55 protein-coding genes and 3 pseudogenes (2 of these 58 running past the window's edge) are annotated in these 55,807 nt (G+C 65.1%); 35 read left to right on the top strand and 23 right to left on the bottom strand.

Annotated elements, in window-relative coordinates; genetic code table 11:
• Window positions 1–55 carry the start of an aspartate kinase gene (locus ACSBOX_RS09080; RefSeq protein ID WP_442545701.1) on the bottom strand. It extends 1,274 nt beyond the left edge of the window, so 55 of the gene's 1,329 nt are visible here — the first part of the coding sequence; the start codon lies at window positions 53–55; the stop codon falls past the left edge of the window.
• 298 nt (window positions 56–353) lie between these two features.
• Between ACSBOX_RS09080 and kynA the strand changes: the two genes are divergently transcribed.
• The 8 genes from kynA (at window position 354) to ACSBOX_RS09040 (ending at window position 7,695) form a co-directional block, all read left to right on the top strand.
• Complete coding sequence (gene kynA / locus ACSBOX_RS09075; protein WP_442545700.1) at window positions 354–1,238, top strand: tryptophan 2,3-dioxygenase; 885 nt, start codon at window positions 354–356, stop codon at window positions 1,236–1,238.
• Window positions 1,239–1,286: 48 nt separating this feature from the next.
• On the top strand, window positions 1,287–2,525 hold the full coding sequence (locus tag ACSBOX_RS09070) for a kynureninase (protein ID WP_442545699.1): 1,239 nt from the start codon (window positions 1,287–1,289) through the stop codon (window positions 2,523–2,525).
• Window positions 2,522–3,376 carry a PaaX family transcriptional regulator gene (locus ACSBOX_RS09065; protein ID WP_442545698.1) on the top strand — a complete coding sequence of 285 codons (855 nt, stop codon included), beginning with the start codon at window positions 2,522–2,524 and terminating at the stop codon, window positions 3,374–3,376. The genes ACSBOX_RS09070 and ACSBOX_RS09065 overlap by 4 nt, the downstream gene beginning before the upstream one ends.
• A gap of 84 nt (window positions 3,377–3,460) precedes the next feature.
• A complete protein-coding gene (locus ACSBOX_RS09060; RefSeq protein ID WP_442545697.1) occupies window positions 3,461–4,537 on the top strand; it encodes a LolA family protein in 1,077 nt (358 codons plus the stop codon).
• On the top strand, window positions 4,534–5,520 hold the full coding sequence (locus ACSBOX_RS09055; protein WP_442545696.1) for an ABC transporter ATP-binding protein: 987 nt from the start codon (window positions 4,534–4,536) through the stop codon (window positions 5,518–5,520). The genes ACSBOX_RS09060 and ACSBOX_RS09055 overlap by 4 nt, the downstream gene beginning before the upstream one ends.
• Before the next feature lie 58 nt (window positions 5,521–5,578).
• Entirely contained in the window at window positions 5,579–6,379 is an 801-nt protein-coding gene (locus ACSBOX_RS09050; protein WP_442546001.1) for an ABC transporter permease, read from the top strand.
• A 27-nt stretch (window positions 6,380–6,406) separates the two neighbouring features.
• Complete coding sequence (locus ACSBOX_RS09045) at window positions 6,407–7,027, top strand: L-threonylcarbamoyladenylate synthase (RefSeq protein ID WP_442545695.1); 621 nt, start codon at window positions 6,407–6,409, stop codon at window positions 7,025–7,027.
• Window positions 7,028–7,086: 59 nt separating this feature from the next.
• Window positions 7,087–7,695, top strand: coding sequence for an alpha/beta hydrolase family protein (locus ACSBOX_RS09040; RefSeq protein WP_442546000.1), 609 nt, complete (start codon window positions 7,087–7,089; stop codon window positions 7,693–7,695).
• Window positions 7,696–7,716: 21 nt separating this feature from the next.
• Here ACSBOX_RS09040 and ACSBOX_RS09035 read toward each other — a convergent pair whose 3' ends face one another.
• From ACSBOX_RS09035 to hrpB, 3 genes are all read right to left on the bottom strand, one after another.
• A complete protein-coding gene (locus ACSBOX_RS09035; RefSeq protein WP_442545694.1) occupies window positions 7,717–9,894 on the bottom strand; it encodes an elongation factor G-like protein EF-G2 in 2,178 nt (725 codons plus the stop codon).
• Between the two features lie 113 nt (window positions 9,895–10,007).
• On the bottom strand, window positions 10,008–10,760 hold the full coding sequence (locus tag ACSBOX_RS09030; protein WP_442545693.1) for a M50 family metallopeptidase: 753 nt from the start codon (window positions 10,758–10,760) through the stop codon (window positions 10,008–10,010).
• A gap of 68 nt (window positions 10,761–10,828) precedes the next feature.
• Entirely contained in the window at window positions 10,829–13,546 is a 2,718-nt protein-coding gene (hrpB, locus tag ACSBOX_RS09025; protein ID WP_442545692.1) for an ATP-dependent helicase HrpB, read from the bottom strand.
• 83 nt (window positions 13,547–13,629) lie between these two features.
• On the opposite strand from hrpB, the gene ACSBOX_RS09020 reads away from it, so the two are divergent.
• The 4 genes from ACSBOX_RS09020 (at window position 13,630) to ACSBOX_RS09005 (ending at window position 16,134) form a co-directional block, all read left to right on the top strand.
• A complete protein-coding gene (locus tag ACSBOX_RS09020) occupies window positions 13,630–13,815 on the top strand; it encodes a hypothetical protein (protein ID WP_442545691.1) in 186 nt (61 codons plus the stop codon).
• A gap of 208 nt (window positions 13,816–14,023) precedes the next feature.
• Window positions 14,024–14,851 carry a slipin family protein gene (locus tag ACSBOX_RS09015; RefSeq protein WP_241707801.1) on the top strand — a complete coding sequence of 276 codons (828 nt, stop codon included), beginning with the start codon at window positions 14,024–14,026 and terminating at the stop codon, window positions 14,849–14,851.
• Between the two features lie 96 nt (window positions 14,852–14,947).
• Window positions 14,948–15,379, top strand: coding sequence for a hypothetical protein (locus ACSBOX_RS09010; RefSeq protein WP_442545690.1), 432 nt, complete (start codon window positions 14,948–14,950; stop codon window positions 15,377–15,379).
• Window positions 15,380–15,531: 152 nt separating this feature from the next.
• Window positions 15,532–16,134, top strand: a complete 603-nt coding sequence (locus ACSBOX_RS09005; RefSeq protein WP_442545689.1) for a DUF305 domain-containing protein — start codon at window positions 15,532–15,534, stop codon at window positions 16,132–16,134.
• A gap of 115 nt (window positions 16,135–16,249) precedes the next feature.
• On the opposite strand, the gene ACSBOX_RS09000 is transcribed toward ACSBOX_RS09005, so the two are convergent.
• On the bottom strand, window positions 16,250–16,492 hold the full coding sequence (locus tag ACSBOX_RS09000) for a hypothetical protein (RefSeq protein WP_442545688.1): 243 nt from the start codon (window positions 16,490–16,492) through the stop codon (window positions 16,250–16,252).
• 234 nt (window positions 16,493–16,726) lie between these two features.
• Here ACSBOX_RS09000 and ACSBOX_RS08995 point away from each other — a divergent pair, with 234 nt between their 5' ends.
• From ACSBOX_RS08995 to ACSBOX_RS08985, 3 genes are all read left to right on the top strand, one after another.
• Window positions 16,727–18,289, top strand: a complete 1,563-nt coding sequence (locus ACSBOX_RS08995) for a CehA/McbA family metallohydrolase (protein WP_442545687.1) — start codon at window positions 16,727–16,729, stop codon at window positions 18,287–18,289.
• A gap of 125 nt (window positions 18,290–18,414) precedes the next feature.
• Window positions 18,415–19,458, top strand: a complete 1,044-nt coding sequence (locus tag ACSBOX_RS08990) for an NAD(P)-dependent alcohol dehydrogenase (protein ID WP_442545686.1) — start codon at window positions 18,415–18,417, stop codon at window positions 19,456–19,458.
• Window positions 19,459–19,658: 200 nt separating this feature from the next.
• A complete protein-coding gene (locus tag ACSBOX_RS08985; protein WP_442545685.1) occupies window positions 19,659–20,255 on the top strand; it encodes a TMEM175 family protein in 597 nt (198 codons plus the stop codon).
• A 7-nt stretch (window positions 20,256–20,262) separates the two neighbouring features.
• On the opposite strand, the gene ACSBOX_RS08980 is transcribed toward ACSBOX_RS08985, so the two are convergent.
• Window positions 20,263–21,021: a DeoR/GlpR family DNA-binding transcription regulator gene (locus ACSBOX_RS08980; protein WP_442545684.1), complete on the bottom strand. Its 759-nt coding sequence runs from the start codon at window positions 21,019–21,021 to the stop codon at window positions 20,263–20,265.
• Between the two features lie 46 nt (window positions 21,022–21,067).
• Between ACSBOX_RS08980 and ACSBOX_RS08975 the strand changes: the two genes are divergently transcribed.
• Entirely contained in the window at window positions 21,068–21,760 is a 693-nt protein-coding gene (locus ACSBOX_RS08975; protein ID WP_442545683.1) for an NUDIX domain-containing protein, read from the top strand.
• Window positions 21,761–21,791: 31 nt separating this feature from the next.
• On the opposite strand, the gene ACSBOX_RS08970 is transcribed toward ACSBOX_RS08975, so the two are convergent.
• The gene (locus tag ACSBOX_RS08970; protein ID WP_442545682.1) at window positions 21,792–22,310 is read right to left on the bottom strand and encodes a GNAT family N-acetyltransferase; all 519 of its coding nucleotides are present in this window, start codon (window positions 22,308–22,310) and stop codon (window positions 21,792–21,794) included.
• A 66-nt stretch (window positions 22,311–22,376) separates the two neighbouring features.
• On the opposite strand from ACSBOX_RS08970, the gene trxB reads away from it, so the two are divergent.
• The 3 genes from trxB (at window position 22,377) to ACSBOX_RS08955 (ending at window position 26,041) form a co-directional block, all read left to right on the top strand.
• On the top strand, window positions 22,377–23,354 hold the full coding sequence (gene trxB, locus ACSBOX_RS08965; RefSeq protein ID WP_442545681.1) for a thioredoxin-disulfide reductase: 978 nt from the start codon (window positions 22,377–22,379) through the stop codon (window positions 23,352–23,354).
• Window positions 23,355–23,538: 184 nt separating this feature from the next.
• The gene (locus tag ACSBOX_RS08960) at window positions 23,539–24,789 is read left to right on the top strand and encodes an Nramp family divalent metal transporter (RefSeq protein ID WP_442545680.1); all 1,251 of its coding nucleotides are present in this window, start codon (window positions 23,539–23,541) and stop codon (window positions 24,787–24,789) included.
• A gap of 4 nt (window positions 24,790–24,793) precedes the next feature.
• Window positions 24,794–26,041 (top strand): APC family permease, encoded by a 1,248-nt coding sequence (locus ACSBOX_RS08955; RefSeq protein ID WP_442545679.1) that lies wholly within the window; start codon window positions 24,794–24,796, stop codon window positions 26,039–26,041.
• On the opposite strand, the gene ACSBOX_RS08950 is transcribed toward ACSBOX_RS08955, so the two are convergent.
• The gene (locus ACSBOX_RS08950) at window positions 26,031–27,248 is read right to left on the bottom strand and encodes an MFS transporter (protein ID WP_442545678.1); all 1,218 of its coding nucleotides are present in this window, start codon (window positions 27,246–27,248) and stop codon (window positions 26,031–26,033) included. The genes ACSBOX_RS08955 and ACSBOX_RS08950 overlap by 11 nt on opposite strands.
• A 184-nt stretch (window positions 27,249–27,432) precedes the next feature.
• Here ACSBOX_RS08950 and ACSBOX_RS08945 point away from each other — a divergent pair, with 184 nt between their 5' ends.
• The 4 genes from ACSBOX_RS08945 to ACSBOX_RS08930 all read left to right on the top strand — a co-directional run bounded on the left by ACSBOX_RS08945 (window position 27,433) and on the right by ACSBOX_RS08930 (window position 29,982).
• A complete protein-coding gene (locus ACSBOX_RS08945) occupies window positions 27,433–27,822 on the top strand; it encodes a hypothetical protein (protein ID WP_415987394.1) in 390 nt (129 codons plus the stop codon).
• Window positions 27,823–27,947: 125 nt separating this feature from the next.
• Window positions 27,948–28,205 carry a mycoredoxin gene (locus ACSBOX_RS08940; protein WP_059389319.1) on the top strand — a complete coding sequence of 86 codons (258 nt, stop codon included), beginning with the start codon at window positions 27,948–27,950 and terminating at the stop codon, window positions 28,203–28,205.
• Window positions 28,206–28,240: 35 nt separating this feature from the next.
• Window positions 28,241–29,326 carry an S-(hydroxymethyl)mycothiol dehydrogenase gene (locus tag ACSBOX_RS08935; protein ID WP_442545677.1) on the top strand — a complete coding sequence of 362 codons (1,086 nt, stop codon included), beginning with the start codon at window positions 28,241–28,243 and terminating at the stop codon, window positions 29,324–29,326.
• Window positions 29,323–29,982, top strand: coding sequence for an MBL fold metallo-hydrolase (locus ACSBOX_RS08930; RefSeq protein WP_442545676.1), 660 nt, complete (start codon window positions 29,323–29,325; stop codon window positions 29,980–29,982). The genes ACSBOX_RS08935 and ACSBOX_RS08930 overlap by 4 nt, the downstream gene beginning before the upstream one ends.
• On the opposite strand, the gene ACSBOX_RS08925 is transcribed toward ACSBOX_RS08930, so the two are convergent.
• From ACSBOX_RS08925 to ACSBOX_RS08905, 5 genes are all read right to left on the bottom strand, one after another.
• Window positions 29,979–32,282: an FdhF/YdeP family oxidoreductase gene (locus tag ACSBOX_RS08925; protein WP_442545675.1), complete on the bottom strand. Its 2,304-nt coding sequence runs from the start codon at window positions 32,280–32,282 to the stop codon at window positions 29,979–29,981. The genes ACSBOX_RS08930 and ACSBOX_RS08925 overlap by 4 nt on opposite strands.
• Window positions 32,283–32,311: 29 nt before the next feature.
• Window positions 32,312–33,088 carry a lipoate--protein ligase family protein gene (locus tag ACSBOX_RS08920; RefSeq protein WP_442545674.1) on the bottom strand — a complete coding sequence of 259 codons (777 nt, stop codon included), beginning with the start codon at window positions 33,086–33,088 and terminating at the stop codon, window positions 32,312–32,314.
• A complete protein-coding gene (locus ACSBOX_RS08915; RefSeq protein WP_442545673.1) occupies window positions 33,088–33,891 on the bottom strand; it encodes a thioesterase family protein in 804 nt (267 codons plus the stop codon). Before ACSBOX_RS08915 ends, ACSBOX_RS08920 begins: the two co-directional genes overlap by 1 nt.
• A 32-nt stretch (window positions 33,892–33,923) precedes the next feature.
• A complete protein-coding gene (locus ACSBOX_RS08910) occupies window positions 33,924–34,412 on the bottom strand; it encodes a DedA family protein (protein WP_442545672.1) in 489 nt (162 codons plus the stop codon).
• Window positions 34,413–34,479: 67 nt separating this feature from the next.
• Window positions 34,480–34,674 carry a DUF1918 domain-containing protein gene (locus tag ACSBOX_RS08905; RefSeq protein ID WP_059389323.1) on the bottom strand — a complete coding sequence of 65 codons (195 nt, stop codon included), beginning with the start codon at window positions 34,672–34,674 and terminating at the stop codon, window positions 34,480–34,482.
• 220 nt (window positions 34,675–34,894) lie between these two features.
• Between ACSBOX_RS08905 and ACSBOX_RS08900 the strand changes: the two are divergent.
• A pseudogene (locus ACSBOX_RS08900) lies at window positions 34,895–35,356 on the top strand (polysaccharide deacetylase family protein); the annotation flags it as partial.
• 414 nt (window positions 35,357–35,770) lie between these two features.
• Window positions 35,771–36,367: pseudogene (locus ACSBOX_RS08895) on the top strand (S-layer homology domain-containing protein); the annotation flags it as partial.
• On the opposite strand, the gene ACSBOX_RS08890 reads toward ACSBOX_RS08895, so the two are convergent.
• Both ACSBOX_RS08890 and ACSBOX_RS08885 read right to left on the bottom strand, forming a co-directional pair.
• A complete protein-coding gene (locus ACSBOX_RS08890) occupies window positions 36,364–37,035 on the bottom strand; it encodes a DNA alkylation repair protein (RefSeq protein ID WP_442545671.1) in 672 nt (223 codons plus the stop codon). The pseudogene ACSBOX_RS08895 and the gene ACSBOX_RS08890 overlap by 4 nt on opposite strands.
• Window positions 37,036–37,066: 31 nt before the next feature.
• Entirely contained in the window at window positions 37,067–38,041 is a 975-nt protein-coding gene (locus ACSBOX_RS08885) for a dienelactone hydrolase family protein (protein ID WP_442545670.1), read from the bottom strand.
• 103 nt (window positions 38,042–38,144) lie between these two features.
• On the opposite strand from ACSBOX_RS08885, the gene ACSBOX_RS08880 reads away from it, so the two are divergent.
• From ACSBOX_RS08880 to ACSBOX_RS08855, 6 genes and pseudogenes are all read left to right on the top strand, one after another.
• The gene (locus ACSBOX_RS08880; RefSeq protein WP_442545669.1) at window positions 38,145–39,035 is read left to right on the top strand and encodes a ribonuclease Z; all 891 of its coding nucleotides are present in this window, start codon (window positions 38,145–38,147) and stop codon (window positions 39,033–39,035) included.
• 354 nt (window positions 39,036–39,389) lie between these two features.
• Complete coding sequence (locus ACSBOX_RS08875) at window positions 39,390–39,734, top strand: hypothetical protein (RefSeq protein ID WP_442545668.1); 345 nt, start codon at window positions 39,390–39,392, stop codon at window positions 39,732–39,734.
• 136 nt (window positions 39,735–39,870) lie between these two features.
• Window positions 39,871–40,209, top strand: a pseudogene (locus ACSBOX_RS08870) (DUF1016 N-terminal domain-containing protein); the annotation flags it as partial.
• Window positions 40,210–40,292: 83 nt separating this feature from the next.
• Complete coding sequence (locus ACSBOX_RS08865; RefSeq protein WP_442545667.1) at window positions 40,293–40,955, top strand: PDDEXK nuclease domain-containing protein; 663 nt, start codon at window positions 40,293–40,295, stop codon at window positions 40,953–40,955.
• Between the two features lie 29 nt (window positions 40,956–40,984).
• Window positions 40,985–42,664: a DUF222 domain-containing protein gene (locus ACSBOX_RS08860; protein WP_442545666.1), complete on the top strand. Its 1,680-nt coding sequence runs from the start codon at window positions 40,985–40,987 to the stop codon at window positions 42,662–42,664.
• A 120-nt stretch (window positions 42,665–42,784) separates the two neighbouring features.
• Window positions 42,785–43,456 carry a DNA alkylation repair protein gene (locus ACSBOX_RS08855; protein ID WP_442545665.1) on the top strand — a complete coding sequence of 224 codons (672 nt, stop codon included), beginning with the start codon at window positions 42,785–42,787 and terminating at the stop codon, window positions 43,454–43,456.
• A gap of 31 nt (window positions 43,457–43,487) precedes the next feature.
• On the opposite strand, the gene ACSBOX_RS08850 is transcribed toward ACSBOX_RS08855, so the two are convergent.
• The gene (locus ACSBOX_RS08850; protein WP_442545664.1) at window positions 43,488–44,555 is read right to left on the bottom strand and encodes a hypothetical protein; all 1,068 of its coding nucleotides are present in this window, start codon (window positions 44,553–44,555) and stop codon (window positions 43,488–43,490) included.
• Window positions 44,556–44,850: 295 nt separating this feature from the next.
• Between ACSBOX_RS08850 and ACSBOX_RS08845 the strand changes: the two genes are divergently transcribed.
• A complete protein-coding gene (locus ACSBOX_RS08845; protein ID WP_442545663.1) occupies window positions 44,851–45,339 on the top strand; it encodes a hypothetical protein in 489 nt (162 codons plus the stop codon).
• A gap of 157 nt (window positions 45,340–45,496) precedes the next feature.
• On the opposite strand, the gene ACSBOX_RS08840 is transcribed toward ACSBOX_RS08845, so the two are convergent.
• A complete protein-coding gene (locus tag ACSBOX_RS08840; RefSeq protein WP_442545662.1) occupies window positions 45,497–46,051 on the bottom strand; it encodes a hypothetical protein in 555 nt (184 codons plus the stop codon).
• 34 nt (window positions 46,052–46,085) lie between these two features.
• Window positions 46,086–46,856, bottom strand: a complete 771-nt coding sequence (locus ACSBOX_RS08835) for a hypothetical protein (RefSeq protein ID WP_442545661.1) — start codon at window positions 46,854–46,856, stop codon at window positions 46,086–46,088.
• Between the two features lie 67 nt (window positions 46,857–46,923).
• Here ACSBOX_RS08835 and ACSBOX_RS08830 point away from each other — a divergent pair, with 67 nt between their 5' ends.
• Window positions 46,924–47,733 (top strand): nuclease-related domain-containing protein, encoded by an 810-nt coding sequence (locus ACSBOX_RS08830; RefSeq protein WP_442545660.1) that lies wholly within the window; start codon window positions 46,924–46,926, stop codon window positions 47,731–47,733.
• Between the two features lie 112 nt (window positions 47,734–47,845).
• On the opposite strand, the gene nrdF is transcribed toward ACSBOX_RS08830, so the two are convergent.
• The 4 genes from nrdF to nrdH all read right to left on the bottom strand — a co-directional run bounded on the left by nrdF (window position 47,846) and on the right by nrdH (window position 51,867).
• Complete coding sequence (gene nrdF, locus ACSBOX_RS08825; protein WP_059389329.1) at window positions 47,846–48,820, bottom strand: class 1b ribonucleoside-diphosphate reductase subunit beta; 975 nt, start codon at window positions 48,818–48,820, stop codon at window positions 47,846–47,848.
• A 118-nt stretch (window positions 48,821–48,938) separates the two neighbouring features.
• A complete protein-coding gene (gene nrdE / locus ACSBOX_RS08820) occupies window positions 48,939–51,086 on the bottom strand; it encodes a class 1b ribonucleoside-diphosphate reductase subunit alpha (RefSeq protein WP_442545999.1) in 2,148 nt (715 codons plus the stop codon).
• A gap of 11 nt (window positions 51,087–51,097) precedes the next feature.
• Window positions 51,098–51,568: a class Ib ribonucleoside-diphosphate reductase assembly flavoprotein NrdI gene (gene nrdI / locus ACSBOX_RS08815; RefSeq protein ID WP_364534102.1), complete on the bottom strand. Its 471-nt coding sequence runs from the start codon at window positions 51,566–51,568 to the stop codon at window positions 51,098–51,100.
• 56 nt (window positions 51,569–51,624) lie between these two features.
• Window positions 51,625–51,867: a glutaredoxin-like protein NrdH gene (gene nrdH / locus ACSBOX_RS08810; RefSeq protein ID WP_028267421.1), complete on the bottom strand. Its 243-nt coding sequence runs from the start codon at window positions 51,865–51,867 to the stop codon at window positions 51,625–51,627.
• Window positions 51,868–52,375: 508 nt separating this feature from the next.
• On the opposite strand from nrdH, the gene ACSBOX_RS08805 reads away from it, so the two are divergent.
• The gene (locus ACSBOX_RS08805) at window positions 52,376–53,353 is read left to right on the top strand and encodes a LysR family transcriptional regulator (protein WP_442545659.1); all 978 of its coding nucleotides are present in this window, start codon (window positions 52,376–52,378) and stop codon (window positions 53,351–53,353) included.
• Between the two features lie 51 nt (window positions 53,354–53,404).
• Entirely contained in the window at window positions 53,405–53,911 is a 507-nt protein-coding gene (locus ACSBOX_RS08800; protein ID WP_441429444.1) for a DUF2004 domain-containing protein, read from the top strand.
• Window positions 53,912–53,985: 74 nt separating this feature from the next.
• Here the strand turns inward: ACSBOX_RS08800 and metE are convergent, their stop codons facing one another.
• Window positions 53,986–55,807 carry the 3' portion of a 5-methyltetrahydropteroyltriglutamate--homocysteine S-methyltransferase gene (gene metE, locus ACSBOX_RS08795; protein ID WP_442545658.1) on the bottom strand. It continues 527 nt past the right edge of the window, so only the last 1,822 of its 2,349 coding nucleotides appear in the window; its start codon lies beyond the right edge, outside the window — the gene reads right to left on this strand; the stop codon is at window positions 53,986–53,988.

The following is a 55,807-nucleotide window of genomic DNA, read 5'->3' as shown; positions in this document are numbered from 1 at the left end:
CCACCCGTTTGATGGCTGCCGCGTCGGCTACCGAGGAGCCACCGTATTTTTGCACTATCAGGTCCCGGGCCCGAAGTTTTGTACGCGTACGAAGCGCCATCTGTTCGAGACCGGGGAACTGTTCTGGTCCGTCTACCTCCGGATGCCGACGGTCTGCTGGTAAATCCCGAATGCTGACTGTCTGCTGGTACATGGAGCCTCCTGGAGCCCGCATACCCCCTTGCCGATCTTACAACGTATGGACCGTGCGAGCGGTTCACATAGGCAACAAAAAGCAGCCTTTGGAAGTCCGCCCACGACGAAGTGAAAATTCATTATCTTGACGTTCGTCACGATAGTGATACTCTCAATGCATGGAAAACCGCACCGGCCACTCCGAAGAGACCATCAGGGCCCGAAACATCCGGCCCATCGAGGATTCGGTCCGCACCGACTTCAGCCAGGCCATGTCCTACGGCGGGTATCTGGACCTTGACCGCCTCCTCACTGCCCAGCACCCGTTGAGCACCCCGGAACACCATGACGAATTGCTGTTCATCATCCAGCACCAGACCAGCGAACTGTGGCTCAAGCTGATCCTGCATGAGCTTCTTGAGGCCCGACGGCTCCTCGATGTGGACAACCTTGCCAAGGCCCTCAAATGCATCGCCCGCGTCAAGGCGATCCAGCGGACCATGACCGAGCAGTGGTCTGTCCTGGGCACGCTCACTCCGCGCGAGTACTCCGAATTCCGGCGCTTCCTGGGCAGCTCCTCAGGGTTTCAGTCCCACCAGTACCGCGGCGTAGAGTTCCTTCTGGGCAACAAGAACCGCGCCATGCTGCGGGTCTTCGAGAGCGATCCTGCGGCGCACAGCCAGCTCACCGCGCTGCTGGAGGAGCCGACCCTCTACGACGCCTTCCTCGCGGTGCTGGCGCGGGCCGGTTATGCCGTCCCGGCCGACATCCTTGAACGCGACACCAGCGAACCGTGGACGTTCCGGAAGGACCTGGTCCCGGTCTTCCAGGAGATTTACGAATCGGAAGCCACGCCATGGGGATTCTACGAAGCGTGCGAAGACCTCGTGGACATCGAGGACAACTTCCACGCCTGGCGCTTCCGGCACTTGCGGACCGTGCAGCGGACCATCGGATTCAAGGTGGGCACGGGCGGCTCCTCCGGCGTCGACTTCCTCAAACGGGCCCTTGACTTGACCTTCTTCCCAGAGCTCTACGCCGTCCGCACCGAGATCGGCAACTGAGCGGCAATTCCAGCCCCGGAAAACCCCAAAGCTTCCTTTAGGAGAGACATGAACAGCGCACAGCAAACGCAACGGCCGACGTCGGCAGAACTCGACGCCGCCGATCCCCTCGCCGGGCAGCGTGAGGCCTTTTACTCCCCGGCGGAAGGCCAGCTCACCGCCTACCTCGACGGGAACTCCCTCGGCCGGCCGCTCAAGGCGACGTCGGCGAAGCTCGCGTCCTTCGTGGAGGACGCCTGGGGCAGCCGCCTCATCCGAGGCTGGGACGAACAGTGGATGGACGAGCCCACCACGGTCGGCGACCGGATCGGCGCCGTCACCTTGGGCGCGGCCGCGGGCCAAGTCACCGTGGGCGATTCCACGTCCGTGATGCTCTACAAACTCATCCGGGCAGCGGTCGACGCCCAGCCCGGCCGCGTTGAGATCGTGGTGGACCGGGACAACTTCCCCACGGACCGTTTCATCATCGAAGGGATCGCCGCGGAGAAGGGCGCCACCATCAAGTGGGTCGCCTCCAACCCGGCCAGCGGCGTCCGGAACACTGACCTGGAGGGACTGCTCAGCGAGCGGACCGCCGTCGTCGTGCTCAGCCACGTGGCTTACCGCTCCGGCTACCTGGCGGATGCCGCCGCGATCACCGCGAGGGTCAAGGAGTCCGGAGCGCTCATGCTCTGGGACCTCTGCCACTCGGTAGGCTCGGTGCCGCTCGAACTGGACGCCTGGGGCGTGGACCTCGCAGTGGGTTGCACGTACAAGTATCTCAATGGCGGCCCGGGCTCCCCCGCGTTCGCATACGTCAACGCTTCGCAGCAGGACCGCCTGCAACAGCCGATCTGGGGCTGGATGGGCGCCGACAACCCCTTCGGCATGACGGAAAGCTACAAGCCGGCAACGGGGATCCGAAGCTTCATCACCGGCACTCCCCCGGTCCTGGCCATGCAGCCGCTCAAGGACATGGTCGAGCTGATCGCATCCGTGGGCATGGACGCCGTGCGGGAGAAGTCCATCAAACTGACCGAGTACGCCGTTGCCTTGGCTGAGGACATGCTGGTCCCCCTCGGTGCCGAGATTGTCAGCCCGCGCAACACCGCCGAGCGCGGCTCGCACATCACGGTAGACCATCCCCTGTTCGGTGACGTGACCCGGACGCTGTGGGAACGGGGCGTCATTCCGGACTTCCGTCCGCCGCACGGACTGCGGATCGGCCTGTCGCCGCTCAGCACGAGCTACGCGGAGGTTGAGCTGGGAGTGACCGCCATCCGGGACGCCCTCGCCGAACTCCTGTGAGCGCTGTCCTTGACGACATGGACTCCCGGCCCGGGAGCACCACGTCGCTGCTGCGCACGGTCATCGGCTTGTACCTCCGCGATGCCGGCGGATGGATGTCCACGAGGCACATCATCGCCCTCATGGAGGCACTCGGGCTGAGCGTTGCAGTGTCCCGGACGGCACTGTCACGGTTGAAGAAGAAGGAAATCGTCCTGCCGCAATTGCGTCACGGCGTTCCCGGCTTCGCCGTCACCGAGGGCGCCGCAGCGATGCTCGCCCGCGGCGACCGGCGGATCTTCAACCCACGCCTGATGTCGCCAGCCGGCCGCTGGTGCCTCGTGTCCTTCTCCATTCCGGAAACCGAGCGGGAAAAGCGGCACCAGTTGCGGCGGCGGCTGCACTGGATCGGCTGCGGCACCGTGGCAGCAGGGCTGTGGATCTGCCCCGACTCGCTACGGGAGGAAGTGGAGGAGATCCTGGAGGACCTGGAGCTGCGCGGCATGGCCACGGTGTTCGTCACGGACACTCCCCTGGTCGGAGGCAGCCTCCGCGAGGCCGCCTCGGCGTGGTGGGACCTGGACACGGTGGCGGAACTGCATCGCGACTTCATCCTGCATCATGGTTCCGCGGCCGACGCCGGCGGCCCGGACAACGGTCCCGACGGCGGCCCGGCCACCGCCACGACCTTCGCCCGCTATGTCCGAAGCATCGACCGCTGGCGGATCATTCCGTATCTGGATCCGGGGCTGCCCGCCGAATTCCTCCCCGAGGATTGGCCGGGCATGGCGGGGATCGCCCTGTTCGAGCGCCTCGGCTCTGCCTACGCAAAGCCCAGCGCTGAATTCGTGCGGAGGACGTTGGAAGGATAGCCCGTGAACACGTGATCAGTCCGGGCACCAGGAGTAGTCTGGAACCATGAACTTCCCCGATGGTGGATGGTTCGCGAGGTCGACATGACCCGCGTCTGGTTGCGTTGGCTGCCGGCCGTGCTGGCTCCGGTGGCCCTTGCTGCGGCAGCCTTGGCTGGTTCCTACCAAGCCGGAGCTGCGACGAGCCTGCCGCACAAAACGGCCTCGGAAGTCATCGCCATGATCGGCCGCGCCGACGTCCATGCACTGTCCGGAACCCTTCAACAAAGTTCCGATCTGGGGCTGCCCCAGCTCCCCTCCATCGGGCCAACGGCAAGCCAAGGGCCCGCTTCGGTGATGGAGCTTTTGAGCGGTTCACACACCGCCCGGGTCTACATGGACGGTCCCGCCAAAGCGAGGTTCCAGGTGATGGACATGCTCGCCGAGCGCGACGTCGTCCGCAATGGCAACGATCTCTGGCTCTACAACTCGGCAGACAACAGTGCGGCGCATTTGACGATGCCCGCCGAACCAGCGCGTTCAGCGGCCCCGCACGCGACGCCGGCTCCCGGAGTCACCACGCCTGACGTCGTCGCGCAGCACTTCCTCGCCGCCGTCGGGCCCACCACGGACGTGACCGTGGGCGACGGAACCACAGTGGCCGGCCGCCCGGCCTACCAACTGGTGATCAAGCCGCGCAGTACCGGCACACTCGTCGATTCCGTGACCATCGCCGTCGACTCCGCTTCGGGCCTCCCGCTCGGCGTCGATGTCCGGGCACGGGGCCAGGCGGCAGCGGCCTTCTCGCTCGCATTCACTGACTTGAGCCTGTCGGCGCCCGACGCCGCCCTGTTCAGTTTCACTCCGCCCCGCGGTGCCGCGGTGGAACAGATGGCAGCCCCGCAGTTGCGTTCCCTCCCCGGCAAGACCGGGCAGCCAAAGGCAACAAGTGTCCGGCCAACGATCACGGGAACCGGCTGGGACGCGGTCATAGGCCTGCCAGCCGGCACTGTGCCGAACGATGTCCGCTCGGCACCGATGTTGGCCCAGCTCACCCAGCCTGTCGCGGGCGGCCGCGCGCTGACCACCAGCCTGGTTACTGTCTTGATGCTCGACGACGGCCGCGTCTTCGCGGGAATGGTGCCACTTGAGCGGTTGCAGGCCGCAGCCGCCGCAAAATGACGGAGGCATCCCCGCCGGCTGAACTGGCGATAGAGACGCAAGCCCTCAGCAAGCGCTTCGGCCACCGGGCCGCCGTCGACGGCGTCGACCTGGCGGTTCCCCGCGGTTCGGTCTTTGGTTTCCTCGGCCCAAACGGCTCCGGCAAGACCACCACCATCCGGCTGCTTCTTGGCCTGGCGTCCGCCACGAACGGCCGCATCCGGGTCCTTGGCGGCGAGATGCCGCGCCAACTGGCAACTGTCCTGCCGAACGTGGGCTCGCTCGTCGAAGGGCCGGCCTTCTACCCTTTCCTGTCCGGGGCAGCGAACCTGCGGCGCTTGGACAGCGCCGATCTTCACGCCGCCCCACGGACCCGCGCCGCACGGGTGGATGAAGCGCTTGAGCGGGTGGGCTTGTCCCACGCGGCGGGCAAAAAGGTGCGCGCCTATTCCCTCGGGATGAAGCAGCGGCTGGGGATTGCGCATGCCTTGCTGCGCCCGCGGGAACTGCTGGTCCTGGACGAACCCACCAACGGCCTGGATCCGCAAGGGACCCGGGAGGTCCGCAGTCTGGTCCGCTCTCTGGCGGCCGGGGGCACCACCGTGTTCGTTTCCAGCCATCTCCTCGCCGAGGTGGAGCAGATGTGCACGCATGTGGGCGTCATGAGCGTCGGCAAGCTCGTGGCGCAAGGAACCCTGCACGAACTGCGCGCGGCGGGCAAGGCCATCATCCGGCTCCACACGCCCGATATCGAGGCCGCTGTCCGTGTCCTCTCGAGGCTCGGCCTGGAGTCGGAACTGGTTGCTCCACCGCCCGGCTCGTACGGTCCCGATGGCCGGAGCCTCCTCAGCACCGGTCCGGCGGGGCTCGACGTGGCTCCCGAGGCGATCGTGGCTGCCTTGGTGGCCGACGGCGTCCGGGTCCGGGGCTTCGGCGTGGAGAACGCGAGCCTCGAGGAGCGCTTCGTCTCCCTCACCGGAGAGGGCTTCGACATTGCCGGCTGAACGCGGAATCGAAGCGACGATTGCCGTGCCGGAGGGCACGCAAAGCTCGTGGTCGCTCATGGCCTCCGAGCTCTCGGTGCTGTTCAGGCGGCTGCGGACATGGGCCATGCTTCTGGCGCTCGCGGCGATCCCCATCCTCATCGCCGCCGCGGTCAAGTTGAGCTCGCATCCCGTGGCCCCGGGGCGCGGGCCGCCTTTCCTTGACCGCATCACCCAGAACGGGCTTTTCGTCGGCGTCACGGCAATGATCGTCTCCGTCCCGTTGTTCCTCCCCCTCACGATCGGAGTGGTGGCAGGCGACACGATTGCGGGCGAAGCAAACCTTGGCACCCTCAGGTACTTGCTCGTCGCCCCGGCGGGACGTGTCCGCCTCCTGTTGATCAAATACGCGTCCGCCTCAGTGTTCTGCCTGGCGGCGACCCTGACGGTTGCCGCCGCCGGCGCGCTGGCCGGCGTCGCGCTCTTCCCGGTGGGCCCTGTCACCCTGCTGTCGGGCGACACGATCGGCGTCGGCGAATCCGTGGTGCGTTCCCTGCTGATTGCCGCGTACATCGCGGTGTCATTGTTGGGGCTGTCCGCTATCGGACTCGCGATTTCCACCTTCACGGACGTGCCGGTCGGAGCCATGGCTGCAACCATCGTGCTGTCCGTGGTGTCGCAGGTGGCTGACAACCTGCCGCAATTGGAGTGGCTGCACCCCTGGCTGTTCAGCCACTACTGGCTGGGTTTCGCCGATCTCCTGCGGCAACCGATCTCGTGGGCCAGCTTCGGCGACAACGCCCTGCTGCAGGCGGGCTACATCCTGGTGGCCGGCGCGTTGGCTTACGGCAAGTTCACCAGCAAGGATGTCCTGTCCTGAAGTTCGGCCTGCCCGTAAGCTCATGGCATGGCAAGATTCTTCGACGTCCACCCTCAGGACCCCCAACCACGCGCAATTTCCCAGGTGGTGAATATCCTCCAGTCCGGCGGCCTCATCGCCTACCCCACCGATTCCTGCTACGCGCTCGGCGCGCAAATCGGCAACAGGGAAGCCCTCGACCGGATCCGCTCGATCCGCCAGCTCGACGGCAAACACCATTTCACTTTGGTCTGCAAGGACTTCGCGCAGCTCGGGCAGTTCGTCATGATCGACAACGATGTGTTCCGAAGCATCAAGGCCGTCACGCCGGGAAGCTACACCTTCATCTTGCCTGCCACCAAGGAAGTGCCGCGGCGTCTCCTCCACCCCAAGAAAAAGACAGTCGGCGTGCGGATTCCGGACCATAACTTTGTCCACGCCCTGCTGGCCGAACTGGGCGAACCGCTCCTTTCCAGCACCTTGTTGCTCCCGGACGAGGAGGAGCCGTTGACCCAAGGCTGGGAGATCAAGGAACGCCTGGACAATCTGGTGGAAGCCGTCATCGATTCCGGGGACACCGGTGCAGAGCCGACAACCGTGGTGGACTTCTCGAGCGGCACCGCGGAAGTGGTCAGGCGCGGCACCGGCGATCCCTCCCGGTTCGAGTGAGCGTGGGCACCGCCGAATCGCGCGTCACGATCGACGTCGACGGCACCCCGATTTCCGGTATGTACGCCCGGCCGGACAATGCCGCGGCGACGCTTGTCCTCGCCCACGGAGCCGGAGCCGGCATGGAACATCCCTTCCTGGCCGGCCTCGCCCATGCGTTGAACGACGACGGCGTGGCGACCTTGCGCTTCAACTTCCCCTACCGGGAAGCCGGCAGGAAGTTCCCCGACCGGCCACCCGCCGCGATCGCGGCGTGGCGGGCCGTCATGGCGGAAGCGGCGTCCCGTTCAGGGGGCGAACCGCTGTGGGCAGCCGGCAAGTCGTTCGGCGGCCGCATGGCGTCGATGGCGGTAGCCGAAGGAATGTCCGCGGCCGGACTCGTCTATCTCGGCTACCCGCTGCACCCGCCGGGAAAACCGGAGAAGCTCCGCGACGAGCACCTCTACGGGCTCACCCTGCCGATGCTCTTCCTGCAGGGCACCAGGGACACCTTCGCCACGCCCGAGCTGCTCGAAGACGTCGTGGCCCGGATCGGACCCGCCGCCACCATCGAGTGGTGGGACGGCGGCGACCATTCCTTCGCACGCGCGGGAGTCAAGAAGAGTGCCGAAGACATCGGGGCATCATTGGCGGCTCCCGTGTCGGCGTTCCTCCGCAAGAACAGCTGATCTGGAAGGAGACTCTGAGCCTCAGGCTTTCGCCGCGGCAACGGCTATGCCCGGCGGCAGCGGCTCGTGCCGCAAGTACTCCCTGCGGAAGCGGCCGCTGCCCGCCGTCAGCCCCCGCAGCACGATCGCGTACCGCAGCAACTCCTGTTCCGGAACTTCGGCGCTGATCTCGGTGCTTTCCCCGCCGACGGAGGTTGTCCCGGTGACGCGCCCGCGGCGGGAGGACAAATCGCTCATGACCGCACCTACGTGATCGTCGGCCACAAGGACCGTCACGGCCGAAATCGGTTCAAGGAGTTGAATGCTGCCCGCCGCGGCGGCCTCCCGCAAGGCCAACGCACCGGCCGCCTGGAACGCCGCGTCCGACGAATCGACGCTGTGGGTCTTGCCGCCTACCAGGATCACCCTGATATCGACCACCGGGAAACCGGCCCGCACTCCCTTGTTCATCTGCGCCCGGACGCCTTTCTCGACCGAGACGACATACGTGCCGGGGATGACCCCACCGACAATCCTGTCGACGAATTCAAAACCCGCCCCGCGTTCAAGCGGCTCCACTTCGATATCGCAAATCGCGTACTGCCCGTGGCCGCCGGATTGCTTGACATAGCGCCCATGGCCGGCGGCCTGGGCTGCGAAGGTTTCCCGGAGGGGCGTGATGACGTCCACGGTCTGCAGCTTCACCCCTTGCTCCCGCAAGCGGTCGAGGACTGCCTCCGAGTGCGCCTCACCCATGCACCACAAGACCAACTGATGCGTCTCGGAGTTGCGCTCCACCCTCAGGGTCGGATCTCCCGCGGCTACCTTGGCCAGGCTCTTGGACAGCGCGTCCTCGTCGCCGTGCGACGCCGCTTCGATTGCCACAGGCATCAGCGGCTCGGGCATGTCCCACGTTTCCACGAGCAAGGGAGCCTCGCGGGCGGACACCGTATCTCCCGTCTCGGCGCTCGCCACCTTCGCCAGCGCGCAGATGTCCCCGGCCACGGCGAACTGTACCGGACGAAGGCTGGACCCCAACGGAGAGTAAAGGTGGGTGATCCGCTCGTCGCTGTCGTGGTCGGGGTGGCCGCGCTCGGCCAGCCCGTGCCCGCCGACGTGCACGGCGGAGTCCTCGCGAAGCGTCCCCGAGAAGAGCCGGACAAGGCATACCCTCCCCAGGAACGGGTCAACGGTAGTCCGCACCACTTCGCCAAGGAGCGGACCATCCGGATCGCACGTCAGGGGTGCGACCGGCGTCCCGCCCAAGTCGGTGACCGTCGGGAGGTTTCGCTCCGTCGGTGACGGGAACGCCCGGGTCAGCACTTCCAGCAGTTCGGCCGTGCCGACTCCGGTCACCGAAGAGCTTGCCAGCACCGGAAAGAACGTGCCCCGGACGATCGCGGTCTCCAAATCGTCCACGAGGGTATCGATGGGGACCTCCTCGCCTCCGAGGTACCGGTCCATCAAGCTCTCGTCCTCGCTCTCGGAAATGATGCCCTCGATGAGTTCCCCGCGGACACCCTCCGCGCCGGCCAGTTCTTCCGCCGTCGCGGGACGTACCGCGGGCCGCGGCTCCCCAGGGGTGTACTCCGACACCGTGCCCGAAAGCAGCCCGAGCACTCCCGAAACAGCATCGGCGTCGCGGACGGGCACATAGAGGGGAAGCACGGAATCGCCGAAGGCAGCCCGGCATTCGGCCAGGACAGCATCGTAGTTCGCCCGTGGATGGTCAAGCCGGCTGATCACGACCGCCCGGGGCATGCCGACGCGCTCGCATTCTCCCCAGAGAGTGGTGGTTCCGACGTCGACGCCGTCCACGGCCGACACCACGAACAACGCCGCGTCTGCGGCGCGCAGCCCCGCGCGCAACTCTCCCATGAAATCCGCGTAGCCAGGGGTGTCGAGAAGGTTCACTTTGACGTCGTCGAAGACGAGGGGCGCTGCGGAGAGCCCGATGGACCGTTGTTGATGGATGGCCGTCGCTTCCGAATCGCTCACCGTGGTGCCGTCGACGATCGAACCCATGCGGGTTACGACGCCGGCAGCGTAGAGAAGTGACTCGAGCAGCATCGTCTTTCCCGCGCCTGAGCGGCCAATCAGCACGACGTTGCGGATATTCTCCGGCCGGTCGGCCGGCGCCGAGGAAGGGTCCGCGCGTCGAAGATCGGGGTTGGTCCGGTTCGACCCCTTCGTCGCACTGCCTGGGCCTTTCACCGACATGAGCACCTCCTGGAGTAGAAGCCGGATCCCCCGCGTCCTTTGCTAACCGATTCCACACCCTGGACCGGCGCACGGCAAGAGCAATCGACCCAGTCCGTGCCGAAACCGCAGGCTTAGGAGAGCATGCCCCACACCACGCGAACGGAAATGGCCGCGCTCGCCGCAATGACAACGGCGAAACCACCCAGCCACAACAAGGACGGCACCCCCGTGGAACGGGCCAGGATGTAGGCATCGGAGGACGCGAGCCGATCCCGGCGGCGGGTATGTACGGCAGCCACCTTGAACCAGTCCCGCACGGCCCCCACCTCGAGCGCTATGCCGAGGCCCAGCACCACATGGCTGACCGTCGAGGCAGTAGCGAACATGACAAGCAGCTGGGCAATCGCGGCACTGAGGAGCGCGACGAAGATTCCGGTGAAGTTCCGCAGAAAGATCAGCGCGAGCAGGAGCACAAGGGCTCCGATGGACATGGCAGCCCCCGATCGTCCTGCCGACACAGACCAGATGAGGGCCACGCCCACCACCGCGGGACTCGGATATCCCCAGAAACCGGACCAGGCCGCGCCGAACTTGCCGCGCCCGCTGCTCAGGAGCTGGCCCGAGTGGTCCAGCCCGATCCGAAGCCCGTGGACAACCCGCCCCGTCATGAGGGCGGCGAACGCGTGGCCCAGTTCATGCACGAAGGTCACGTAGAGGCCGAACCACCGCCATGTGGCGCGCGGGATACTCAGTACAACGGCCGCAGTTAGGATACCCAGGACAACCGGGGCTGCCAGGTTCGGGACCTCTAGGGTGGTGAATCCCCGCAGGACGGCCTGCCACCAGTCGTTGGCCAGGTCAGCGGGTCGCAATTCCATGTTCATCACCGTGGCATCCTAAAGAAAAAGCCTGTGAGTGCCTCCCAGAGGGCTGGAACCGTCGCCAACCGGGGTCACATCTTCCGCTTGGTCCTGGCCGTGGCTGGCGCGGTCCATGGGTCTTCGGGCCAAGGATGCTTCGGATAGCGGCCGCGCATTTCCGCACGGACCTGGGCATACGGGCCGGACCAAAAGGAAGCCAGGTCATCTGTCACGGCGAGCGGTCGCCTCGCCGGGGAAAGCAGATGGAACAGCACCGGCACGCGTCCGCCTGCCAAACGCGGAGTCTCTGCCCAACCGAAGCACTCCTGCAGCTTCACCGCCACCACCGGCCGGCCGCCGTCGTCGGCCGCGTCCGGATAGTCGATCCGCACCCGCGAACCGCTTGGCACCTCAAGCCATTCCGGTGCCAGCTCGCCGAGCCGGGCCGCCTCAGGCCACGGCACAAGCCGCCGCAACGGCTCGCCCAGGTCAATCCCCCTCGTGGCAGCGCCTCCTGCGAGCGCTTCGAGTTCAGGCGCGAGCCACTCCTCCAGCCGGGCAAGCAACGCCGGCTCGGAGACGTCCGGCCAAGGATCACCCAGTTCCCTGTGCAGAAAAGCCAATCGCCGGCGCAAGGCATCGGCGGCCGGCGACCATCCAATGGTCCCCAGACCCTCTTTCGCCAGGGCGCGGGCGACGGCAACGCGCCCGTCGTCGATCGTCGGGCGCACCGGCGTGGACGAAAGCAGGATCGCTCCCAGCCGCCGTTCCCGCTTGGCGGTGACACGGCCCTGTGTGAAATCGGCTTCCACCGTGTCGCTCTTCAGGTGGCTGGCGGCAGCTTCGGCCGCATCCGCGGCCAAGGGGGCTGCGGATCGGATGACGGCGCCGGTGCCGGCCGCATCCCGTCCCTCCGCACGGGACACTTCGGCCACGGCGAGCCAATCGTGGCCGGCGAGCGGACTGCCTGCCGGAAGCCCGGCACGTGTCCCGGACGTCAGCAAGTAGCGTTCGGGGCCGGTGCCTGGAACGCGGCGCGCCACGCGATCCGGGAACGCGAGCGCGACGACGAAGCCGAGTGCTTCCCCAGGGCTCGCCGGTACTGTCCGGGAAGGCCCGACGCCGGACCATTCCTGGCGTGCGATCGCCTCCATGCGGCGGACGTCCTCCGCCCAACGCCTGGCGGCCGGGTCCTTGCCCGTCCGGAGCGTGGCAAGGAGGCGCGTCAGGTCAGCCCAGGGAGCCCGCTGATCCCCCGCCACGAGGGCGACGGCCTGGGCAGCCGCCCGGTGCCCGACCGCGGCGGCACCATCCAGCAGCGCGCGGGCCAGCCGTGGATCGGCGGGGATCCTGGCCAAGGTCTTTCCCACGTCCGTCGCCAGTCCGTCAGGGTCAATCGCACCGAGCTCCCGCAGTACCTCGATGGCATCATCCATGGCACCTTGGGGCGGCGCGTCTGGAAGTGCCAGCCCCCGGCCGCCCGGCGATCCCCAACAGGCCAGGACGAGAGCGGCGCCCGTCAGGTCGGCTGCCGCGATTTCCGGGGTCGGGTGGGCCGGGGCGGCACCGTACGCCTTTTGCTCGTAACAGCGGACCACCCGTCCGGGCCCTTGGCGTGCCGCGCGTCCGGCGCGCTGCTCGGCGGAGGCCCGGGAGGAGGAGACAGTGACGAGGCCCGACATCCCGCGGTTGGCGTCGCGCCGCAGCTCGCGGGACAGTCCAGAATCGATGACCAGCCGGACCCCCGGAACCGTCAGCGAGGACTCGGCCAGGGCAGTCGAGACGACGATCCGGGGAGGTCCGCCGGGCTCCCGGCCGGAAACCGCCCGGTCTTGTTCCGCCGGGCTCGCCTGTCCGTTCAGCTCCAAAACCTCCACTCCTGGCACATTCGAAGGCATGCGGGCGCGCAATCGGGAAGCGACGTACGAGACCTCCCACGCCCCCGGGACGAACACGAGTGCGTCGATATCCGGATCACCCGCGAACGCGTCCGCGTGCGACGCCGCGGCTGTGTCCGCCACATGGTCAAGGAAGGCGCGGGCCACGCCGCGCCCGTCCAGCCGCGGCACCGCCGCCGGCGCCCAGTCCACCGTCAAGGGATGCAGCGCGGAGGGACAGTCGACGACGGGTACCGGCTGGCCGCCGTCGGGCCTTCCGTTCGAGCCCCCTCCGGCGCCGACGCCACCGATCAGCGCGGCGAACCGTGGTGCGTCCAAGGTCGCGGACATCGCGACGAGGCTGAGGTCGTCCCGCAGCTCACGGACCTCGATGAGCATTCCGAGCAAAAGGTCCGTCTCCAGGCCGCGTTCGTGGACTTCGTCCAGGATCACGGCCCCGGCCGTCTCAAGGCCGGGATCGGCGAGCAGGCGGCGCAGGAGGATTCCGGGTGTGACGAACTCGATGATGGTCCCGGGGCCCGCCTGGCTTTCTCCACGCACTGTGTATCCGACGCGATCGCCGAGCCCGCTGCCGTCGAGGGCGGCGAGTCGCCGCGCCGCTGAACGCGCTGCCACCCGTCGCGGTTGGGTCACCACCACCCGGGGGCGTTCTCTCCCCGTGACGGCGCCGCCCGCGATGTCCGCAAGCAGGATATTGGCAAGCAAGGGCGGTACGAGGGTCGTCTTGCCGGTCCCCGGGGGCGCTTGCACGACGGCGGCTCCCGCCGTTCCTCCCGCACCGAGGGCTTCTGCGAGGTCCCCCAGCGATTCTCCGAACACCAGTCCCGCACCGATCCTGTCGAGGTCGAAAGGGCGGTAGGCGAGCGCGGCGTTCCGGGGAACGAGTGGGGATTTCACCCCTCCATTGTGCATAGATGCGGATCGGACCCTAAAAGGTGGACTCCTTGCCGAATCGGGAGGACGATTAAAAGGCAGTTGCTAGAAGGAGGTCTGTGATGTGCTACGGCTACAACAAGGATTTCCGGCGGGACACCAGGAAAGATGCCTCAAAGGAACCCGAGGAACGCCCTGAGCCCAAGGTGGACGCGAAGGACTTCATGTTCTGGGCCTTCCCACGCCGCCACCGTGAGTTCACGAACGATCCGGAGCCGGTTATCGACCGGACCCGCGAAAGGGTCTGAACCACCGCATTGAAAGGAATGTCCCGTGCGGGGCATTCCTTTCGTGTGTGGCCCTACAACTCCGCGAATCCAAGGTATTTACTGGAGATACAACGTGAGCGGTTCGCCCGCCCCGCTGCGGAAAGTGGGCTCCCTTTTCCCTCCACTGCCACCGAAGGATCTCCGCCATGAACGCATCAGCACTAAGCGACGAAGCCGGTGTGCGGCCATGACAGCGGACGCCATCACCTGGCTGATTGTCTTGATTGTCCTGCTGGTCATCTGGTTCGCGATGGCCGTCCACATTGTCACGCAGTATGAGCGTGGCGTCCTGTTGAGGCTGGGGAGGGTCCAGGGACTTCGGACCCCCGGGCTGGTGGTCATCATCCCGTTCGTGGACCGGCTGAGGAAAGTTTCCCTGCGGATCGTCACCATGCCTATCCAGTCCCAGGGCATCATCACGCGGGACAACGTCAGCCTGGATATTTCCGCCGTCGCCTATTTCCGGGTGGTGGACGCCATCAAGTCCGTCCTGGCGATCGAAAACGTCTACGCCGCCATCGACCAGATCGCACAAACCACGCTGCGCAAAGTAGTCGGCCAGCACACGCTCGACGAAACGCTCGCGGAAACAGACGTCATCAACGCCAACATCCGCCAGATCCTGGATGGACTGACCTTGGAATGGGGCGTCGAAGTGACGCTCGTGGAACTCAAGGACATCCAGCTGCCGGAGAGCATGAAGCGCGCCATGGCCCGCCAGGCCGAGGCCGAGCGTGAGAAGCGTGCCAAGATCATCGCCGCCGAAGGCGAGTCCCTGGCCGCAGCTGCACTGGGCATGGCCTCTGACACCATGATGGCCCACCCTTTGGCCTTGCAGTTGCGCAACCTGCAATCCATGGTGGAGATCGGCGTTGACAAGAACACCACCGTCGTTTTCCCCGCGCCTTTGATGAGCACCATCGGCGAGCTCGGAGCATTCCTCGCCCGCGAAGCCGCCGCTGCGAAAGCCGCTCAGCCCCCGAGGACCATGACGGGACGGACCATGGCCGGGTGAGGCTGGCAGCAGGATGAAACTGAACGCGGCCTCTACTCGTTTAACCCGACGTAAAGCCCGAAAACAGAGCGCGCAAGCTGCGGAAGGAGGAAGACCATGACCGACCCCCTACGGGGCCGCGCCACCGCCTTCCTCCGACGTATCGGCCTGTTGGCAGGACTGTTTGCAATCATCGCTGGAATTGTCGGGATGCATGTCATGGCGGGTGGCCACAGCATGCACGCCACCCCCGCCATGGGCCATTCCCCCGTCGCGAGCGCGGCCGCCGTCGTGGGCCAACCGCATGCAGATCAGCACGAGGCTTCCTCTCAGGCGCCGTCGTGCACATGCCCGGGCAGCTGCACCGGGTTGTCGGCCCTCCACGCCGTCTGCGTCCCTGCGCCGGGCCATAACCCCCTGACGGCACCCTTGCCGGGTGTCCCGCCCTATGCCAGTGCGGGCACGTCCACGGCCGGTGCCCTGGTCTCCGGCTATTCGCATCGCCCGGGTAGTCCTTCCCCGGGCGATCTCTGCATCAGCCGCACGTAGAATCCACACCCGCACCGGGCGTCCCGGTCCGCTGCACAAGATTCCTCCCTGACGCGCCGCCCACACGGTGGGTTTGCCGTGCGCGTCCCACGCAGCCGCACCTCCGCAGGCTGATGATTGAAGGACCCCAAAACATGAGAAAAAACCTTGCCATGACCACCTTTACCGTTGCCACGGCAATCGCGCTTGCCGGCTGCTCGGCTGGAACCAGCGGCAGCAGCATGCCGGGAATGAACCACGGAAGCACCTCCGCATCCCCTGCCGGTTCAGCTGCGTCTGGTTCGACCACTGCCGCGGCAACAGGCCACAACGCGGCGGACGCGGAGTTTGCCCGGATGATGATCCCCCATCATGCCCAGGCCGTCCAGATGAGCGACGTTGTGCTCGCCAAGAACGGCATCCCTACCCAAGTGACTGCGCTCGCCGGCAGGATCAAGGCAGCCCAGGGACCGGAGATCGAGAAGATGACGGGCTGGCTCAAGGACTGGAACGAGCCAGCGGAGATGTCGGGCGGCCACACCATGGACGGAATGGTGGACACCGAGGACATGACGAAACTCGAGGCGGCCCAGGGCAGGGAAGCAGCCAGGCTGTTCCTGACCCACATGATCGCCCACCACCAAGGGGCCGTGGCCATGGCGCAGAAGGAAGGCGCTGACGGCAAGAACGCGGATGCCCTCAAACTCGGCAAGGACATCGTGACGGCCCAGGAGGCCGAGATCAAGGAAATGCAGGGACTGCTGGGCACGCTGTAGATGCGCACCTAGCGAAAGGCACACCTAGCGAAAGGCGCATCCAGCCCAAAGCGCTGGCCCACCCGGTTTTCAGGGCGGGCCGGCGTCGGCGCCCCGGGTTATGGCTGACCCGTCCTTAGGCCAGCACGTCTACGGAGGTTCCTTCCGCGGCGAGCACGGCCTCCGCTACATCTTCCCTGAGGTGGTAGTCCCGGGCGTCCACCGGATACAACGAACCACTGACCACGTAGTAGCCGCGGCCTTCGCCCGGTCCGCCGGCCGCGGCATCGATCGCGGCGACCATCCCCGGTTCCAAGGGCTTTTCTTTGCCTGCATCGCGCAATCGCGCAAGGTCTTCGGCTTGAAGGCGACTGATCAAACCCGGAATATCGCACATCTGAAAACACCGTCCTGTTCGGTCCATGGGAAAGGTTTGCGCCGTCGCCCCAGCCCTTGGTGCATGCCAAGAACAGTAAGCCCGGGCATTGCTCGTGGCAAGGGTCCGATGAGGACGTGTCCACTGTATGGACTCGGTTTGCTGGCGATTCCGGTTTCATGCTGCGTTCTTGGTTCCGTTGCCTACTGTTCAGTAACGCTCGGCAACATCGAGGGAGTGACTTCACCATGCAAAGCCCATTCGGGCGACAATGTCTCCTTTTCCGCTACCCGCCGCGGCTTCCTCGCCGCCGCATTGACCGGCGCGGCGTTGACCCTGGCCCCGGTTTCGTTCGCGGCAGCCGCCACCGGCACCAGCAAGAGCAAGACGATCACCGGGCATCTGGAACCCGGCGCCGCAGATTTCGTCTATTTGCCGATCGAGGTCCCCGCCGGCGTCAACAAGATCAGCGTTTCATACACCTACAGCAAGCCCCAGGTGGCCTCCGGACTCCTCGGGAACGCCTGCGACATCGGAATCTTCGATGAGAAGGGCACCGATCTCGCCGGGAAGGGTTTCCGCGGCTGGTCCGGCGGTTTCCGCACCGAATTCAGCATCAGCGCCGGCGACACGACGCCGGGCTACCTGCCCGGACCGATCGGAAAGGGCACGTGGAACGTCGTCCTCGGCCCGTACCAGGTAGCCGAGCAAGGCCTCGACTACACCGTCAATATCACCCTTGACTATGGACCCGACGTCGCTCCGTTCAAGCCCCAGTACCCGCCGCAGCAGATTGCCGGCCGTGGTGCGGCCTGGTACCGCGGCGATGCACACCTGCACACTGTCTACTCCGACGGAAAGCGCACCCCCGAGGAGGTCGCGGCCGGCGCCCGCGCCGCGCGCCTCGACTTCATGATCTCCACGGACCACAACACCCCGGCATCGCACGGTGTCTGGGGGCCGCTCGCCGGCAACGATCTGCTCATCCTCACGGGCGAGGAAGTCACCACACGGAACGGCCACTACCTCGCGCTCGGCCTGGAGCCCGGCGAATGGATCGACTGGCGCTACCGGGCCCGCGACAAGGGATTCGAGCAGGAAGCCCAGCGGATCCACTCCTCGGGCGGGATTGTTGTTCCGGCCCACCCGTACTGCCCGTATGTCGCCTGCCGCTGGAAGTTCGGTTACGACGACGCCGATGCCGTTGAGGTCTGGACGGGCCCATGGACCATTGACGACGAGTCTTCCGTCAACACCTGGGACTCAATGCTGGCCCACTCCGTGCGCACTGGGGGCCGCTGGCTCCCCGCGATGGGCAACAGCGACGCCCACAGCGTCCCGCAGGTCATCGGACTCCCGCACAACGTGGTCAACGCCGCGGCACTGTCGCGCGATGCCCTGCTGGACGGCATCCGCAACGGGCGGAACTGGATCGCAGAGTCCGCCGACGTCTCAGTGGATTTCCAGGTCACGTCCGGCGGCAAGAGCGCGACCGTGGGCGAACGGCTCAACGTCGCGGCAGATGCCCGCGTCACGGTGACGACGAAAATCGCCGGGGTGCCGAACGGCGTCGTGCGCTTCATCACGGATGAGGGACAGACCCAGCAGGTCACGCTTCCGGCGTCCGGCCAGGGAACGAGCACGTGGGTCACCACCCCGCAACTCGCGGCCTACGTGCGCGTGGAGGTCCGGCATCCCAAGCTCGACGGAACCTCCGGCAGCGGCACGGAGATGGGAACTGCCATCCCGCTCGGCCCCATGGCGGCGTTGACGAACCCGATCTTCCTGGGTGCCAGCTAGTCCTCACCGCATCCGATTCACTTGAGGGAGTCCCTGCCAGTACCCCTACCATCAGGGACTCCCTCAGCTTGGAATTCTCCTGTTTGATGGAGAGTGCCAATCCTCCGTCCACCAACAGGAGAATAATGCTGACCGTCAATGCTTACGCCGCCCCTTCCGCGAGCGAAGCCCTCGTCCCCACCACCATCGAGCGCCGGGACGTCGGCCCCCACGACGTGCTGATCGAGATCAAGTACGCAGGCATCTGCCATTCAGACATCCACACGGTCCGCGGCGACTGGGGACCGCAATCGTACCCGCTCGCCCCCGGCCACGAAATCGCCGGAATTGTCACTGAAATCGGCTCCGAGGTCACCCGCCACACGGTCGGCGACCGCGTCGGCGTCGGCTGCATGGTCAACTCCTGCCGCGAATGCGTGAACTGCCGCAAGGGCGAAGAGCAGTACTGCTTGAACGGCATGACCGGGACCTACGGCGCCGTCGACCGCGACGGGACCATCACCCAGGGCGGCTACTCCACCCACGTCGTCGTGACCGAGGACTTCGTGGTGCGCATCCCCGAAGGCATAGCGCTCGACGCCGCGGCTCCCCTGCTGTGCGCAGGCATCACCACCTATTCGCCGCTTCGGCACTGGGGTGCAGGCCCGGGCAAGAAGGTCGGCGTCGTCGGTCTCGGCGGCCTGGGCCACATGGCCGTCAAGCTCGCGCATGCGATGGGCGCCGAGGTCACGGTATTGTCCCAATCGCTGAAGAAAATGGAAGACGGCCTGCGCCTGGGCGCCGACCAGTACTTCGCCACGAGCGAGCCGGCCACCTTCGAAAAACTGGCACGGACCTTCGACCTGATCATCAACACCGTCAGCGCTCCGATCGACATCAGCTCCTACCTCCAGTTGCTGGCGCTCGACGGCGCGCTGGTGAACGTGGGCGCACCGCCGGAGCCGCTGCCTGTCAACGCCTTCGCACTCATCGGGGGCCGGCGCTCGTTCGCCGGATCGGCAATCGGCGGCATCCGGGAGACGCAGGAAATGCTCGATTTCTGCGCCGAACATGGACTCGGCGCCGAGATCGAGGTCATCCCGGCCGAAAAGATCAACGACGCCTACGAGCGGGTCCTCGCCTCCGATGTGCGGTACCGCTTCGTCATTGACGCGGCCACACTGGGCTAGGCAGCCACACTGGGTTAGGCGGGGAGGGCCGGCGTCACGTCAGTGCGCAGGCCTGTCCCTCCCGAAAAGTCCCTGCGGGGCACCTGCACCTCGGCACCGGCCGGGCGCTTGTGCCGCGCGGGGACTTTCGCCGCCCGGCGTCATCTCTTGGCCGCGGGAGTCCGCACCGGCGATGATGTCCCCATGAAGGCAGCAATGCGATGAACAAGAACCGGCTCGAGGCATTCAGTGACGGCGTCCTCGCCATTGTCATCACCATCATGGTGCTTGAGCTGCGGGTGCCCACGGAACCGAGCTGGCATGCCTTGCTGAGCGTCTTTCCCACGTTCCTCAGTTACTTGCTCAGCTTCGTCTACGTGGGGATCTACTGGAATAACCACCACCACATGATCCATCTGGCGGATCGGGTCAACGGCCGGATACTGTGGGCGAACCTGCACCTGTTGTTCTGGATCTCCCTCTTCCCGTTCAGCACACGCTGGATGGATGACTCGGGCTTCGCCGAGGTGCCTGTGCTGGCTTACGGGTTCAACCTGCTGTGCGCCGCCATTGCCTACTTCGTCCTGCAGCAGTCGTTGATCCGGCACCAGGGGCGGCAGGGTGCGCTCGCCCAGGCGATTGGCCGGGACTGGAAGGGGAAGACGTCGCCGCTCATCTACCTCTCCGGCCTTGGCCTGTGCCTTCTCCATCCTTTGCTCGCCGTCGCTGCGTACACCGTCGTGGCGTTGATCTGGCTGATTCCGGACCGCCGCGTGGAGCACTTTGTCATCCGGGCACACGAGGAGCGGGCGGAGTAGCGGATGGTCAGCCGGCGCCAACGAGTGCGACGCCAAGGTCCGAGAGTTCCCTCATGGTCGGATCGTTCGCCGGCGCATCCGTGATGATGCCGGCGACGCGGGCGAAAGGCAGTACCGAATAGCGTGAAGCTGCGCCGATCTTCTCAGTGCTCGCGAGGACGTAAGTATCTGCCGCGCGGGCTGCCAGGGCGCGTTTCATGGCGGCTTCGTCGGCGTCGGCGGTGGTCAGTCCGTGGACGGGGTGGACTCCGGTGACACCGAGGAAGAACAGCTCCGCGGAAATGCCCTGGGTGGCCTCGACGGCCGCAGCCCCGCACGTCACGGCAGAGTGTTTGAACAAGCGGCCCCCGAGGAGGAACACCTCGACGAGCGGGTGCTCGACAAGCGCCGAAGCGATGGTCGGACTGTGGGTGATCACTGTGCAGTCGAGCTCCGCCGGCAGCGCGTGGACCACCGCGATGGTGCTGGTGCCGCCGTCGAGGATCACGGCGGAACCCGCCTGGATGAGGGAAGCCGCCCGGGCAGCTATGCGGCCCTTGCTTTCCGGCTCAACCGTAACGCGGGCGGCGTAGTCGGCGATGGCCGGAGAAACCGGCAGGGCACCGCCGTACACACGTTGACAGAGCCCCGCCGCGGCAAGCTCGCGCAGATCGCGGCGCACGCTGTCTTCGGACAGGCCAAGTTCGTGGGCGACGTCTTTGGCGATCACCTTGCCATCGGCGGCAAGGCGCGAGAGCAGAAATTGGTGCCGTTCCGCAGAAAGCATGCGCGATCCTTCCTAATGTTGCACGTTTGTGCACTATTCTAGCGGAATGACTCCGAGAATCGATGCCCCTCCCGCGACGTTGCGTCCTGGAATTGACGTACCTGACCAACGCGGCCGCACCGGCCTTGACCACGTTGGCCGCGGCCTCGACCGCAATCCCGCCGTGGCGGTCCGCGACGTCGAGGTGACCTCGGACGGTTGGCACGTGCTGCGTCGCACCACCTTCGACTACCGCCGCAGGGACGGCCGATGGGTCACGCAGCAGCGCGAAAGCTACGATCGCGGGAACGGCGCGACGATTCTGTTGTACGACGCCGGCCGGGGCACGGTGCTGCTCACCCGGCAGTTCCGCTTCCCGGCCTACGTCAACGATCATCCGGACGGGATGCTGATCGAGACGGCCGCCGGACTGCTGGACGACGACGATCCCGAAACGGCCATCCGTCGCGAGGCCAGCGAGGAGCTCGGCGTCGACGTCGGAACGCTGCGGCACGTCTTCGACGCTTACATGAGTCCCGGATCGGTCACCGAAAGGCTGCACTTCTACGTCGCGCCCTACACCCCGGCGGACCAGACAGGCCCCGGCGGCGGAGTAGCCGCAGAGGGCGAAGACATCGAAATCATCGAGATTGCCTTCACCGAGGCCCTCGCCATGATCGACGACGGCCGCATCGTGGACGGAAAGACGATCATGCTCCTCCAGTGGGCGGCCCTCAACAGCCTCTGCCACGTGGCATGAGTCGAGGCGGCGCGCCCCTCAAACCGCGCCGTCAGACCCGGCGCGAGCGGCGCTCGAGCAGGAGCGTGTCCCGCCATTGGCCGGCAAGCGGCCCTGCACTCATGCGCGCGATGCGTTCGCGGCGGCCAACAATGGTGAATCCATTCGCCTGGTGAAGGCGGATGCTGGCCTGGTTCTCGGGGAAAATGCTCGACTGGATGGTCCAGATGCCCTGCTCTTCGGTGGACGCAGCCAGCGCTTTCAGCAGCAGGCCTCCGACACCTCGTCCGCGGGCAGAACCGGCGACGTAGACGGAGTGTTCGACGACTCCGGCATAGGCCGGTCGCGAGGACACAGCGGAAACGGCCGTCCATCCCAGTACGTGCCCGGAGGCCGCGGCGACGAAACGGTGGTCCGGAATGCGGCTCGCGTTGAATTGCTCCCATTCGGGAACTGCCGCCTCGAAGGTTGCTTGCCCGGTCTCGATACCCTCGGTGAAAATCGCACGGACTTCGGGCCAATCCCCGGGACGCATGGGCCGGATCAGGACGGCTCCGGCTTCGCTGAACATTCACCCATTATGCCCGCGGATTGGCGAGCCCTTGATTGAAGGCCTCGACCTTGTTGCACTAGTCCCATGAGCAAAGAACAGTTGATCATCATCGGATCCGGCCCTGCCGGTTACACCGCGGCCATCTATGCAGCAAGGGCGGGCCTGAGCCCCCTCGTCCTTGCAGGCTCCGTCACCGCCGGCGGCGCGTTGATGAACACCACGGAAGTGGAGAACTTCCCCGGCTTCCCCGCCGGCATCCAGGGTCCCGAACTCATGGACGGCCTGCAGGAGCAAGCCGAGCGCTTCGGCGCCAAAATAACGTTCGACGACGCCACTGAAGTCTCGCTGATGGGGCACCTCAAGCGCGTGGTCACCGGCTCGGGCGACACCCACGAGGCACCCGCCGTCATCCTTGCGACCGGCTCGGCCTACAAGGAACTCGGTTTGCCCGAAGAGAAGAGGCTGAGCGGACACGGCGTTTCCTGGTGCGCCACTTGCGATGGCTTCTTCTTCCGCGAGCAGGAAATCATCGTGGTGGGTGGCGGCGATTCCGCGATGGAAGAAGCGATGTTCCTGACCCGGTTCGCGAAGACCGTGACCGTCGTCGTCCGCAGGGAGGAACTCCGGGCCTCGCGGATCATGGCCCAGCGGGCCAAGGACAATCCGAAAATCCGCTTCGCATGGAACTCGGCCATCACCGCCATCCACGGCGACGCCAAGGTCACCGGGGTAACCCTGGCAGACACGCGTTCCGGCGAATCGCGCGAGCATGCGGCTACGGGCATCTTCGTGGCCATTGGACATGTCCCCCGGACGGACCTTGTCGAGGGACAGGTGGAACTCGACGCCGAGGGCTACATCAAGGTCGACGCCCCCACCACCGTGACCAACCTCTCCGGAGTCTTCGCTTGCGGCGACGCCGTGGATCACCGCTACCGCCAAGCCATTACGGCCGCGGGAACGGGTTGCGCCGCGGCTTTGGATGCCGAACGATACCTCGCCGCGCTCGACGACGCGGACAGCATCGCCACGGCACTCGTGGAAGAACCCACCCACGCCTGAACCCACCCAACTGTCCCCACCCAACTAACTCGCATTAGGTGTCGTTTTGAGGGCTCAAAGCGACACCTAGTGCCAGTCAGTTGGGCAAAGCGCACGCGTATCAAGCCGCACCTAAAAACCACTTTTCGGCATGCCTAACTTAACGGTATCCTCAAGTGTCCGTATCCGCGATGTTGAGGAAACCATGGCTGCCACGATTGCCGAGAGACCGGCGGGCAAGACCCGGTGGCGCTCCCGGCTGCTCTTCTTGGGGCCGGCTTTCGTCGCTGCGATCGCCTACGTGGATCCGGGAAACGTCGCGGCAAACCTCACTGCCGGGGCGAATTACGGCTACCTTCTCGTGTGGGTCCTGGTAGCAGCGAACATCATGGCAGTCCTGGTGCAGTACCAGTCGGCGAAACTCGGCTTGGCCACCGGCCAGAGCCTTCCGGAACTGCTGGGCAAACGCTTGGGAACCCGCCGCCGCAGGCTGTTCTGGGTCCAGGCGGAGGTGGTTGCCGGGGCTACGGACATGGCCGAAGTCATCGGCGGCGCGGTCGCCCTCAACCTTCTCTTCGGACTGCCGCTGCTCCCGGGCGGAATCATCATCGGCCTGGCATCCATGGTGCTCTTGGGGCTCCAGTCGTCCCGGGGCCAGAAGTCCTTTGAGTACGCGATCATGATCCTCCTGGCTGTCATCGCCGTCGGATTCGTTTCGGGGCTCTTCGTCAATCCACCCGAAACCGGTGGAGTGCTCGCTGGTTTGGTGCCGCGCTTCGAGGGAACGGATACGGTCCTCCTCGCCGCGAGCATGCTTGGTGCCACCGTCATGCCGCATGCCATCTACCTGCATTCGGCCCTGGCCCGCGACCGGCACGGTTTCTCGGAGGATCCCGCCGTGCGGACCCGGCTCATCAAGGCCACCCGCGTGGACGTCGCGGGCGCCCTGATGCTGGCCGGCGTCGTGAACATCGCCATGCTCCTTTTGGCCGCGTCCAGCCTGCGGGGAGTCGACGGAACCGACACCATCGCCGGAGCCCACGCCGCCGTCACCTCGGCCCTGGGACCAATCATCGGCGTCGCTTTCGGGGTCGGTTTGCTGGCCTCGGGCCTGGCCTCGACGTCCGTCGGATGCTACGCCGGCGCAACAGTCATGGGCGGCCTCCTCAAGATCCGCGTTCCCTTGCTGGTCCGCCGGGTAGTCACACTGGTTCCGGCGCTGGCCATTCTCGGCGCGGGCATAGAACCCACCCTGGCTCTCGTGCTGAGCCAGGTCCTGCTGAGCTTCGGGATTCCTTTCGCCTTGATTCCGCTGATCCGGCTTACCGGCAAGCGGGAAGTCATGGGCATCCATACGGACTCCACCGCATTGAAGATTGCCGGGTGGACCAGCGCCGCACTCATCGTCGGCCTCAATTGCGTCCTCATCGTTCTGACAGTCGCCGGGAAGTCCTAGGCCCGTGAGCAACCCCCAGGCGCTGGCCCGCCGGCTGGGCACCTTTGACGCGGTCGTCATCGGATTGGGCTCCATGATCGGCGCCGGGGTGTTCGCGGCGTTCACTCCTGCGGCGGCCGCCGCAGGGTCAGGACTGCTGATCGGACTGGTCATCGCAGCAACGGTGGCATTCTGCAACGCCACGTCCTCCGCCCAACTCGCCGCCGCATATCCGACGTCGGGTGGAACATACATATACGGGCGCGAACGGCTGGGGCCGTGGTCCGGATACCTGGCCGGGTGGGGATTCGTCATCGGCAAGACCGCCAGCGCGGCGGCCATGGCCATGACATTCGCCGCCTATGCCGCCCCTCCGGGCTGGGAACGACCCGTGGCGATCGCCGCCGTCGTCGTCCTCGCCGCCGTGAACTATCACGGGGTGACCCGCACCGCAGGCCTGACACGCATCCTGGTTCTCGCGGTGCTGGCGGCCCTCGCCATCGGGGTGGCAGCCAGCTGGACCGGTTCTGCGCCGTCGTCGGCCAACATCCCCGGGGATGGCCTCCTTGCACACGGTTGGTACGGGATCCTCCAATCCGCCGGTTTGCTTTTCTTCGCCTTCGCCGGCTACGCGAGGATCGCGACCATGGGAGAGGAAGTCCGGGACCCGCGCCGCGCGATCCCGCGTGCCATCGGGATCGCGTTGGGCGTCGCCGTCGTCGTCTACGCGATCATCGCCGTGACGCTTCTCGCCGCCCTCGGCCCGGACGGCGTTGCAGGCACTCCGACGCCACTCGCTGCCGCGGTCGGAGCCGGGAACTTCGCCTGGGCGGTCCCGGTGGTCCGCGTCGGAGCCGCCGTCGCGTCCCTCGGCGCCTTGCTCGCCCTCATCGCGGGCCTGGGCCGGACCACGCTGGCGATGGCCAGGCACCACGACCTGCCGCACTGGCTCGCCGCCGTCCACCCCCGGTACCGCGTCCCGCACCGCGCCGAGGCCGCCCTCGCCGCCGTGATCTGCGTGATCGTCGCCGTCGCCGACTTGCGCGGTGCGATCGGCTTCTCCTCGTTCGGCGTGCTGATCTACTACCTGGTCGCCAATATTGCGGCGTTCACGCAGCCGGACGAAGACCGCAGATACCCCAAAGCCCTCCAGGTGTTCGGGGCCTTGGCCTGTGTCGTCCTCGTGGCCGCGCTTCCGCCCCTATCGGCGGGCGTGGGCGTCCTCATGTTCGCGGCAGGCATCATCCTGCGCGTTGTCAGGCTCAATCGCTAGCGTCAAGAGCGGGCGCAGGGGCAGCAGGCCGTTCCTTTGACGACGTCGGCCGCGGCCGCCCGGCCAGCACAATGACTATCAGCGCCAGGACGGTGAGTGCCGCGCACGCCGCGAAGATGCCTTGGTAGCCGAGCGCCGTCGTCGAACCCAAAGCGATGATGGGGCCAGAAACGATAGCGCCGACGCGCCTCGTGTTCGTGTACACGCCGGAGGCCAGGCCGGGCCGGGGAATCAGCCGCTGGAACAGGGTCAGCCCTACGCCGGCCACGATCCCGAAGAACCAGGCATTCAGCACCTGGAGCGCAATCAGGGTGGCGGGATTGGCGACGAAGGCCATGCCCGTGTAGTAGGCGAGTCCTGCGACACATCCGGAGGCGATGAGCGCCCGGCTGGAGTAGCGGCGTGCCAGCCGCCCGATCAGGAAGAGCGCAGGGATCTCGAGCGCGGCGGACACGCCGAGCGCGATGCCCGCCCAGATGACGTCGACGCCGAGCCCTTGCGTCACGAACAGGCTCATGATGGACACGGCGGCGCTGTTGGTGGCCTGCAAGGCGACGAAGGCGAAGACGACGGCGGCGACCCCGGATTTCGAGAACGGCTGCCCGTCCTCTTCGGCATGGGCCTTGGGACGATCCTCGGCGGAGGCAGCGCGCCGTCGGGAAATCATGGCGGCGGTCGTGGCGACATTGAGCACAGCCACCGCACTGAGGGCGAGCAGGATGGCCCGGTTGCCCAGCGCGCCCATGATGAACGTCGCGAGCGGCGGCCCGGCCACCCAGGCGAAGGAGACAATCGCGCGCGTGTTCATCACGTCCGATGTTCCGGCACCCGAGTGCCTGAGGTGGGCGAAGAGCAGCGAGCTGCCCACCCCCGCCGGACCGCCAAGCACAATCAAGCCCACGACGGCGATCGGCAGCGACGTGCTCACTGCCAGGAGCGCGGACAACGCCAGGGTCAGGACGCCGCAGGCAAGCATGGGCCGAAGGTAGTCGTTCGCACGATCTGCATAGGCAGGCACCAGAAGGGAGGCGATGAAGCCGCTGGCGTTGTAGACGGCGAGGACCCATCCCACCTCCGCAGGGGTGGCGTTGAACAGGGCTACCAGGAGGAGTGCCAGGGCAGGGTTGAGGAACGCGAACTGGAACCCCCACAGCAGCGCTGCAGACGGGACGAGTAATCGCTTCATGCCTTCATTCCGGTTATCCACGCCCTCAACCCTAGAAGCCTTCCCGGCCATGAGGGAGGGCCTGCCGGTACCTGTATCGGCACCTCTTCCGGCTGGTCAGGGCGGATTCCGCCGGTGGGCGCGATCAGATCCGGCCGACGGCCAAGCTCTGACAAAAGCAGAACGAGGGGTGGACGGCGGAGGTCGCACAGAGCAGGATTGAGCCATGAGCATCCATGAGGCACTTCTGAAGCAGGCCAGCATTACCGCCACGGAAGCCACGCTCGTGGCGAAGTTCGAGATCGAGGGCAACATCCCGGGTTCCGGCGCCTTTGTCGTAGGCCTGGTCGCGGCGACTCCGGACTATTCCTCTCAACGAAGACTAGGCATCGAGTTCATGAATGGGGAGGCTATTGCCTTCTTCTCGTTTAACCACGACCTCAGCGCCGAGGAGAACTACGACCTCAAGGGTGTTGAGCACTCGGGGAACACCATTACGGGCCATTTCCCCCTCTCGGCGATCAACGGCCTTGGCAAGGGGCATGTGATGACGGCCTTCAGTGAAGCCGACGGCCGCGAGTTCCAGTCCGGAGTCGTCGTCGAAGAGCAGCTGTAGGCCGCCCGTCCACAGCCATGCCCGATTCGCCCTCGCGTGTCATGTGACACATGCGCACGAAGGAATAGCTCCTGCCGGGTTACCGTTGACGCGAGTAGTTCGTCACAACAACGGCAGGAGAATCCGTGGACTTCACCCCCGAATCCGGCACCATCACCATGTTCTCGACGACTTGGTGCGGTTATTGCAACCGTCTCAAGAAGCAGCTGGACGCCAAGGGCATCGGCTACAACGAGATCAACATCGAAGAGGTTGAGGGCACGGCCGAACTCGTGGAGAAGCTGAACGGCGGCAACCAGACCGTCCCCACGGTCCTTTTCCCGGACGGCACCGCGGCCACCAACCCGTCCGCGGCCGAGGTCGAAGCGCGCCTCGCAGCCTAAACCCCGCAACCGACTGAACCCACCGGGAGTCATTCATGGTCCATGCAGTCAAGGGGGCAGTAGTCCGCTCGAAGGGCGCACCTGTCACCCTGGAAACGATCCTCGTCCCCGATCCAGGTCCGGGCGAAGCCCTGGTGGACATCCTCACCAGCGGCGTGTGCCACACCGACCTGCACTACAAGCTCGGGGGCATCAGCGACGATTTCCCCTTCCTTCTCGGCCATGAAGCAACCGGCGTGGTGAGCGCCGTCGGCCCGGACGTCACGGACATCGCCCCCGGAGACCGCGTGATCCTGAACTGGCGGGCCGTCTGCGGCAACTGCCGGGCCTGCAACCGCGGGCTGGCCCAGTACTGCTTCAACACGCACAACGCCACGCAGAAGATGACGCTCGAGGACGGCACAGTCCTCTCCCCGGCGCTGGGCATCGGCGCCTTCGCCGAGAAGACGCTCGTCGCCGCCGGGCAATGCACCAAGGTTGATCCCGACGCCGATGCTGCCGCCGTCGGCCTGCTCGGCTGCGGCGTGATGGCCGGGCTGGGCGCCGCCATCAACACCGGCGGGGTGAAGCGCGGCGATTCGGTAGCCGTCATCGGTTGCGGCGGGGTCGGCGTGGCCGCCATCGCGGGCGCTGCCTTGGCAGGTGCCACCACCATCATCGCCGTCGACATCGACGCCAGGAAGCTGGAACGCGCGCGCGGACTCGGCGCCACCCATGTGGTGGACTCCTCCCACGGCGATCCCGTGGAACGAATCCGCGAACTCACCGGCGGCTTCGGCGCGGACGTGGTGATCGACGCCGTCGGGCGCCCCGAGACCTACAAGCAAGCGTTCTACGCGCGCGACCTCGCCGGCACCGTGGTGCTGGTGGGCGTTCCGACGCCGGAAATGACGCTCGAACTCCCGTTGCTGGACGTTTTCGGCCGGGGCGGCTCGCTGAAGTCCTCCTGGTATGGCGACTGCCTGCCATCCCGCGATTTCCCCATGCTCGTCAGCCTCTACCTGCAGGGCAAGCTCGATCTCGATGCCTTCGTCACGGAACGGATCGGCATCGCCGACATCGAGGAAGCCTTCGACAAGATGCATTCCGGTTCCGTGCTTCGATCGGTGGTCGAACTGTGACGGATGAATCGCTGACCGGCGAAACCAAGACCGTCCGGGTTGACCGCGTCATCACCTCGGGCACCTTCTCACTCGACGGCGGCACCTGGGACGTGGACAACAACGTCTGGATTGTCGGAGACGGTTCCGAGTGCATCGTGATCGATCCCGCGCACCAGCCGGACGCCATCGCCGAGGCAGTCGGGGACCGGACCGTCAAAGCCATCCTCCTGACGCATGGCCACGACGACCACATCCGGTCCGCAGGAGCTTTCCGGGACATCGTGCGTGCGCCGATCCACTTGCACCGTGACGACTGGATGCTCTGGCACGCCGTCTATCCCGCGACAGATCCCGACGCCGGCATTGCCGAGGGCGGGACCTTCGAGGTCGCCGGCACCAGGCTCACTGCCCTCCACACGCCCGGCCACTCCCCCGGTTCCGTGTCCTTCCATCTGGAGAGCGAAGGAACACTGTTCAGCGGCGACACGCTGTTCCAGGGCGGACCGGGCGCCACCGGGCGGTCCTACAGCGATTTCCCCACGATTATCGACTCCATCCGCTCCAGGATCCTGACGCTGCCGGCGAACACCCTCGTCCTGACGGGCCACGGCAGCCCCACCACTGTTGGAGCCGAGGCGCCCCGACTGGAGGAATGGATCGCCAGGGGGCACTAGCCTGCGGGTGGCGCAGCCGGCTCCAGTCGCACCACGACCGACTTGGACGCGGGAGTGTTGCTGCCTTCGGCGGTCGAATCCAGCGCTACCAGGACGTTCGCTTCCGGGTAGTAGGCAGTCACGCAACCGCGCGCTGTCGGGTACGCGATGAGCCGCAACTGCCGCAGGACCCTGTCCACGCCGTCGTCGGCTTCGCTGTGCACGTCCACATAGCCGCCATCGGCAAGGCCCAGGTCAGCCAGGTCGTCACGATGCGCGAAGAGCACCATGCGGCCCTTCTTCACGCCCCGGTAACGGTCGTTCATGCTGTAGGTGGTGGTGTTGAACTGATCGTGGGAGCGCACTGTCTGGAGGAGCAAGCGCCCTTCTGGGACGTGGATGGTCTCAAGGCCGTTGACCGTGAACATGGCTTTCCCGGTGGCCGTGGGAAACTTCCGCTCGTCCCGCGGGCCGTGGGGCAGGACAAAACCGTCACGGCTCCGGGCTTTCCGGTTGAAGTCTTCGAAGCCCGGCACCACATGGGAAATGTGTTCGCGCACGGTGTCGTAGTTCGCCTCGAAGCCCCGCCAATCAACCGGGACCTTTTCACCGAGTACCGTGCCGGCCATGCGGCACACGATCGCCACTTCGGACAGGACCTTCTCGGAGATCGGCTCCAGCCTTCCCGCCGAGCTGTGAACTGCGCAGACCGTGTCTTCCACCGTGACGAACTGCTCGCCGCTGGCCTGGCGGTCTATTTCCGTGCGGCCCATGGTCGGCAGGATCATCGCTTGTTCCCCCACCACGGCGTGGGAGCGGTTGAGCTTCGTGGAAATCTGGACGGACAACCGTGTCTTGCGGACTGCTGCCTCGGCCGCTGTGGTGTCGGACATGGCATGCACGAGGTTCCCACCGAGCGCGACGAGCACCTTGATCCGGCCGTCCCGCATGCCGCGGATGCTGTCCACGGAATCGACGCCCGGGTGCCGCGGCGGGTCAAAGCCGAATTCCTGTTGCAGGGCGTTCAGGAACGGTTCCGGCATCTTCTCCCAAATGCCCATGGTGCGGTCCCCCTGGACGTTGCTGTGTCCACGGATCGGCGACGGACCTGCGCCGGGTTTGCCGATGTTCCCGCGGAGAAGGAGCAGGTTGACGATCTCCTTGATGGTCGCCACGGCCTTCTTGTGCTGGGTCAGGCCCATGGCCCACGTGATGATGACCTTCTCGGCACGCAGGTAGCGGGAGGCAAGCTCGTCGATTTCCTCCATCCTCAGGCCCGTCGCGGCGAGGACGTCCTGCTCGTCCAGATTGTCGATATGGGCTCGGAACTCTTCGAGGCCTTGGCAGTGCTTCTCGATGAACGCGTGATCCAGCACCGCCCCGGGCGCCGCTTCCTCCGCGTCCAGGACCCGCTTGGACACGGCTTGGAGCAACGCCATGTCTCCTGCGAGGCGGATCTGCAGGAACTGGTCTGCCAAGTCCGTTCCTTTGCCTACCAGTCCACGGGGCCGTTGCGGGTTCTTGAAGTTGATGAGTCCGGCTTCGGGAAGCGGGTTCACCGCCACGATGCTGGCACCGGCGAGCTTTGCCTCTTCCAAGGCGGTGAGCATCCGGGGATGGCAGGTCCCCGGGTTCTGGCCCATGATGATGATCAAATCCGCCTTGGCAAAGTCCGTGTACGTAACGGCAGACTTGCCCACGCCGAGCGTCTCTCCGAGGGCCAGCCCGGTGGACTCGTGGCACATATTCGAGCAATCCGGCAGGTTGTTCGTCCCGAAGGCTCGGACGAACAGCTGGTAGACGAAGGCGGCTTCGTTGCTCGTCCGTCCGCTCGTGTAGAAGGTGGCCTCGTCGGGCGATTCCAGGGCATCCAGTTCCCGGGCAATAATCCGGAACGCATTGTCCCAACTGATGGGGCGGTAGTGGCTCGCCCCGGCGGGTTTGTAGACAGGTTCCACGAGCCTGCCCTGCTGTCCCAGCCAGTACTCGGAGCGCTCGGCGAGGGAGTCGACGTCGTTCTCGTCCCAGAAGGTGGACGGAACCTTGAGCGGATCGGCCTCCCACCCGACGGCCTTCGCGCCGTTTTCACAGAACTCGGCCACCTTCCGCTCGGGAGGATCCGGCCACGCGCAGCTCATGCAGTCGAAGCCATCCTTCTGGTTCATGGCCAGCAAGGACTTCCAGGCGCGGGACGGCCCCATGTCGCTCAACGCACGGGGCAAGGAGTCCACCAGGCTGGGCAATCCCGCGGCGGACCGCTTCGGCGGACCGACGGTGAGGTCCGCATCGGAATCATGGACGACGGACGGCTTCTTGTCCATTGCTCAAGCGTAGTCCCGGCCGTAGTGCTCTACAACGGCGTGCTGGTGCTCGTCACAGGGAGCAGGCCCTGGAAATCGCCGTCGACGAGTTCGGCGTATTCCGAGTAAGCCGCGACGACGGCGTCTTCCACCGTGGGTACGTCCAGCTGGGGCAAGAGGTCATTGGCGGCGCCTGCTGTGGCGGGGTCCCATTCGAGGCCAAGGGCTTCATAGCTGGCCGTGAGGACTTCGCGGATGGGCGCCGAGTTCTCGACCACGATCACCGAGCTGAACAGCCATCCCCCGGAGACCACCCTCTGGGCGGTCCCGACCAGCTTGATCTGGTGGGTCGGAAAATCCGGGTCCAGGCCGTGCACACTGAACTCACCCGGGCAGTATTCGCCAGGGATCTCCCCGACGGCGGCCTGCACGCCGACGCGGCGGAGCGCACCCGCCAAGAGCTCGCCAAAGAACGAGAAACGGGCCTTCGCCCCGGCAATCGCGTCGGCGTGCGGCTCCACATGGTCGATCACCAGCGTGCCCCGGTGGTAGGCCGCTGCCCGGCCACCCGCCTTGCGGATCAAGGGTTCGAAACCCAGGTCCCGGCAGGCCTCGGACGCGGCTTGGAATCCCGGCAGCTTGGCGTCGCGTTGCCCGAACGCCACGGTAGGGCGGGGCCGGTACAACCTCAGGGTTGGTCCCAACTGCCCCCTGCGGGCACGGTTGAGAAGCTCGATTCCGAAGTCAAGGTCATCAGCGACGCCGAGTGATTCTTCCTGGCGCACCACGGTCAGCGTGCGCTGCGGCCGGGCGGGGTCCTCCACCATCAGCTCTTCCTCAGCGTCAGGATCTGCTCGGCACGGCCGAAGGGGCCGCTGATGTCGTGAAGCACCGTGGATGTCAGGCCGATGCCGTCGTTGCCAAAGGAGACCATGTTGTCCAGTCCCAGCCATTCCCCGGCGGGTTCACGGTACATGTGGATCTGCAGGTCAAGGTTGGGGAAGACATAGCTGTTCTTGCCGGGCGAAACGCGGGCGGCGATGCCGTTTGCGGTGTCCACGAGTCCCACGAGCCTCGCGAGATCGCGGCTGTCCGCAGCATCGGTAAGCGGATGCTCCGTGCGGATCCAGACTTTGCCCGAGCCGGCCCGGTGCCCTTCCGCTATCCGCATCTCCAAGGACCGGATGTAGCCACCCGGCCACACGCTCGCACCGTCCCACGGCTTGCATTCGTCCGGGGCCGGCATGGCGACGTCCTCTATCGCGGCCACTGCACTCGTGTCACTGGTGGCCATGCGCCAGGCGGTGGCCCGGATGGCCACGCGTCCAACCGCCGAGAGCTCCGCCTGGATCAGTTCAATCGTCCTGCCGGGGCGGAGCGTCGTCGTGGTGATCTCGAATTCGCCACCCGGGATCAACCCCAGGATTTCGTAGCTGAGGCGGGCCATCCGGACGTCGTCGCGCGGCTCGTGGCGGAGCAGGGCATCGGCCATGATGCCCGATGCCGGCGCCATGTGCTGCTCGTGCGGATTCCACGCGCCCTGGGCGTGGATAGTCGAGCGGAACCGCCCGTTCCCGAGCGATTCGTAGTAGAAACCGCCTTCCGCAAGGTCCGGAAGCTCAATACTCAACGCCTGCCCTTTCGCCGGTCCGGTAATGGAACTCAGACCACTGTATCTTCTGGCGCCGCAGCCGTCCGACGTCGGCGCCACTTGAACAGGCCGGCTGCAAGTCCGGCGAGGGAGGGAACCAGGAGAACAGCTGCCAGCGGGGAGGCCGCCATGACAGCGAGCCAAGCATCGATCGCCGCGAGTCCAATGGTCGCGTAGACGAAAGCCCAGATGCCGGAGCCTACGATCGCCGCAGGGAGATACCGGCTGAGTGGCATTCTCGCAGCCCCCGCAGCAAAGTTGACGGCGGTTTGGAGTCCGACAGTCAGGAAGGTCAGCACGACGGCGTAAGGACCAAAGCGCTGTATCAGGGCCTGCGCTCTGCTTGCTTTGGGGCGATGCAAGGCGCGTGAGAAACGCGTGCGTTCCATTCCCGCCGCTGCGCCACGGCCGATCCAGTATGTCGCGTTGACCCGGACCATCACTACAGCGAAAAGCGCCGCAAGCGCCACCTCAAAGGGCAGGTCGAGGATCTGGTCCACGCGCGCCCTCCCGGTCTCCTTAGCAGCTAAGTCTTACCTTAGCTGAACGCGGCGGCCGATCCTCTCCCTACGAGCTGCCACCTGTGCGATCGATCGTGAAATCACCACCTGGATAAAGGATGGTCTCGTGACCGTCGTCGAAACGCACGAAATACGGCGGCGCACCATTTGCTCCTCGGACTTCGATGATCTCGCCATGCCGGTCGGATGCCCCGACCGTTCTGCCATGAATGATGATCCGATCTCCCTGGGCTGCTTCCACAGGAACCACCTCCCAGCATTCAGATTACGAGTGTTGGGCCGTCGTGGGAACAGGCTTAAGGCGGTCGGCCGACGGCGCCGCGCCCGCCCGGCCGCACGCCCCAGAACCTTGGAGCAAGCTGTGAATTCGGGTTTTGATTGTTTTCGTGTTCAACCCGCGCGATCGAAGGCGTACCCTACATTCATACGCCTCCTGGGGGCCCTCGTCTCGTGGAGGAGCCATGCGCAGCTTGGATCAGCGTTTCAGGAAGCACGGCCCGCGAGCGGCCGGAATTCGCCGGACAGACACCGCCAAAAAGTACAAGCGGATCGTGGCCGTCCTGGGCGCCCTGCTGCTCACGGCAGGAGCCCTCACCGGAGTCGCCCTTCCCGCCCGGGCGGCAGCCCAGACCATCGTGAGTTTGACGTTCGACGACGGCAACGGCAACCAGCTTGCCGCCGAGCAGGTGTTGAAAGCCCACGGCCTGGTGGGAACCTTCTTCATCACCACCAGCTGGATCGGCACCCCGGGGTACCTCACGCAGACCGACCTGCACACCATCGCGGGCGACGGTAACGAGATCGGGGGCCACACGGTTACCCACCCGGATCTCACCACGCTCACCTCGGCAGCCGCCAGCGCCGAGATCTGCAACGGCAAGTCGACGCTGGAAAGCTGGGGATTCCAGGTGAACAACTTCGCCTATCCTTTTGCTGCCGAGAACGCGTCCGTTCAATCTGATGTGAAGAACTGTGGATTTGCCAGCGGCCGCGGGCTCGGCGACATCCGTTCACCCGCAAGCTGCCCAAGCTGCCCGTTCGCTGAGACCCTTCCTCCGGCAAACCCCCTGGTCACGAAGGCCCCGGACGAAGTGGACAGCACCTGGACCCTGCAGAATCTGGAGGACCTGGTCACTAACGCCGAAAGCACCGGAGGGTGGCTGGAGTTGACGTTCCACCACATCGCAGTGGGCACTGATCCCACCCTGACCATCAGCCCAACGCTCTTTGACACGTTCGTCACCTGGCTGGCCGCGCGGACTGCCAACGGGACCACATCGGTCCGGACCGTCGCCCAGGCCTTGGGGCAGTCGACCACCCCGCCACCGCCACCGCCGCCACCGGCGTCGAGCCCCTTCACTGATGTCCCCAGCAACTACACGTACATCACCGAAATCACGTGGCTCGCAACCCAAGGCATTTCGACCGGCTGGGTCGAAGCAAACGGGACCAAGACGTACCACCCGCTGGAACCCGTGAACCGTGACGCGATGGCGGCCTTCATGTACCGGCTCGCGGGCAGCCCGGCCTTCTCGCCCCCGGCTGTTTCGCCGTTCGCCGATATGACGACGCAAACCCCGTTCTACAAGGAAATCACGTGGCTCTCGACGCAGGGCATCTCCACCGGCTGGGACGAAGGAAACGGCATCAGGACGTACCGCCCGCTGCAGCCCGTGAACCGGGATGCCATGGCGGCCTTCATGTACCGGCTCGCTGGCAGCCCGGCCTACGCGGCCCCGGCAGCCTCACCGTTCACTGACGTGACACCGCAGACTCCGTTCTACAAGGAAATCAACTGGCTCTCGACCACGGGCATCTCCACCGGGTGGACTGAGTCGAACGGCACCAGGACGTATCGGCCGGTCACCGCCGTCGCCCGGGATGCCATGGCCGCCTTCATGTACCGCTACAACACCAGTTTCCCGAGGAGTTAAGCGGATTTTCCCCCGGAGCTCACCGCGGTAAACCGCAGATCGGGCCGGCGCTTGGCAATCCCGTCCAGGACGGTGGAGACTGCGTCCCGGACCACCGCGGCGTCACCGCCCGAGTCGCGAACGGCGTCGAGCGCTACGGCGGCGTGCCGTACGAACGCGTCCCAATCACCTCCGCCGGCACGGAGTGCCCTCCATGGCGACATCAGGGCGGCGCGGCGAAGCCATTCGTCTGGTTCCTGCGCCCACCGGTCCAGCACACCGTCGGCGCGCGACCTGGCCTGCCCTTCCAACCCGGCGATCAACGGCCCGATCACGTCGACCGCCAGCGGATCGACCAATTCGCGGAGCCGTCCTAGGCGGACAAAACCCTCAAGCCTGGTCAGATCGGTATTGATCAGCAGCTGGACGTTTGACTGCAACAGGACGATTGCCGCGAGCCTTCGTTCGAAGACGGGAACCTCCCACAATTCCGAGCTCAGGGCAGTGACTTCGTCGTGCCCGAGTCCCGGGTACTTGCGGAGGGCGTCGCGGACTGTTCCACGGACGGCACCCACGGATGAGCCGTAATAATGGTGGCCCCCGCCGAGCCGGCTCTGCATGTCTTCTGCGCGGATCCAGGAGCTTTCACGGCGTAAAGCCTCATCGATGAACTCGCCGGCGTCACTCATGCGAATCATTCTTCCGCAATAGCGCGTGCGTTCAGACGTACTCGCCAAACCAAGCGAGCATGTCCCGCCACGCGGCGGTCGCTTGCGCTTCGTTGTACCGCTCGCTGGTGTCGTTGTGGAATGCATGGTCGACGCCGGGATAGACGGTGAGCTTGTGGCGGACGTCGGTGGCAGCCAAGGCGTCCCGAAGGGCAGGCATCGCGCCGGTAATGCGCTGGTCGAGTTCGGCATAGACGCCAAAGACAGCAGGTTTGATGGATGGGACTTTATCGAGATCGGGGGCTGGCCCGTAGAAAGCAGCGGTGGCTTTCAAGCTCGGTATTTCCGTCGCACATTGCCAGGTGATGCCTCCGCCAAAACAATAGCCGTTCATCGCGATCCGCTCTCCGTCAACGTCATCCAGCGACCGGAGGTAGTCGAAACCTGCCGAGAAGTCGGAGACGTGGCGTTCAGCTCCGGCCCGGGTAAGGGCTCCGGGTACGGCGTCGGGATCCAGGCTCGATGTGCCGCCTTCCCTGCTGAGGAGGTCCGGTGCCAAGGCAACGTATCCGGCTTGCGCGAAACGCCGCGCGACGTCCTGGATATGTAGTGTCAGTCCGCGGTTCTCGTGGCAAACCAGCACCGCCGGCGCTGCGCCGGCTGCGTCGGGCCGCGCAAGGTAGGCGCTGATTTCGCTTCCGCCGGCGGGGAACCGGACCATGGCCGCCTCCAGTCCGGGCGCGCCCTCGGGAAGGGAAAGAGGGCTCTTCGCTCCCGGTACATCCCCGGCCATCGCCGTCGTCATCGGCCGGACGGACGATGCGTCCGGTCCTGGCATGGGATCGCCGCTTCGCGGGACCTCCTCCGGAGTGCATCCGAGCTGCAGCATCGTCGTGGACGCGGCAGCCATGCTACCGGTGATGAATGCGAGCCGACGGATGAACGCCCGCTGCGACATGTCTCCCGAGCGGTAATCGTCGAAGAATTCCTCGACCAGGTACTTTTCAAATTTCCCGAGCTGGATCATGGAAGGCCTCCTGGGTCTGCCGCATATCTTCCTCCCAAGGCTGGCGACCGGCAAGGGCAGCAAACGATGGGGAACGCAGCCCGGGAGTGGGAGACTCAGTTCCATGCGCGAATTCGTGGTCCTCGGCACCGCTTCCCAGGTCCCCACCAGGACCCGCAACCACAACGGATATGTGCTCCACTGGGACGGCGAGGGCCTGCTGTTCGACCCTGGAGAAGGCACCCAGCGCCAAATGATCCAGGCGGGTGTCTCGGCCAGCCAGATCACCCGTATCTGCATCACCCATGTCCACGGCGACCACTGCCTGGGGCTTCCAGGGGTGCTGTCCCGCATGGCCCTGGACCGGGTACCGCATCCGGTCCACTTGCACTATCCCGCATCCGGGGAGGACATGATCCGCGCGCTCGTTGCCGTGGCCTCCCCCGGCGTCGACCTTCGCCTGCATCCGCATGGCGGCACAGGAGCCGTCGCCCCGGGACTCGAGGTGCGCCCGCTCTTGCACCGGATCGAAACCTACGGCTTCAGGGTTGCGGAGCCTGACGGCCGCAGTCTTCTTCCGGAGCGGCTGGCGGCGGCCGGGATCGCCGGGCCGGACATCAGCCTCCTCCAGCAGGACGGGAAACTGGGCGGGGTGCGCTTGGAGGATGTGAGCGTGCCGCGGCCCGGGCAGAGCTTCGCTTTCGTGATGGACACGGCGCCATGCGCCGGTGCGGAGGAACTCGCCGAGGACGTCGATCTTCTCGTCGCGGAGTCCACTTTCAGCGACGACGACGGCGAGCTCGCCGCCCAATACCGCCACCTGACGGCGGGCCAATCAGGCGCATTGGCTGCCACCGCCCACGCTGGCATGCTCATCCTCACCCACTTCTCGTCGCGCTATACCGGCGTCGGCCTGCTCGCGGAGCAAGCCCGAGCGCGGTCCGAAGGGATTCCGGTGCTCGCGGCAAACGACTTGGACCGGATTCCTTTTCCGAAACGGCAGCGGTGGCAATAGCTGGTGAGGGTGGTGCTGTTGAGGTCCCGGCTGCGTAAGGCCACCAGGGATTTTGGAGTTCTCCCGCCCTAAAACGAGTACACGCCACTCGTTTCAGATCGTAGGAAAAGACTGTTGAATAGATGTAGGAACAGATTCGGCACTTCGATAGCTACCGGCCCTGACGGGTGCGGAAAAGACGGGGCCGACGGCGGGAGGGCCCCTGGAGCCCGGGGCTCGGGGCTCTCTACCCCAGACGCCGCCGGCCCCCCGGTTTGTGCGGCTCTGAGCTGTTAGACGGCGTCGGCTTTGACCTGGTGGCCGGCCGCCTGTTAGCAGGCCGGAAATGTCGGTGCCCGCACTGAAGATGTCTGCGTGTTGATTTTTCCCATCAAAAGGGCCCAGCCTGCCACTGCCCTCCGGCCCGGCCGGATCGGCTACGACATCTCTTCGGAGCGGCTCCTGCTCCACACGATTCAGCCGAGGGAAGTGCTTGAAGCCCTCCTTTCGACTGGCGTCCATGTTCCGGACAACTCATTGGTGGACGAAGACTACTTCGCCCGGAGGAACCTTGTGTTCGACGATTTCGAGGACCGGCTCAAGACAGCGGGAACATGGGGCACGGGAATTGGGGCATGGCCCGAGGAGCTGCGGACTGAAGTGGAACGGGGTTGGGAGCAAATTCTGGAGCCGTCCAACTACGGCCGCTTCGAGTTGTGACAAGCCACCACCCATGTGCTGCATGCCGAGGACGTCGTGGAGGCCGCGTGGATCGAACACTGACTGGCTCTTGGTCCATGCTCCGGGCTGATGCTCTGGAGAAAGTGTCAGTGCCCGCCGATAGGTTCAACTTGAAATGATTGCCGAGAAAAGGAACCGCCCCGGTATGTCCGCACCAGCTTCTTTTGAATCAACGCCCGCGAAATCCGTCATGCCTGCTTGGTACCCGGAGCTGCTGGCTTCGGTTTCACGTCAGATCCATTCCGGCAGGTCCAGGGCAGTCTCGGCCGCAAACCGGGAAATGCTCCTTTCCTACTGGGCCATCGGTAAGCAACTGGCCGAGCGGGAGTCCACGGAGGGGTGGGGCAGCAAAGTGGTCACCCGGCTCTCGGCAGACATCCGATCGGCCTTCCCTGAGGCGAAAGGCTTCTCACCACGAAACCTCCGGTACATGAAGTCTTTTGCGGAGGCCTGGCCGGACTTCCCAATGTTGCAACAGTCTGTTGCAACATTGCCGTGGGGGCACAACGTCATCCGGAAGGCTGGTCGCGAAGCGTCTTGGCAGTCCAGATCGAAACCCGGCTTCACGAACGCTCCGGCAAGGCGATCACCAACTTCAAGGCGACCATGCCGCCGTCGGACTCTGATCTTGCCCAACAGTCGTTCAAAGACCCCTATGTCTTCGATTTCGTGGCCATGAGTGGCAAGCGGGACGAGCGCGACCTTGAAAACCAGTTGATCCGGCACGTGGAAAAGTTCCTTTTGGAACTTGGCCAAGGCTTCGCGTTCGTGGGCCGGCAGGTGCGGCTCACGATCAGCAGCGACGAGTTCTTCACCGATCTGCTGTTCTACAACTTCAAACTGCGATGCTTCGTGGTCATTGAACTGAAGGCCACCGCCTTCAAACCGGAATACCTTGGCCAAATCAACATGTACATGTCCGCCGTGGACGATCTGCTCGCGCACGCCGACGATCAGCCAACCATTGGGCTCCTGCTGTGCAAGACCAAAAACAATGTGGTGGCCGAATATGCGCTGCGAGGGTTCAACAAGCCCGTTGGCATCGCAGAATGGGAAGCCGAGATCGCGGGGTCGCTGCCCGAAATCGCTTCAACGCTGCCGAGCATTAGCGAGCTGGAGGCTGAGCTTTCACAAGGCATCGGCAGCAAGCCGGTCGAGCAGCGGGAACCGGTAGGGGCATCTCCAAGGGACGGCGCTTAATTGTCGGTGCCTCCTGCGATGCTGGGGGCATGGATGGAAGGACAGCTTGGAGCGCGGAGAGCGGCGCGGCCGTGGAGGCCGTTGCCGCGTCCGTTGCCGTGCTTGCCGCCTTCACGCAGGACGCTGGTCCCTCCGAAAGCACCGATCCGCTCCGGGATCTGGCGGATGGCTGCCTGGACGGCCTGGCCGAAGTGGCCCGGCTGGAAGCCCGGACCGCCGCCCTGAAGGCGAGGCTCGCCGCGGACTACGTCCAGGCAGCCTCGCTCCTTGCACCGCCGGCGTCGTCACCGGCCGAAGCCACCGCCCAGGAACTTGCCCTGATCGCCGAAGTCGCCTGCGTCCTGACCGTCAGCGAACGAACTGCCGGGGCCCTCCTGTCCGATTCCCGGACCCTGACCACGGGACTGCCGCTGACCCTGGCCGCCCTGCAGTCCGGAACCATCTCCTGGCAGCACGCCCGGATCATCGTCGACGAAACAAGCGGCCTTGGCCCAGCCGGGGCAGCCGCCTTGGAAGCGCACTTCCTGGACCCCGACGCGCCCAACCCCGCCCGGGGCTGCCCGGCCGGGGACCTCGTCCCATCCCGGTTCCGAGCCAAGGCACGCACCTGGCGCGAACGCCACCACCCCGTCAGCATCGAAGAACGCCACGCCAAGAGTGCCGACGACCGACGGGTCGAGTACGTCCCGGAACGCGACGGCATGGCCTGGCTCTCGGCCTATCTCCCGGCGGCCACCGCAGCCGGGATATGGGAACGGTGCACCTCCGCGGCCCGCGCCCTTCAAGGTCCCGACGAGACCCGGACCCTCGCCCAGCTCCGCGCCGACATCACCGCCACCTGGCTCCTCACCAACGCCAGCAGCGATGTGCCCGACGGCGGCCTGCCGGGCGGCGGTGTGCCGGGCGGCGGACGCGTGGAACCCGGGCTGGCGGGACGCGTTCCGTCCCCGCGGGCGCAGGTCCTGATCACCGTCCCGGTCCTGTCCCTGCTGGGCGCCACGGAGGAACCGGCCATCCTGGACGGGTACGGACCGATCCCGCCCTCCATGGCCAGGGCCCTGATCGCCGACGGCGCCGACTCCTTCCACCGCGTCCTCACCGACCCCCGCGACGGCGCCCCGCTGGAAATAGGACGCACCAGCTACCGCCTCACCAAAGCCCAGCGCCAATGGCTGCGGCTGCGCGACGGCAAATGCCCCTTCCCCGGCTGCAACAACCACTCCCTGGACAACGACGCAGACCATCTCCTGGCCTGGGCCGACGGAGGCACCACCGGCATCACCAACCTCGGCCAACCGTGCCCCAAACACCACCGCCTCAAACACCGGACCGGATGGACGCCCACCCCGGCCAGCAAAGACAGTCCACCCGGCTGGACCTCACCATCCAAACGGCACTACCCCGCCGAACACCAGGACTGGGAACCACCCCGCTGGCCACACCACATCACGATCACCGACACGGACACGCACACGGGTGCCCCGCCGGGCCACGAGCTGCCGGCACATCTGGAATTGCCCGCACATCCGGAACTACCGCAGGATCCCTTCCCGGACTGGTCCTCCTTCACGGCCGCACACCCATGGCACGACCCCGACGACAGGGACGTCGACGACGATGACTACGTTGACGACGATCCGGGCGATCCAGATTGGGCCGTGCCCCTGGACGACCCCTACCCGGAATGCGTCGCGTACCAAGGCACCTGAGCAACTGGAAGCCCGTGCAGGAGGGACGCAGGCCATAGCTTCCGGAGCGTCCTGTCCGGGGCTGCCTGAACTTGCGTACCTAGTAAGCTCAACCCCACGAGTGACCAACAGGAGGCTGAAATGGTCGAAGTGACTGTGCACGAGGTAGTGGCTGAGCTGGCCGCGCTCGAGGACCCGAAGGCTCGCGCGGTGAACGAAAGACACGGTGACGATCACGGTGTGAACCTCGGCAAACTCCGCGCCCTTGCGAAGCGGTTGAAGACGCAGCAGGAACTCGCGCACCAGCTCTGGGCGACGGATGAAACGGCTGCCAGACTGCTGGCCCTCCTGATCTGCCGTCCGAAGGGGTTCCACCGTGATGAGTTGGACGTCATGTTGCGCCAGGCGCGGACTCCGAAGGTGCACGACTGGCTCGTCAATTATGTGGTGAAGAAGAACCCGCACTGCGAAGAGTTGCGTCTTGCCTGGTTCACGGATCTGGATCCGGTGGTCGCGAGTGCCGGTTGGGCGTTGACGAGCGAACGGGTGGCGAAGAATCCCGAGGGCCTCGATCTCGCAGGATTGCTCGATGTCATCGAGGCGGAGATGGAAGATGCCCCGGACCGCCTGCAATGGGCCATGAACCAGTGCTTGGCCCAGATCGGGATCGAACACGCCGAGCACCGCGCCCGCGCCATCGACATCGGTGAGCGCTTGGGGGTGCTCAGGGACTACCCGACTCCCCCGAACTGCACTTCTCCGTTCGCACCCATCTGGATCAGTGAGATGGTGCGCCGACAGCACGATTCGTAGGAATCGAACAGCCCATTCAACCCTTTATCCCCTACAACGTGGGTTGGCACTTTCCCTGGCCGAGAAGGGAGAGCCCGGTAAGGTCACCGGCCCCGTACGTCACCACTCCCGGCGTCTCGGAGGGGTTCATAATCTGGCTCGGATCATTGACATGGTCCAGGCCCACGACGTGACCGAGCTCGTGCTCGATCACCGCCCTTTCTTGGTCCGTTCCGAGTTCTTCGAACATTCGTTGAAGGGCAGGGCCGTTCAGTTCCACTTGCCCGCTGACGTAGGTGAACCCGGTATTTCCGAGGCTGACCGCTTGACTGCCACCAAGGCCCATCACGGTGTTCCCTTGTGCGGGATTCGTGAATTTCGGTTGTTCGGCGTGGGTTTCCCATGCGATGAGGACAGGGGCCCAGCGGTCCCCGTATCGATCTTTCTGATACGACAGGTGGTCGGCGGACGGCGCCTCCGTGGTTTCGCCGTCGTTGACGAAGGTCAGGCCCGTTGCGTGGGAGATGGCAGCGATGGCTTCCTGGACGAGTCGGGGGCCGCTGGGCGGGGCGTTATCGGGGCGGATGACGAAGTGGATGGCCCGGCATGGATCGTAGGTGACCGGTTTTCCGTCGTCTCGTGTATGCAGGAATGCGTATGACTTGCTGGTCGCGGTCAACGGCGCGGGTTGGCCGAGCGGGCCTGGGTTTTCACCGATGCCAGGCGGTGGAAAATCCTTTGCCTGGAGGGTCGCAGCACCCGCTGGGATGTCAGCCGATGCAGGACCGCCCAATGCCTGGGGTCGGATCATTCCGGGATTCGCGATGCCGGGCAGGCCACCAAGTCCGTGCAGTCCGGGCACGAGAGGCGAAATAAAATAGAACCCTGCCAAGAGGCCGGCCGTGCCGAGCAGGAAGAATATGGTTTTGGCAATCCGTCGTTTGGGTCGCGGGGCCGGAGCAGCCGGTGCTTCACGCCAGGCAGCGGGGGTAGACGCGCGCTCCCCCAGCATTTCTTCAAGCTTCCACAGCGGAATACGCTCCGGCACCTTCCGCGGCTCGGGTGTTGAACCGCCGTCGATCTGCCCGCAGTTGTCGTCGCCGTCCCTCGAATCCCCCATCGTGAGAGTGTATCCCTCGCGTAGGCCGGTATTCCATATTCCGAGGTGCCGCCGGGAGCCCCGCTTGGGAACGGCACAACTGCTCGCGAATCGGTCGCAGAAACGGGGCCCGCCACGCCCGCGAGTCCGAGGGATGCCGCGAGGACCATTCGTGTGATCGTGCGAAATCATGTCCGCTGGCGTTGCCAACGGCGAATTCCTTGACCAGGGACGTTCTGTAGCAGACGATGTTCGCATCGTGCTGCGTTGGCGCTCACCCTGGGCGGCTCCAAGTGGCGGCTAACAGGGGGGAAGCATGGCGAACGTAACGGTCGATCCGGATATCTTTGAAAGTCAGGGCGAGCGGTCTGAAGGGATTTTTGATGGCTGGGAAGGGCCTTCACCGTTCTTCCTGGTCATCTCGGACGAAACAGACAAAGCAGCCGAGGCACTCCATGTAGCCATTGGGCGCTGCATGCGCGTCGACGGCAACGGCAACGAGCTGAGCGCCGCCGAGATGGCAACCACCGGGGAGTACACCGCAAACTACTGCTCCCCTGTCTCCCTCACGGACAGGGGACCAATGGCCTCCTTGGACACAAACGGCGAGCTACCGCGAGCCATGGCCGAGACAATGCTCCGCATCCTCGTGGAGGAAGTCGAGGCACGGGGCATCACCGCCTATCTGACCACACCGCCGCTCGGCTCCGAGTCAACGGCCGGGTGCCCCGAGTGGGAAGAATCCGAGGCGGGACTCGCCTGGCTGGCTTACGAAAGAGCCAACGCAGACCCGGACTGGCCATGAATCCGATGCGGCGGCTACGTCGTCTTCCGGACGGGATAGCTGAGACAGTATCAATCGTTGGAATCCGCTGAAGGATCGACGGGAGAGATTGACGTGGTTCTTGGTTCTCATGGCGGATCCCGTGCCAATCCGGCCCAGGACCAGGGCAGCTCCGGTTTCAGCCCTTGACGATGGACATCGGCAAAAGGCCTCCCGGCGTGGAAGGAGCGATGCTGTCCAGCTGCCATCCGTCCGCGGATCCCCGGAATATAGCGGTCTCCGATACCGAGTAGCCCGTCGGGACGTTGCTTGGCCCGTTCGCCGCCGAGGCCTGGTGTTCTTCCGTGAGTTCCTTGAAATGAACGCTTGCCGTCGACCCGCTCACCTCGACGGATTCCGCAGTGATCTTCGTCGAAAAGTGCGTGTACCAGAAGCCCTTTGACTTGAACCCGGCCTTCGACCGGGCCACCACTGGAAGGTCCCGCTCGCGCTTGGCTCGGTACGCCGCCGTCGTCTGCCCTTCGGCCAGGCGAGGAGCGGGGGGATTGTCGAGGACGGTGGCGTTTCGGTCCTCGACGGCAGTCTGGATGATCGCCGAGAGCTCCGACGACGACGGGCCGGGCACCGCCGTTGTGGAGGATTCGACCGGGAGAGGCCCGGCGGTCGGCTGGCACCCGGAGAGGGCCAACCCGAAGATTACGGCGACGGCGGCCCCAGTGCGCGGATGCTTCATCCGTGGCCCCCCTCACTGTGGATGTCCCCACAGCCTACGCGCGTTTCGCGAATTCAATCCGTATGTATTCGAGCTCATCGCGTGGGAGGACAGCCGTCACCATCCCGCCCCGTTCGAGTGACGCGCCAACCCCGTACACGAGGGGATCCGTGTGGATCTCCACACCCTGCACTTCGACGCCGTCAATCCATACGGTAACGCCGCGGGTGCCCGGAAGACTACTGAGATCCCCGGCGTTACGGTCCCACGCGAGGCCTCCGGGCCATTCGCGCCGATAGCGATTCATGAGAATGTGGTTCATGTGTTCGGTCAGCACCCGGGCAAGGGACGAGCGTTCGGAAGGGTCCCGGTGCCACGTGGTCCGCACTGCCTCCCAGAGCTGCGGGTATCGCATCCGCTGAACCCCTTCAACCAGCCATGCCGGCCGCGGCCATGGCGGAACGTCTTCGATAGACCTTCGCGTTTGCTCGTCGAGCTCGGCCAGATTCATCGGGTCGGATCGGTCAGCGGGATTGCGCCACAGCGTGTAGGTGATGCTCGCCGACATCTCGTTATATCCGCGGGAGTCCTGCCCGTACTGTACGCCAACCATGTCCGGATCTTCCAGCGATGGCTGGGGCACCAGTCCCACGATGGGGATCGGCATCAATTCCAGACGCCTGGCCTGCTCCAGACGCGGGTCTGGTGCGTCTTCGGGGAGCACTCCGTCGAATCTCACGTGCCGATTGTGCGTCGGCCCTGAGTGGTTGGCAATACCGCCGATGCAAGGAATCTGCTTGTCGGCCGCCACGGATGCGCCGTTCATCCCAAGAATGTTCCCCGCCGCGGGTGAGAATTGGCACCATGCCTACGCGTATCCAGTCCCCGTCCGCATGAAGCAGATGCGCCTCCGGTACGCCGGCGCATGCCGGGTGTGCAGTACTCCTCTCCCGTCGGGCACCCAAGCAATACACGAACCCGACACTAAGACCGTCCGTTGCCTGGAGTGTCCTTCGCCCATGTCCCAGGAAACGGAGCCGCTTCCCCAGGATTCGTCGCCCGCCGAGACCGGTGCCGCCGGGTCCTCGGCGCGAAGAGAGTACGAGCGTCGCAAGGCCAAAGATGAGGAGAGGCTCCGAGCGAAATGGGGCCGATTGGGTGGTTTCGCGGTCGCGCTCTCTGACGAACGGCAAAGCACCAAAGCTTGGGAGCGGGGTGCAGTCGGCGAGGAGCGCCTCGGGGCCAGGCTCGATTCCCTTGCCGGGGATGGCCTCGCGGTCGTGCACGACCGCCGTATCCCCGGTTCGAAGGCGAACATCGACCATATCGTCATAACCCGCCAAGGGGTTTGGGTGATCGACGCCAAGCGGTACAAGGGGCGACCCGAGTTGAAGATCGAGGGCGGGATCCTTCGGCCACGTGTCGATAAACTCGTCGTTGCCCGGCGCGACTGCACGAAGCTGCTCGACGGAGTACTCAAACAGCTCAGACTCGTGCGCGACCTCGTCGGGGATGTGCCCGTCACCGGGGCGCTGTGCTTCGTCGAAGCCGACTGGCCCCTGATCCGGGGCGCGTTCGCGACCCGTGGTATTCACATACTCTGGCCGCAACGCCTAGCCAAAATGCTTACCCAAGAGACCAGCGGCAACGTGGACGTCGTCGCAATCCGCGAGTCTGTGGCCTCGCGGTTCAAACCTTCGTGACGTCCCTCTCGGTGATCCGATTTGCACCGCACAAAGAACGCGGGGTCACTTAGCGCCCATTCCGATGCCTTGGATGGGCGCTAAGTGACCCCGCGTTGTGGGCCCAAAAAAACTAGAACTCCCAGTCCTCATCCTCAGTGTTGACAGCCTTGCCAATCACGTAAGACGACCCAGACCCCGAGAAGAAGTCGTGGTTCTCATCGGCATTGGGTGACAGGGCCGATAGGATGGCCGGGTTCACGTCGGTGACCGAAGCCGGGAACATGGCCTCGTAGCCGAGGTTCATGAGGGCCTTGTTGGCGTTGTAGTGCAGGAACTTCTTGACGTCCTCGGCGAGGCCGACGCCGTCGTACAGGTCGTGCGTGTACTGGACTTCGTTCTCGTACAGCTCGAAGAGCAGTTCGAAGGTGTAGTCCTTGATCTCCTGGCGCTTCTCCTCGGAGACCTTTTCGAGGCCCTTCTGGAACTTGTAGCCGATGTAGTAGCCGTGCACGGCTTCGTCGCGGATGATCAAGCGGATGAGGTCTGCCGTGTTCGTGAGCTTGGCACGGGAAGACCAGTACATCGGGAGGTAGAACCCGGAGTAGAACAGGAACGATTCCAGCAGCGTGGAAGCGACCTTGCGCTTCAGGGGATCGTCGCCCTGGTAGTAGTCCATGACGATCTGCGCCTTCTTCTGCAGGTTCTCGTTCTCGAGGGACCAGCGGAAGGCGTCGTCAATCTCCTTGGTGGAGCACAGGGTGGAGAAAATCGACGAGTACGACTTTGCGTGCACCGACTCCATGAAGGCGATGTTCGTGTACACGGCCTCTTCGTGCGGGGTGATCGCATCCGGGATCAAGGACACAGCGCCCACGGTTCCCTGGATGGTGTCCAGCAGGGTCAGGCCCGTGAAGACTCGCATGGTGAGCTGCTGCTCGTCCGGCGTCAGGGTGTGCCAGGACTGGACGTCGTTGGACAGCGGCACCTTCTCCGGCAGCCAGAAGTTGTTGACCAGGCGGTTCCAGACCTCCACGTCCTTGTCATCCTGGATGCGGTTCCAGTTGATCGCTTCGACGTGGCTAAGCAGCTTGACCTTCTCGGTCATTTCGTCCCCTTAACGTATGTGTTCTTTAAGGTAAGCGTACGACGCCGGGCGCTCACCCGGCGTCGTACTCTTCAGTTTTGAGGCGCGGCGGCTACCGCAAATAAACAACCGAAAACAGTTACAGCATGCAGGAAACGCAGCCCTCAACCTCAGTGCCTTCCAGCGCGAGCTGGCGGAGGCGGATGTAGTAGAGCGTCTTGATGCCCTTGCGCCATGCGTAGATCTGCGCCTTGTTGATGTCGCGCGTGGTGGCAGTGTCCTTGAAGAACAGCGTCAGGGACAGGCCCTGGTCCACGTGCTGCGTGGCAGCGGCGTAGGTGTCGATGATCTTCTCGTAGCCGATCTCATACGCGTCCTGGTAGTACTCCAGGTTGTCGTTGTCGAGGTAGGGAGCCGGGTAGTAGACGCGGCCGATCTTGCCTTCCTTGCGGATTTCGATCTTGGCGGCCACCGGGTGGATCGACGACGTCGAGTTGTTGATGTAGCTGATGGAGCCCGTGGGCGGGACGGCCTGCAGGTTCTGGTTGTAGATGCCGTGCTCCATGACGGAAGCCTTCAGCTCGCGCCAGTCGTCCTGCGTCGGAATGTGGATGCCGGCAAAGAGCTCGCTCACGCGCTCAGTCTCAGGGGTCCACTCCTGCTCGGTGTACTTGTCGAAGAACGTGCCGCTGGCGTACGTGGAGTTCTCGAAGCCGCCAAAGGGCTGGCCGGTCTCGATGGCCAGCTTGTTCGAGGCACGGATTGCGTGGAACAGCACCGTGTAGAAGTAGATGTTGGTGAAGTCCAGGCCCTCTTCGGAACCGTAGTGGACGTGCTCACGGGCAAGGTAGCCGTGCAGGTTCATCTGGCCGAGGCCGATGGCGTGGGTCTGGGCGTTGCCCTGCGCAATGGACGGCACCGAGTTGATGTAGGACATGTCCGACACTGCGCTGAGGGCGCGGATGGACGTCTCGATCGACAGGCCGAAGTCCGGGGAATCCATGGTCTTGGCGATGTTCATCGAACCAAGGTTGCAGGAGATGTCCTTGCCGACCGTCTCGTAGCTCAGGTCCTCGGCGTAGATCGACGGCGTGGAAACCTGCAGGATCTCCGAGCACAGGTTGCTCATGGTGATCTTGCCCGCGATCGGGTTGGCCCGGTTCACAGTGTCCTCGAACATGATGTACGGGTAGCCGGACTCGAACTGGATCTCCGCGAGGGTCTGGAAGAACTCGCGGGCGCTGATCTTGGTCTTCTTGATCCGGGAGTCGTCCACCATCTCGTAGTACTTCTCGGTGACCGAGATGTCGGAGAACGGCACGCCGTAGACGCGTTCGACGTCGTACGGCGAGAAGAGGTACATGTCCTCGTTCTTCTTGGCCAGCTCGAACGTGATGTCCGGGACCACGACGCCGAGGGACAGCGTCTTGATGCGGATCTTCTCGTCGGCGTTTTCCCGCTTGGTGTCCAGGAAGCGGTAGATGTCCGGGTGGTGGGCGTGCAGGTACACGGCACCCGCACCCTGGCGGGCACCGAGCTGGTTGGCGTAGGAGAAGCTGTCTTCGAGGAGCTTCATGACCGGGATGACGCCGGAGGACTGGTTCTCGATCTGCTTGATCGGGGCACCGTGCTCGCGGATGTTGGTCAGCGAGAGGGCCACACCGCCGCCGCGCTTGGACAGCTGAAGCGCCGAGTTGATGCCGCGGGCGATCGACTCCATGTTGTCTTCGATGCGCAACAGGAAGCAGGAGACCAGCTCGCCTCGCTGGGCCTTGCCGGCGTTGAGGAACGTGGGAGTGGCGGGCTGGAAGCGGCCGTCAATGATTTCGTCGACGAGGCGGCTGGCCAGTTCTTCGTTGCCGCGGGCAAGGTGCAAGGCAACCATGCAGACGCGGTCTTCGTAGCGCTCCAGGAAACGCTTGCCGTCGAAGGTCTTCAGCGTGTAGGAGGTGTAGAACTTGAAGGCGCCGAGGAAGGTCTCGAAGCGGAACTTCTTCTTGTACGCGCGGTTGAACAGGTCACGGATGAAGTTCATCGTGTACTGATCGAGGGTCTCGCGCTCGTAGTACTGGTTCTTGACCAGGTAGTCCAGCTTCTCTTCCAGGTCATGGAAGAAGACGGTGTTGTTGTTCACGTGCTGCAGGAAGTACTGGTGCGCGGCCTCGCGGTCGGCTTCGAACTGGATCTCCCCGTTCGGACCGTAGAGGTTCAACATGGCATTGAGCTCATGGTAGCCAAGGCCCTTGTAGGCCTCCGGCAATGGCTTCTTGACCTTGGCGGTGTCCATAGCGCCCTTGGTTACTTCTGTATCTGCGACAGTCGTGTCCAAAACTTTTCCAATCCTTGATTGACCCGGTCAACATCTTCCGGAGTCCCCATGAGTTCGAATCGATAAAGAAGCGGAACCCGGCATTTGGTGGCGATGATGTCTCCCGCCATGCAGTAGTTTTCCGCGAAGTTGGTGTTTCCTGCTCCGATGACGCCGCGGATCAGTTCCCTGTTCTGCGGGTTGTTCAGAAACCTGATGACCTGCTTGGGCACCGATCCTTCACCGTTCGTGCCACCATACGTGGGCAGCACGAGCACGAAGGGTTCCAGTGCGAGCAGCGGCGCGTCCTTGGCGTGGAGCGGGATGCGTGCCGCGTCCACGCCGAGCTTCTGGACGAAGCGCTTGGTGTTCTCAGATGTTGAGGAAAAGTAGATGAGGTGGCTCCGCGTGCTGACAGCTTCAGCCATTGCTTGAGCAGGTGCTGTTGCCAGCGCTGCCATGGGAGTCACCTCGACTACATTGGAATGCTTTGTTGTTGCGGCGGAGTCCCGAAAGACTAGGCCACCGAAGCGGCAGCCAGTGCCAGTTCTTCGATCTTGTCCGGACGGAATCCTGACCAGTGGTCCTGCTCGGTCACCACAACGGGGGCCTGCATGTATCCAAGGGCCTTCAGGCGCTCAAGGGCCTCGGCATCCTGTGAGATGTCAACGCTCTGGTAGGCGATGCCCTTTTTGTCGAGTGCACGGTAGGTTGCGTTGCACTGAACACAGGCCGGCTTCGTGTAAACCGTAACAGTCATGGTCCCTGTCCCCTTTGTTGAAGTCTTTGCTCTTCGTTCGGCAGGCCCCGACCGGAACTGATTCCGTCTCCGATACTGGCCCGCTGGCCGCCTAGTCACACCGAGGCGGCCAAACGCTCTATTCATGTCTTGTGCTGGTTTCCCGCTCAATCCGTAAATCGATACTACATGTAGTGCAAGCGCCTCGGCGGAACCCCAAGATGATGTATTACAAGTATGTCATTTTACGCACCGGTAGTCCACAGGCACAGGGGGTAAAAATGTCCGGGAATCCGCCAAATCCGGAGACGTCATCCACACCCTGTGGACTACTTAGCCACATTTAATCGTCAGCGTGTCGCCAGGATCCCGGCGTGTCGCGGCATCCTGCAAACACGGTTCCGTGAGTCGCCCGCCACACTTCCAGGCCCCGGACAGGCACCCAACCCGGGCGGCTGCGGAGACCGATTTCACACCGATATGCTGGTTTCCACGGTCTTTCGGCCGGCACCGAGCCTAAGGATCACTGATGGTCAACCTTCTCCACCTGCGGACACTGCTTGAAGTCACGCGGCTCGGTTCCTTCGCGGCAGCCGCCGCGCGGCTCGGCTACACCGCCTCGGCCGTATCCCAACAGATGGCAGCGCTGGAACGGGACACCGGCGTCGAACTCTTCCACCGATCCGCACGCAGCGTGATTCCCACGGAAGCCGCCCTCACCATGGTGCGCCATGCCTCCAAAGTGCTCACCGACGTCGAGACCTTGCTGGCGGCAGCCTCGAGGAGCACGGACTCCCCCGTCCAGGAACTGCGGCTCGGCATCTTCCCAAGCCTTGCAACCTACGTCCTGCCGGACATCCTCCGGAACCCGCGCTGGAAGAAGCTGGGAATAGAACTCCGCGTGTGGGTGGCCGAGCCCTCCCAGACCATCCAAGGCCTGCGCACCGGCGGCGAACTGGACCTCGCGCTCGTGTACCAAGTGGGCCAGTCAGGGCTTGCGTGGCCCCACACCCTGGAGCGGCAGTGGATCGGCGACGACGACTTCCGCGTGGTTCTTCCTGCATCGTGGGGCATCCGGGAGGACGCCGAAATGCAGGCCTCGCAACTCTCGGACATGCCTTGGATCATGCACCACCCGGGTACCAGCGACGCGGTGGTGATCGAACGCCTGTTTGCCAGCTGCAATCTGCACCCGCGCGTCGTGGCCTATAGCGACGATTTCCACGCCAGCCTCGAGATGGCGGCAGCGGGGCTCGGCGCCGCCCTTGTGCCGGAACTGGCGCTGCGGCACCGGCCGCCCGGCGTCGTGGTTCTCGATGTTCCGGACATCCGGCTCGCGCGGAATGTATTCGCCCTCCTCCTCAACGAGAAGCGCACGGCCCAGGTGCAGCTCTTCACGGAATTGCTGGCCGACACGCTGCGCGGGAGCACCGCAACCGTCCGGGCCGGGAGCGTCGGGACGATGCCCAAAACGACTCAAAAGTCAACGCCCAAAGCCCGCCCCTGAAATCTTCCCGGATGCTGGAACACGCCGCTTGTTTGGGACTATCTTGAAGACATGAGCAAGGTAGCGAGCAAACATTTTGGGGAGATCGAGCTCAACCACGGGCGGGAGCGCTGTTACGTGGCTTCCCACGAGCTCGCCGGAAATCCCCTCGAACTGGACCTGAATGTCACGGCGCATGACCACTTCGACGAGAAGGCACTCCACAAGGTGGACTACCGCCTGGGCTACCTCCCCGAGCTGGTGGACCAGGTCCGGGACATGATCGCCGAGGAGCTGGACCAGGACGGCACCAACTCCCAGCAGTTCCTCCACTTCCACTCCAACCAGCTCAAAGAAGAGCAGCTGGAGGCAGTGTTCGGCGTCCGCGACAGGACGCAGCTCACCAAGGACGTTTTCCTCAAAGCCCTCAAACTGGGCCATGTGGCGATCTACCCCGGCCAGCCGGAGCGCTATTTCGTCCTCGATTTCACTTTGGGCTCGCATTTCACCGACGAGCTGCTGGTGGTTGCGGCGGACGAGGACGGCGTGGTGGACGACGAGATCCTCTGGGAATCCTGACAAAGCTGTTAAAGCGCGACGGCGGCCGGTCACCATTGAGGTGACCGGCCGCCGCCATTTGTACTACGTGAGGCCTATTTGGCTGCTTCGAGCAGTCCGGCGCGGACCGTCTTGGTGGCCTTGACCAGGTTGCGCAGGGACTCTTCGGTCTCGGCGTAGCCACGGGTCTTCAGGCCGCAGTCCGGGTTGACCCAGAGTTGGCGCGACGGAACGTGCTTGACGGCGGTGGACAGCAGCTCGGTGACTTCGGCCTCGCCCGGAACACGCGGCGAGTGGATGTCGTAGACGCCCGGACCAACGCCGCGGCCGAAGTGGTGCGCCTCGAGGTCGTGGACAACCTCCATGCGTGAACGCGCGGCTTCGATGGAGGTGACGTCGGCGTCGAGGCCGTCGATCGCGTCGATGATCACACCGAACTCCGAGTAGCAGAGGTGGGTGTGGATCTGGGTGGCGTCGGCGGCACCGGCGGTGGCCAGGCGGAAGGAGTCGACCGACCACTTCAGGTAGGCGGCGTGGTCGGCCTTGCGCAGCGGCAGGAGTTCGCGCAGTGCGGGCTCGTCCACCTGGATGACCTTGATGCCGGCTGCTTCGAGGTCGGCGATTTCGTCCCGCAGCGCCAGGCCCACCTGGTTGGCGGTCTCGCCGAGCGGCTGGTCGTCGCGGACGAAGGACCAGGCCAGGATGGTGACCGGACCGGTGAGCATGCCCTTCATCGGCTTGCTGGTGAGGGACTGCGCGTATTCGGCCCAGGCAACCGTGATGGGCGCCGAACGGGTGACGTCGCCCCAGAGGATGGACGGCCGGGTGCAACGCGAGCCGTAGGACTGGACCCAGCCGTGGACGGTCACGTCGAAGCCTTCGAGGTTCTCGGCGAAGTACTGGACCATGTCGTTGCGCTCGGGCTCGCCGTGCACCAGGACGTCGTAGCCGAGCTCTTCCTGCAGCTCGACGACGCGCTTGATCTCGTCCTTCATGAGCTGTTCGTACTGCTCGTTGGTGAGGTCGCCCTTGTTGTTGCGGGCACGGGCGGAGCGGATTTCCGAGGTCTGGGGGAAGGATCCGATGGTGGTGGTGGGCAGCGGCGGCAAGTGCAGCGCAGCTTCCTGGGCGGCTTCGCGGACCGGGTACTCGGAGCGGTTGAAGTCGGCCTCGGTGAGGGCTGCGGTGCGGGCACGGACGTCGGCGCGCTGGACGCCTTCGGCGGTGGCGCGGGAGGCGATCACTGCGGAAGCCTCGTCGATGGCGGCCTTCGCGGAAGCCGGGTTGGCCAGGTAGTCCGCCAGGACCTTGACCTCGACGGCCTTCTGGTCGGCGAAGGCGAGCCAGCTGCGGAGCTGCGCGGAGAGCTGGGTTTCCTCGGCAGTGTCGTGCGGAACGTGCTGGGTGGAGGTGGAGGTGCTGACGGCAAGCTTGCCCGCTGCGGCCTTCAGTTCGTCCAGCTTGGCGGCCGAGACAGCGAGGTCGTTGCGCCAGATGTTGTGGCCATCCACGACGCCGGCAACCAGGGTCTTGTTGCCCAGGCCGGCCAGGGCTGCCGCGGACGGTACCGCGCCCTTGAAAACGTCGATGTGCAGGGCGTCGATGTTGGTCGCGGCGAGGGTGCCGAGCTGGCCGTCGAGGGAGCCGTAGGGCGTAGAGACGAAGAGCTGCGGGCGCGCTGCGGCACCGGAGAGCACTTCGTAGGCACGGGCAGTGGCAGCCTGGATTTCCGCGGCCGGGGTGTCCTGGTCGACGACCAGGGCGGGCTCGTCCAACTGGATCCAGCTGGCGCCGGCAGCGGCAAGCTTGCCAAGGAGCTCGACATAGACCGGGAGGATGTCCTCGAGGCGGGACAGCGGAGCGAAGCCCGCGGGTGCGTCGTCGGAAGCCTTGGAGAGCAGCAGGTAGGTCACCGGG

It is taken from the genome of Arthrobacter sp. KN11-1C, assembly GCF_052180225.1.
GTDB lineage: Bacteria > Actinomycetota > Actinomycetes > Actinomycetales > Micrococcaceae > Arthrobacter.
This window is presented reverse-complemented; position numbering and strand designations above follow the sequence as displayed.

Bases quoted from the DNA above. Each gene is read 5' to 3' on its own strand.
- ACSBOX_RS09005 (WP_442545689.1), top strand. From the start codon at position 15,532: ATGACCACCTTTACCGTTGCCACGGCAATCGCGCTTGCCGGCTGCTCG.
- ACSBOX_RS08835 (WP_442545661.1), bottom strand. From the start codon at position 46,856: ATGAACGGCGCATCCGTGGCGGCCGACAAGCAGATTCCTTGCATCGGC.
- ACSBOX_RS08925 (WP_442545675.1), bottom strand. From the start codon at position 32,282: ATGGACAAGAAGCCGTCCGTCGTCCATGATTCCGATGCGGACCTCACC.
- ACSBOX_RS08805 (WP_442545659.1), top strand. From the start codon at position 52,376: ATGGTCAACCTTCTCCACCTGCGGACACTGCTTGAAGTCACGCGGCTC.
- nrdH (WP_028267421.1), bottom strand. From the start codon at position 51,867: ATGACTGTTACGGTTTACACGAAGCCGGCCTGTGTTCAGTGCAACGCA.
- ACSBOX_RS08990 (WP_442545686.1), top strand. From the start codon at position 18,415: ATGCTGACCGTCAATGCTTACGCCGCCCCTTCCGCGAGCGAAGCCCTC.
- ACSBOX_RS08845 (WP_442545663.1), top strand. From the start codon at position 44,851: ATGGCGAACGTAACGGTCGATCCGGATATCTTTGAAAGTCAGGGCGAG.
- nrdF (WP_059389329.1), bottom strand. From the start codon at position 48,820: ATGACCGAGAAGGTCAAGCTGCTTAGCCACGTCGAAGCGATCAACTGG.
- ACSBOX_RS09050 (WP_442546001.1), top strand. From the start codon at position 5,579: ATGGCCTCCGAGCTCTCGGTGCTGTTCAGGCGGCTGCGGACATGGGCC.
- nrdI (WP_364534102.1), bottom strand. From the start codon at position 51,568: ATGGCAGCGCTGGCAACAGCACCTGCTCAAGCAATGGCTGAAGCTGTC.
- ACSBOX_RS09060 (WP_442545697.1), top strand. From the start codon at position 3,461: ATGACCCGCGTCTGGTTGCGTTGGCTGCCGGCCGTGCTGGCTCCGGTG.
- ACSBOX_RS08885 (WP_442545670.1), bottom strand. From the start codon at position 38,041: ATGATCCAGCTCGGGAAATTTGAAAAGTACCTGGTCGAGGAATTCTTC.
- ACSBOX_RS08935 (WP_442545677.1), top strand. From the start codon at position 28,241: ATGGTCCATGCAGTCAAGGGGGCAGTAGTCCGCTCGAAGGGCGCACCT.
- ACSBOX_RS08830 (WP_442545660.1), top strand. From the start codon at position 46,924: ATGAAGCAGATGCGCCTCCGGTACGCCGGCGCATGCCGGGTGTGCAGT.
- ACSBOX_RS09055 (WP_442545696.1), top strand. From the start codon at position 4,534: ATGACGGAGGCATCCCCGCCGGCTGAACTGGCGATAGAGACGCAAGCC.
- trxB (WP_442545681.1), top strand. From the start codon at position 22,377: ATGAGCAAAGAACAGTTGATCATCATCGGATCCGGCCCTGCCGGTTAC.
- nrdE (WP_442545999.1), bottom strand. From the start codon at position 51,086: ATGGACACCGCCAAGGTCAAGAAGCCATTGCCGGAGGCCTACAAGGGC.
- ACSBOX_RS09035 (WP_442545694.1), bottom strand. From the start codon at position 9,894: ATGTCGGTGAAAGGCCCAGGCAGTGCGACGAAGGGGTCGAACCGGACC.
- ACSBOX_RS08860 (WP_442545666.1), top strand. From the start codon at position 40,985: ATGGATGGAAGGACAGCTTGGAGCGCGGAGAGCGGCGCGGCCGTGGAG.
- ACSBOX_RS09045 (WP_442545695.1), top strand. From the start codon at position 6,407: ATGGCAAGATTCTTCGACGTCCACCCTCAGGACCCCCAACCACGCGCA.
- ACSBOX_RS08890 (WP_442545671.1), bottom strand. From the start codon at position 37,035: ATGAGTGACGCCGGCGAGTTCATCGATGAGGCTTTACGCCGTGAAAGC.
- kynA (WP_442545700.1), top strand. From the start codon at position 354: ATGGAAAACCGCACCGGCCACTCCGAAGAGACCATCAGGGCCCGAAAC.
- ACSBOX_RS08970 (WP_442545682.1), bottom strand. From the start codon at position 22,310: ATGTTCAGCGAAGCCGGAGCCGTCCTGATCCGGCCCATGCGTCCCGGG.
- ACSBOX_RS08945 (WP_415987394.1), top strand. From the start codon at position 27,433: ATGAGCATCCATGAGGCACTTCTGAAGCAGGCCAGCATTACCGCCACG.
- ACSBOX_RS08980 (WP_442545684.1), bottom strand. From the start codon at position 21,021: ATGCTTTCTGCGGAACGGCACCAATTTCTGCTCTCGCGCCTTGCCGCC.
- ACSBOX_RS08855 (WP_442545665.1), top strand. From the start codon at position 42,785: ATGGTCGAAGTGACTGTGCACGAGGTAGTGGCTGAGCTGGCCGCGCTC.
- ACSBOX_RS08960 (WP_442545680.1), top strand. From the start codon at position 23,539: ATGGCTGCCACGATTGCCGAGAGACCGGCGGGCAAGACCCGGTGGCGC.
- ACSBOX_RS09015 (WP_241707801.1), top strand. From the start codon at position 14,024: ATGACAGCGGACGCCATCACCTGGCTGATTGTCTTGATTGTCCTGCTG.
- ACSBOX_RS08840 (WP_442545662.1), bottom strand. From the start codon at position 46,051: ATGAAGCATCCGCGCACTGGGGCCGCCGTCGCCGTAATCTTCGGGTTG.
- ACSBOX_RS08920 (WP_442545674.1), bottom strand. From the start codon at position 33,088: ATGGTGGAGGACCCCGCCCGGCCGCAGCGCACGCTGACCGTGGTGCGC.
- ACSBOX_RS08800 (WP_441429444.1), top strand. From the start codon at position 53,405: ATGAGCAAGGTAGCGAGCAAACATTTTGGGGAGATCGAGCTCAACCAC.
- ACSBOX_RS09020 (WP_442545691.1), top strand. From the start codon at position 13,630: ATGTGCTACGGCTACAACAAGGATTTCCGGCGGGACACCAGGAAAGAT.
- hrpB (WP_442545692.1), bottom strand. From the start codon at position 13,546: ATGCACAATGGAGGGGTGAAATCCCCACTCGTTCCCCGGAACGCCGCG.
- ACSBOX_RS09070 (WP_442545699.1), top strand. From the start codon at position 1,287: ATGAACAGCGCACAGCAAACGCAACGGCCGACGTCGGCAGAACTCGAC.
- ACSBOX_RS08880 (WP_442545669.1), top strand. From the start codon at position 38,145: ATGCGCGAATTCGTGGTCCTCGGCACCGCTTCCCAGGTCCCCACCAGG.
- ACSBOX_RS08975 (WP_442545683.1), top strand. From the start codon at position 21,068: ATGACTCCGAGAATCGATGCCCCTCCCGCGACGTTGCGTCCTGGAATT.
- ACSBOX_RS09030 (WP_442545693.1), bottom strand. From the start codon at position 10,760: ATGAACATGGAATTGCGACCCGCTGACCTGGCCAACGACTGGTGGCAG.
- ACSBOX_RS09040 (WP_442546000.1), top strand. From the start codon at position 7,087: ATGTACGCCCGGCCGGACAATGCCGCGGCGACGCTTGTCCTCGCCCAC.
- ACSBOX_RS08985 (WP_442545685.1), top strand. From the start codon at position 19,659: ATGAACAAGAACCGGCTCGAGGCATTCAGTGACGGCGTCCTCGCCATT.
- ACSBOX_RS09010 (WP_442545690.1), top strand. From the start codon at position 14,948: ATGACCGACCCCCTACGGGGCCGCGCCACCGCCTTCCTCCGACGTATC.
- ACSBOX_RS08850 (WP_442545664.1), bottom strand. From the start codon at position 44,555: ATGGGGGATTCGAGGGACGGCGACGACAACTGCGGGCAGATCGACGGC.